Below are 55,519 nucleotides of genomic sequence, written 5' to 3' on the forward strand. Positions count from 1 at the left end.
CGCACCTTGAATTTTGCGCCACCTCCGTGAGGTGGGGAGGCCGGCCAGATGATTCTCAGATTTATTTTCACAGTCTTATCGCAACGGCAAAAAATAAATCTGTCTCCTTTTACGCTCGTCTCCTTTTACGCTCTTGGGAATGCCTTGCTACGTTGCGCTTTTCGCTGGTGCTACCCCTCGGATAAAAATCGCTTAGTGATCATTGCCACCGCCTCTGCCGGAGACATCAGGGCTGTGTCTATATTAAACGTAGTGTCATCCCACGCCTCATACTCATGATCCAACACAGACCGCCAGGTTGGTGGAGTCAGTCCAGGAATATCGATTTTCCTGGTTTCTACCCGTCGCTGGTGTTCATGTTTATCCGAGCAAACCACCTGGATATTCACTAATGGAGCACCGGAGCGTGTGGCGATTTCGCTCCACGCCTTTCGGCTTTCGATTACTGGGTTAACACAGTCGACTATGACCGTGCTGCCAAAACGAAGATTACTCAAGGCAAGCTCATTAGCGACCATGTAACCGCTCCGCCCCACGTCTTGTGCCAGAGCACCGGAATTTCGGATAGCCTGCTCAATCGTATCGATTCGCAGATACACGGCACTTACTCTGGCGGCAAGGTCACTTGCGATGGTCGTCTTTCCGGTGCCCGGAAGACCGCTGAAGACAATGAGCATTCCATGTCCTTCGGTTAGTGAGTTAACCCAGTCTAGGCGGTTGCCAGTTATGCGGCAGCAATCGCGCAATCTCACTTGCGCGCTGAGTCGGCAGGCGATTGAGAACCTCCCATAGTGATGGGTATCAGCCCGATGTAGAACTCACCTGCACCAGGCTGAGCCCGCCTCAACGTACAACGGCATCCTCATCTAAAACCGAATCCACCCACGACTGTGCCAACTCGATCAAATGCACCGTGCCCATTGCCAACTTGCGATTTGATCCATCAAGTTGGTCTGCGGACTCATAGGCGGTGGCCGCTGCCGATTGCAGAACCGAACTGGCATTGACCAGTTTGTCCTCGACGCTGAGAGACGCTGGTTTGCGAGGCAGCCTCGGACGGCTGTCGTGTTTGAGCGGGTCATCGCTCATCGGAAGCCCATAATGGGCAAAGGCGCGCTCGACGGCAGGGTCCAGTCTTTTGTCAATACGCGAAGCAGACAGGCCTACAGGCGGGTCCGGTGTAAGTCTTTTATCCATGGTCCAGCTCCTACATGTACATGATTGAGGAGCCATCTTTTGCCGTTCTCACGCGGCAAAGGGTGGCAGCTGTACGCAGGGTGAGAATACCGGACAGTAGGCAACCGGCCAGACCGAAGTCTGCCTGCGCACAGCCACCATGGAACGATCGCAAACGAAAAGATATTCGTAAGGATGGCTGGCACTAACGCGCTTACTGAACACGGGTTCTCACGCCAGACCGCTGATTTGGCAGCGATGGGCGAAGACTAGTGACCGGTTTCGGCAAGCGCAAGGCGAAAGGATTTTCTAGGAAGTTTCAGGCAATTGAAAGCGAATTGTCCGATGATTGCTTCAGGAAGGATATAACAACAGCACTTTTCCAAGCCCAAATAAAAAGCCCCGTAGACGCTAATCTACGGGGCTTTTGAAGAGTGGAGGCCGAGGTCGGAATCGAACCGGCGTAGATGGATTTGCAATCCACTGCATAACCATTTTGCTACTCGGCCTCAGGTCGAATCGAGCGCCCTTGCAAGACTGGCTTGCCGCAACTCCTTGATTCTTCAGTGTTCGCGACGTTACCGCCCGAGCTGATGGCGCGCATTATGTCCTAGTTGGATGACACTGGCAACCCCCTGAATTCTAATAATTTTTAGGTCAGCCCCGGCCTTTCTGCGAGTCCATCAGCTGTGCCAGACGCACCGCCAGCGCCTTCGCCTGGCTGGCCACGTCGGTCACCGCCGTGCTCTCCCACCACATGCCACGCAACGGCGGGCCCATGGCGAACAAGCGCGTGGAGACATCACCTTCGGCATCCACCACCGCCCCACCCGGATCAGCCGCAATACCCAGCGCCAACGGTCCCGGACGAATCAACCCGCGTGCCAGCAGTTGTTGCGGCAATGGCCGATCCACCCGCCGCCAGTCGTACTCAATACCCGTGGAGTTGATCAAGGCCTCTCCCGTGACCGTACGCGCCCGCGACTCCCCCCGTGGCCGGATGGAAATACTCACCCTCCCGTCCCGTGGCTCGTCCAGACCCTTGAGTGACGCCGCCTCGATGGTCAGCCGCCCTTCCTTATAAAGACGCTCCACCAACTCGGCGCTCAAAGGCGGCGAACGGTGATGATGGCTCTCCCACCAGGGCCGCACATGCCGCACGAACTGCCGACGCTGGACATCGCTGGCCTGGCTCCAGAGTCGACCGATATGCGCCCGCACCGTGTCCAACGGAGCCTGCCAGTCGATCCCGGACGCCAACGCAGCGGCGCATTGGCGACGCACCTCGCGCAGCAACTGCCGAGGGCTGCGAATGCTCTGATCGGCGGCCAGGAAATCCTCCCAGGCCGGTGGCTGGCGGCGCACATGGGGCAACAGCCCATGCCGGGAAAACACCCGGATCGGCCCGCGATGCCCGGCCTGCTCCAGGGAGACCACGGCATCGACCATGGTCAGGCCGGAACCGATGATCAGCACCGTCCCTTGCGGATCGAGTCGCGACATGGCGGCGACATCCCAAGGATCTATCGCCGCCGCATTCAAGCCGCTGGAGTGTTTCTGCCGGGTGCGTGCCGCCGGGAACATACCGGTGGCCAGCACCGCGTAAGCCCCTTCCAGGCACTGACCGTCGGCCAGTGTTAGCCGCGCACCGCTGCTGTCGATGTGCAGATCGACCGCTTCGCCACACACATGCTCAGCCGTCGATCCCGACACCGCCCCCTGCTCCCGAGCTTCGGCCAGGCGTTGCTGAACATAGAGACCGAAGATCCCCCGGGGAGGAAAAAGCTCACTCACCGGCACGTGCTGCTGATCCGATTCCGGCCAACCGCCTTTGGCAATAAACGCCTCAAGCCACTGGGTCAGGTCATCAGCGTTATCGGGGTCGACGCTCATCCGCGCCGCGTTGCCGTTCAACGTATGCCCCAGCTCCGTGGCGCTGTAGGCCTCCCCCCTCCCCAACTCGGCACGCGGTTCGACAATCAGGATCCGCCGCCGGCCAGGCAGGCGCAGCAACTGCGCCGCCAGCATCGCACCGCTCAGGCCACCACCGACGATCAACACATCGGCGCGGCCAACAACCGCCGAAATGGTTGATGTCGCCTGTCCGCTCAGGGTCTCACTCATTGTTTGCTCCCTTGTCAGGGCTTGCCCAGATAGAAGTCGTGTCGGTCGCCCCCGGCCAGCCGTTCATCCGCCACACCGCCGTGCAAGCCTGCAAGACTTCCCGGCCTCATCGCAAGCGATCGAACGTCGACCGACTGCACCTACAGCACCACATTGCGAATAAAACGCACCGCGCTTTCGCCATCATTGCGATAACTGTGAGGCTGGTTACTGGGGAACATGAAGAACTCGCCCGCTGCGAGCGACCGCTGCTGTTCCCCCAGCAACACCGTCAGGCAGCCTTCGAAGACATAGAGCTGTTCACTCCAACCCTCGCAATCCGCTTCCGAGTCATAACGCTCGCCCGGTTCCAGACGCCACTCCCAGAGTTCGACTTCCCGGCTCGCCACCGCCTTGGCCAGCAGCACCGCCTTGCTCCCCGCAATCGCCCCGGCCCAGGCCACCTCGTTGATCCGACTCGGGTCGCGGGCGTCCGGCGCCTGGATCAGGTCGCTGAAGGCCACGTCCAGGGCCTCGGCGACCCGGTCCAGGGTGCTCAGGCTGACATTCTTTTCCCCCGCCTCGATCGCCACCAGCATACGCCGGCTGACCCCGGACTTTTCCGACAGTGCGCTCTGGCTCAGCTGAGCTTCATGACGCAGGCGGCGCACGTTCAAGCTGACATGCTGCAGCACCGAAGCCCGTTGCGAATTTTCTTTGTGCACTATATTGCTCACTTGATTGGTTTGCGCAGTATACTGCCCACCTCCGGCGCATTGTGCGTCCCACCTGGAGAGTGTGCAAGACCATGACTGCGGCGAACTCCAATACCTCGTTTGCCTCGACCCTGCGGTTCAGCAAGGCCGAGTGCGTGCTGATCCTGATCACCATGGTCTGGGGCATCACCTTCCTGCTGGTGCAAAACGCCATGACCGTCAGCGGCCCGATGTTCTTCGTCGGCCTGCGTTTCGCCGCCGCGGCGTCCATCGTCGCCCTGTTCTCGGCCCGCAGCCTGCGTGACATCACCGCCTTCGAAGTGAAGGCGGGGATCTTCATCGGCACCGCGATCATGCTCGGCTACGGGTTGCAGACCGTGGGCCTGCAAAGCCTTCCCAGCAGCCAGGTGGCGTTCATTACCGCGTTGTACGTGCCCTTCGTGCCGCTGCTGCAATGGCTGGTGCTGGGCAAGCGCCCGGGGTTGATGCCGAGTATCGGGATCATGCTGGCGTTCACCGGCTTGATGCTGTTGTCCGGTCCCAATGGCGCGCAGCTGAATTTCAGCTCCGGTGAGATCGTCACGGTGATCAGCGCCATTGCGATTGCCGCCGAGATCATCCTGATCAGCAACTATGCCGGCAAGGTCGACGTACGGCGGGTGACGGTGGTGCAGTTGGGCACGGCGTCGATCCTGGCGTTTCTGATGATCGTCCCGACCCAGGAGGCGTTGCCGGAGTTTTCCTGGCTGCTGGTGGCCAGTGCGGTCGGCCTCGGCGCCGCCAGCGCGGCGATCCAGGTGGCGATGAACTGGGCGCAGAAGAGTGTGTCGCCGACCCGCGCGACCTTGATCTATGCCGGGGAGCCGGTCTGGGCGGGAATTGCCGGGCGCGTGGCCGGCGAGCGTCTGCCGGGGATCGCGCTGCTGGGGGCGGCGTTGATCGTGACGGCAGTGATCGTCAGTGAGTTGAAGACCAAGGGGAAACATGTCGAGCCGGTCGAGGACGACGTAGAAACCGAGGTGCTGGACCCGAACAACCCGTAGACCGCGTTATCGTTCTTCGCGAGCAAGCTTGCTCGCGAAGGCGCCCTCTCAGACGACACATCCCCTCCCTGACACACCACTCCGAACAGGCACATCAGCCGTTTACCACCTACCTTGTAGGATTCTGCCACAGGTTCTTGGTTGGTGATCCCCGGTGCGCCACGTATGATCCTTCGCAAACTCCTGCAGATTAGAAGCCTATGTCCCTGATAGTTCTACTGCTTCTGCCTTTTATCGGCAGCTGTCTGGCAGCCGTGCTGCCGCATAACGCGCGCAATAGCGAATCCATCCTGGCCGGTGTCATCGCCCTGGCCGGCACCCTGCAGATGGCCCTGCTCTACCCGCAGATCGCCCATGGCGGCGTGATTCACGAGACCGTCAACTGGCTGCCCAGCCTGGGCCTGAACTTCGTCCTGCGCCTGGACGGCTTTGCCTGGCTGTTCTCCATGCTGGTGCTGGGCATCGGCACGCTGGTGTCGCTGTACGCCCGCTACTACATGTCGCCGGAAGACCCGGTGCCACGCTTTTTCGCGTTTTTTCTGGCCTTCATGGGCGCCATGCTCGGCCTGGTGCTGTCGGGCAACCTGATCCAGATGGTGTTCTTCTGGGAACTGACCAGCCTGTTCTCCTTCCTGCTGATCGGCTACTGGCATCACCGCAGCGACGCCCGCCGCGGTGCCTATATGGCGCTGACGGTAACCGGGGCCGGCGGCCTGTGCCTGCTGGCGGGGGTGCTGATCCTCGGCCATGTGGTCGGCAGCTATGACCTGGACAGCGTGCTGGCGGCGGGCGAGCGGATCCGCGCCCACGCCCTGTATCCGGTCCTGCTGCCCCTGATCCTGATCGGCGCCCTGAGCAAGAGCGCGCAGTTCCCCTTCCACTTCTGGCTGCCCCACGCCATGGCCGCGCCGACACCGGTCTCGGCCTACCTGCACTCGGCGACCATGGTCAAGGCCGGGGTGTTTCTCCTGGCGCGGCTGTGGCCGTCGCTCTCCGGCAGCGATGAATGGTTCTGGATCGTCAGCGGTGCCGGGGCCGCGACCCTGATGCTCGGCGCCTACTGCGCCATGTTCCAGAACGACCTCAAGGGCCTGCTGGCCTACTCCACCATCAGCCACCTGGGCCTGATCACCCTGCTGCTGGGCCTGAACAGTCCGCTGGCCGCCGTGGCCGCGGTGTTCCATATTCTCAACCATGCGACCTTCAAGGCCTCGCTGTTCATGGCCGCCGGCATCATCGACCACGAAAGCGGCACCCGTGATATCCGCAAGCTCAGCGGCCTGGTCAAGCTGATTCCGTTCACCGCCACCCTGGCGATGGTCGCCAGCGCCGCCATGGCCGGGGTGCCGCTGCTCAACGGCTTCCTGTCCAAGGAAATGTTCTTCGCCGAAACGGTGTTCATCAACTCCACGGCCTGGGTCGAAGCCGCGCTGCCGGTGATCGCCACCGTCGCCGGCACCTTCAGCGTCGCCTACTCGTTGCGCTTTACTGTCGATGTGTTCTTCGGCCCCAAGGCCACCGATCTGCCCCACACGCCCCACGAGCCGCCGCGCTGGATGCGCGCACCGGTGGAACTGCTGGTGTTCACCTGCCTGCTGGTGGGGATCTTCCCGGCCCAGGTGGTCGGCGCGATCCTCGCCGCCGCGGCGCTGCCGGTGGTCGGCGGGACCCTGCCGGAATACAGCCTGGCGATCTGGCACGGCCTGAACGCACCCATGATCATGAGCCTGATCGCCCTGTCCGCCGGCGTGCTGCTCTATCTGCTGCTGCGCAAGCAGCTCAAGCGTGGCCGTTTCAACCGCCCGCCGCTGATCGGCCGCCTCAACGGCAAGCGCCTGTTCGAGTGCAGTCTGGTGATCGTCATGCGCTACGCCCGACGCATCGAGCGCCGGGTCAGCACCCAGCGCCTGCAAACCCAGTTGTTCCTGCTGGTGCTGGCGGCGGTGGTCGCCGGGCTGATCCCGATGCTGCACGGCAGCCTGTCCTGGGGTGACCGGCCGAAGATCCCCGGCTCCATCGTCTTCGTCACCCTCTGGTTGCTAGCCATCGCCTGCGCCCTGGGCGCCGCCTGGCAGGCCAAGTACCACCGGCTGGCGGCCCTGATCATGGTTGGCGTCTGCGGCCTGATGACCTGCATCACCTTTGTCTGGTTCTCCGCGCCGGACCTGGCCCTGACCCAGTTGGTGGTGGAAGTGGTGACCACGGTGCTGATCCTGCTGGGCCTGCGCTGGCTGCCACGGCGTATCGAAGACGTCTCGCCGTTGCCCAGCAGCCTGCCCAAAGCGCGCATTCGCCGCCTGCGCGACCTGCTGCTGTCGGTGGGCGTGGGCGGCGGCATGGCGCTGTTGTCCTATGCCATGCTGACCCGCCAGACGCCCAACCATATCTCCTCGTTCTACCTGAGCCACGCCCTGCCCGGGGGCGGCGGCAGCAACGTGGTGAACGTGATGCTGGTGGACTTCCGCGGCTTCGATACCCTCGGTGAAATCACCGTGCTGATGGCTACCGCCCTCACCGTGTTCGCCCTGCTGCGACGCTTCCGCCCGCCGAAGGAAAGCCTCGAACTGCCCAACCAGCAGCGCCTGCTGGCCCCGGACGTGGTCACCGACCTGGTCAACCCGCGCAGCGCCAGCGACACCGCCCTGGGCTTCATGATGGTGCCGGCAGTGCTGGTGCGCCTGCTGCTGCCGATCGCCTTCGTGGTCTCGATGTACCTGTTCATGCGTGGCCACAACGAACCGGGCGGCGGCTTTGTCGCCGGCCTGGTGATGTCGGTGGCCTTTATCCTGCAATACATGGTCGCCGGTACCCAATGGGTCGAGGCGCAGATGAGCCTGCGGCCGTTGCGCTGGATGGGCACCGGCCTGCTGTTCGCCACGGTCACCGGCCTCGGGGCAATGGCCTTCGGCTATCCGTTCCTGACCACCCACACCGCCCACCTGCACCTGCCGCTGCTGGGGGATATCCATGTCGCCAGCGCGCTGTTCTTCGATATCGGCGTGTATGCGGTGGTGGTCGGCTCGACCCTGTTGATCCTCACCGCCCTCGCGCACCAGTCGGTCCGTGCCCACCGGCCGAGCCAGCCACTCACCGCCCAAGCCAAGCCAGGAGCCGCCTGATGGAAGAAGTCATTGCAATTGCCATCGGCGTGCTCGCGGCCTCCGGCGTCTGGCTGGTGCTGCGTCCACGGACCTTCCAGGTGGTGATGGGCCTGTGCCTGCTGTCCTACGGGGTCAACCTGTTCATCTTCAGCATGGGCAGCCTGTTCATCGGCAACGAGCCGATCATCAAGGACGGCGTGCCCCAGGACCTGCTCCACTACACCGATCCCTTGCCCCAGGCCCTGGTGCTCACGGCCATCGTCATCAGCTTCGCCATGACCGCGCTGTTCCTGGTGGTGCTGCTGGCCTCTCGGGGCCTGACCGGCACCGACCATGTCGATGGCCGGGAGCCCAAGGAATGAACCCGATGTCGCACCTGATCATCGCCCCGATCCTGCTGCCGCTGCTCACGGCGGCACTGATGCTGATGCTCGGCGAGAAACACCGGCCGCTCAAGGCCCGCCTCAACCTGGTGTCGAGCCTGATCGGCCTGGGCATCTCGGTGCTGTTGCTGCTCTTCACCCAGTCGGGTGAAACCGGCTCCATCGGCGTCTACCTGCCGAGCAACTGGCAGGTGCCGTTCGGCATCGTGCTGGTGGTCGACCGCCTTTCGGCACTGATGCTGGTACTGACCGGCATCATCGGCGTCAGCGCGCTGCTGTTCGCCATGGCCCGCTGGGACCGCGCCGGGGCCAGCTTCCACGCGCTGTTCCAGATCCAGTTGATGGGCCTGTACGGCGCTTTCCTGACCGCCGACCTGTTCAACCTGTTCGTGTTCTTCGAGGTCCTGCTGGCTGCTTCCTATGGCCTGGTCCTGCACGGTTCGGGGCGCCCGAGGGTGTCGGCGGGGCTGCACTACATCGCGATCAACCTGCTGGCCTCGTCGCTGTTCCTGATCGGCGCGGCGCTGATCTATGGCGTCACCGGCACCCTGAACATGGCCGACCTGGCCCTGAAGATCCCGCTGGTGCCGGAAGCCGATCGCGGCCTGCTGCATGCCGGCGCGGCGATTCTCGCGGTGGCTTTCCTGGCCAAGGCCGGGATGTGGCCGCTGAACTTCTGGCTGGTGCCCGCCTACTCCTCGGCCAGCGCCCCGGTGGCGGCGATGTTCGCGATCATGACCAAGGTCGGGGTCTACACCCTGCTGCGCCTGTGGACCCTGCTGTTCTCCGGCGAGGCCGGCGCCTCGGCGCATTTCGGTGGCGACTGGCTGATCTACGGCGGCATGGCGACCATCGCCTGCGCTGCCGTGGCGATCCTCGCCGCCCGGCGCCTGGAGCGCATGGCCAGCCTGAGTATCCTGGTCTCGGCCGGGATCCTGCTCTCGGCCATCGGTTTCGCCCAGCCGAACCTCACCGCCGGCGCGCTGTTCTACCTGGTCAGCTCGACCCTGGCCCTGAGTGCGCTGTTCCTGCTGGCCGAACTGATCGAACGCTCGCGCTCGGCCAACGAACTGCCACTGGAGGAGGACATCTACCCGCTTCCACGCTCGCCGGAGTCCTCGCAGCCGCGCCCCGGCACCAACCTCGACGATGAGCAGAAGGCCCTGGTCGGCCAAGTCATCCCCTGGACCATGGCCTTCCTCGGCCTGAGCTTCATCGCCTGCGCCCTGCTGATCATCGGCATGCCGCCACTGTCCGGTTTCATCGGCAAGCTGACCCTGCTCAGCGCCCTGCTCAATCCACGGGGACTGGGCATCGACGCCCCGATCGCCCCGGCAGCCTGGGCCCTGCTAGCGTTGCTGGTGCTGTCCGGACTCGCCTCGCTGCTGGCCTTCTCGCGCATGGGCATCTCGCGTTTCTGGACACCCCAGGAGCGCCCGTCGCCGACGCTGCGACGTCTGGAATGCCTGCCCATCGTCGCCCTGCTGGGCCTGTGCATCCTGCTGACGGTCAAAGCCGAGCCGCTGCTGCGCTACACCCAGGCCGCGGCCGACTCCCTCGACAGCCCCGGGCGCTATATCAGCGCGGTGCAGGCCACCCGCCCGGTGCCGAATCCGTCCGCCGCCGTGGAGGTGCAGCCATGAAGCGCCTGTTCCCCGCGCCCTGGCTGTCCCTGGCGCTCTGGCTGTTGTGGCTGCTGCTGAACCTGTCGATCAGCCCCGGCAACCTGCTGCTGGGGGCGGCCCTCGGGTTCTTCGCCCCGGTGCTGATGGCGCCCTTGCGCCCGCGGCCGATCCGCATCCGTCGCCCCGGGGTGATCCTGCGCCTGCTGCTGCGGGTCGGGGCCGACATGGTGCTGTCCAACCTCGCCGTCGCCTGGGGCGTGCTGAATGCCGGACGCCGGGCGCCGCGCTCGGCCTTCGTCAAGGTGCCGCTGGACCTGCGCGACGCCAACGGCCTGGCGGCGCTGTCGATGATCTGCACGGTGATTCCCGGCACCGTCTGGTCGGAGCTGGCGCTGGACCGCAGCGTCCTGTTGCTGCACGTGTTCGACCTGGACGAGGAAGCGCCGTTTATCCAGCACTTCAAGGCGACCTACGAACGCCCCTTGATGGAGATTTTCGAATGAGCGCACTGCTCGCCAACGCGATCCTGCTGAGCCTGTTCATCTTCAGCCTGGCGCTGGTGCTGACCGTGGTCCGGCTGTTCAAGGGCCCCTCGGCCCAGGACCGGGTCCTGGCCCTGGACTACCTTTACCTGATTGCCATGCTGATGATGCTGGTGCTGGGCATCCGCTACGCCAGCGACACCTATTTCGAAGCGGCGCTGCTGATTGCCCTGTTCGGCTTCGTCGGTTCCTTTGCCCTGGCCAAATTCCTCCTGCGCGGCGAGGTGATCGAATGAATGCGTTATCGCTGTGGATCGAAATCCCGGTGGCCCTGTTGCTGGTGGCCGCCAGCCTGCTCGCCCTGTGCGGCGCTATCGGCCTGCTGCGCATGAAGGACTTCTTCCAGCGCATGCACCCACCGGCGCTGGCCTCGACCCTCGGCGCCTGGTGCGTAGCGCTGGCCTCGATCCTGTATTTTTCGACGCTCAAGTCGGAGCCGGTGCTGCACGCCTGGCTGATCCCGATCCTGCTGTCGATCACCGTACCGGTAACCACCCTGCTGCTGGCGCGCACCGGGCTGTTCCGCAAGCGCATGGCCGGGGATGATGTGCCGGCGGAGGTCAGCAGCGGGCGGACAGAAGGCAAGGGCTGAGCGATTTGGAGGACAGGTCAATAGGCATTGCAGGTCAGTTGGAAAATATAGCGCTGGTCGTAAAACCTTCTACCCGCCAATGCTTCAATAGCATCCAACTGTGAGGCGCTAAGGTCGTAGCCTTCATCACCACGTTGAGGAGCGGACCACGCCATGACGGCTGATAATTGCTCCTCGCAGTCGTCAGGAAGCTCAATTTCAAAGGCTAACAATTCGGTTTCTCTATCAAAGGCTTCGACGGTGTACCTCAAAGTTCCACCTCGACGTTTAATCTCTCACCACGCCAATAAATAGGTCCAAGTCGCTGGGTAGCGGCTCCTTGATAACAGAAGCGATCTGTTGGATCTGGTCGCTGGTTAGCGGCAAATCCCCATCACATTCATCCGCAAGGTTTTTCCAACCCAAAACATCCATGACCGCTTGCTCAAACTCGGGAGGCACATCCAACTCATATTTCAACGAACTGTCTACCGAGTCGTCCACTAAAAAGCCAGTGATACACAAATACATAAATGCTCCTATTTTTCTATTTTTCGGCCAGGCTTGGCGGGTTTGGTTTGTTCACCTGTCTCTGAGTTGAACTCCCCAAGGTGATTGCCTTGTCTGTCGTACATTTCGACTGCCCCATGCCGGCTGTCCCACTCGTAAATACGTCCTTTACGATCTTTCCAGCGTCTACGCTTTTTCCCTCCGCCCTGAACACTGCTTTTCAATTTATCCCTTACAGCGTCAGGAAAAGCCACCAGCTCTTTGGGCGGTGGATAGTACGAATGATCCCCTCCAAACGGCTTCGAAAATACTACATAAATCGACCTCAACCCGGAGTCGAGCGGGAACGTGATGATCCGGTCGCCAAGGGTAACGTCGTCGGCGACGGGATAACCGTCGATCTGTGAGTCCACCCCCTCCTCAATGGGATGCACCAGGATGCTGCCCATCGGCTCATCCGTGTGTTCCGGGAAAGTCAGTTCGGGGGTGAGTAGCGGGCCACTGTTGGGCGTCCAAAGCAGGGTGATGCCGTCGCCCAGGTGGGCTTCAAGCGTGCGGCCATCGGCCCGCCACTGGGCTTTTACAATGCGGACGCTGTCATCCCCGGAACCGGAAGCGTGAATACCGTAGAGCTGCAACACACCCTCGGCATCGTGACGAAACTGGAAGCGCACGCGGGAGGCCGCCGCCGTCATCTGGCGCAGTTCGTCATCGCTGTACAGGGTGCCGTCCCCCATGCGGGCCGGGAGCATGCCGGCGATAAACACCGTAGCGCCACCACCGGCCACCATGGCGCTGCGCAGCATCCATCGGAAGCCCTGTTGGATGATGCCGCCGCCGGCTATTCGACCCAGTGCAGCATCGGCTCCCAGCGTGGCGCCAAGCGCGGCGGCTCCTGCAGGGATCGCCTTGGTTTTCGCCACCATGACCTTGCCGAAATGGGCAGCCGGTTCGGTGGTCGTGCCCGCCTCCGTACAACACCAATTTCCGGGGCTGCAGGACTTGGCAAAGATCACGCCTTGCGACGGTTTCGGCAGGGGCCATGGCTCCTTTTGGAGGGGGATCTCCGGAGGCGCCGGGGCGGGGTCTTTCTGTTCAACGCCACCGAAGTAGCCCCAACTTTCTGTCCGCCAGCCAGGCGCCTTGCACCAGGAACATGACTGGCCGGGTCGACAGAAGAGGCAATCTTTTTTATCGTTTCTTTTGAAAAAGTCGTCGCCCCATTTCAAGCCCATGGTGTTCCTTCGCAATGGTCTGGAGTGACGGCGAAACATGAAGGAAGTTTTTACAGTGATAAAGACCTTGAAGAGCGTTTACAAAATGCCCTTCAGCACTTACAGATTGGTCCTACTTCAGGCCGCCAATAGGGCCTGTCGACGACCTCGCTATCCTGGGCACACGTAGAAAGTTGATTGCCTTTGGCGCACCGCAGACGGGAGTTGAGGGGCAATGAGCGTCGCCTACCAGAGCCTGCTGGAATACACCCGGCGCATGAACCGGGTGCTCGAGTACATCGACCGGCACCTGGACCAACCGCTGGAATTGGCCGAGCTGGCGGCCATCGCACACTTCTCGCCCTTCCACTTCCATCGCCTGTTCAGCGCCTGGGTCGGCGAAACCCTGGGCGACTACCTGCGTCGCCGCCGGCTCGGCTGTGCCGCCCTGCAATTGGCCGAGCGTCCCGAGGCGACGGTGCTAGAGATCGCGCTGGAGGTCGGCTTCGGTTCCGGCGAAGCCTTCTCCCGGGCGTTCAAGCAACACTTCGAGGTCACCCCCAGTGCCTGGCGCCGTCTCGAACCGGCACGCTGGGAGCAGCGCCTCAACGACATCCGTGAACGGCGCCTGCGGTCATTTCGCAATCCTGATCAGGCAAGCGCCCTGCTCCTGTCCGACCATGAGGGCTCTCAAACCCCAGAGGACATGACGATGGACGTCACCCTTGAAGATATCCCGCCGACCCGTATCGCCTATATGCGTTATACCGGCCCCTACGGCCCGGGCATCGGCACCTTCTGGCGCGAGGTATTCGCGCCCTGGATGGAGCGCAACGGCCTGATGGGCGAAGTGCGTTTCGGCATCGGCCTCGACGACCCGCAGATCACCCCGGCAGCGAAATGCCGTTATGACGCCTGCGTGCAGGTGCCGGACGATTTCACCGGCAGCGGCGAAGCCACAGTGACCACGATGCCGGGCGGATGCTATGCGGTCGCCCGTTTCAGCGGCCACACCCGCGATTTCCCGGATGCCTGGACCGAACTGTGCGGTGACTGGCTGCCCCGCAGCGGGATGCAGTTCGGCAGTGGCGCGCCGTTCGAACGCTATCCGAAGGACGCCCATTACGACCCGGTGGCCGGTACCCTCGATTGCGACCTGTGCATTCCGGTACGACCGTTGTGAATCCGCTCGACAGGCTCAGCGCTCGCTGAAAAACGCCCGGCCATCGCGCTTGAGCAGGTCGAGCATGGTCTGCGCCGCCGGGGACAAATAGCCGCCGGCCCGTACGGAAACCACCAGGGTGCGTTTCATGGTGGTTTCCTTGAGCCGCACTTCGCGCAGGTGCGTGGCGCCCTTGATGTCCTCCAGCGTTTCCCTCGCCAGAAAGCTCAGCAAGCGGGTCTGGTCGATCAGGCGCGGCAGCAGGGAAATCGTGTTGGTCTCGATCTGCACCGAGGGCAGCGGCAGCTCATGGGCGAGGAACACGTTGTCGATCCAGCGCCGGGACGACACCCCGGTCGCCGGCAGTACCCAGCGATAGCGCCCCAGTTCGCTCAGGCGAATCGGCGCGTCGAAGATCGGGTGATTGCGGCTGGCAACCACCACCGCCTCGTCATCGAACAAGGGATGGCAGAACAACTGCGGATCATCGTCGAACAGCGGGCAGATCACCATGTCCAGTCGCCCGGAACGCAGGGACTCGCGCAACATGTCGTCCTGGCCGATCGCCAGGTTCAAGGTGATCTCCGGTGCCCGCTCCAGCAAGGCCGCAGTCAACTGCGGCAGCAGATACTCGGCCATGCTCGCCGCACAACCCAGGCGGATATTGCCCAGCACCCCGCTGGCGAAGTCGCGGACTTCACGGTGGGTCTCGGCAATGCTCTGCTGCAACTGCCGACCGCGCTGCTGCAACAACTCGCCGACCGGCGTCAGCTTGATCCGCCGGCCCTCGCGCTCGAACAGCTTGGTCCCGAACGACGCCTCCAGCCGCTGGATGCTCTTGGTCAGTGCCGGCTGGCTGCGATTGAGTTTCTGCGCCGCGCGGCCCAGATGACCGAGCTCGGCGATGGTTTCGAAATAGGTGAGATCCCGCAGGTCCATATTGATCAACCAAAGTTATCGTTTCATCACAATTAGAAACTGGACTTGATCAATTGCGCTATCAATAATTTGCCCATCGCGCCGTTTTCAACGCCCTGCAACAGGCGCGTCCAGCGCTTTGGAGAGTGTCCTTGTCCGCATCATCACGGTTTTCCCTGACCACCTGGCCCCGCCCACTGCAATGGCTGGCCCTGTTGTTGCTGGCCGGCGGCAGCGGGCAGTTGCTCAAGTACGCCGAACTGCCCGCCGGGCAATTCATCGGCCCGATGCTGGTGGCGATCGCCTTCGGGGTCGGCGGCGCCCGTATCCGCCTGCACAAGGAAGCCTTCCGCCTGAGCCAGGGCTGCATCGGCCTGCTGGCCGCGCACTCGATGACCCTGGCGGTGCTGACCTCGATGACCGAGTCCTGGCACCTGATGCTGGTCGCCACTGTACTGACCATCGGCCTCAGTTCCCTGGTGGGCCTGGCGATGGTGCGCTTCGGCGGGCTCCATCCCAGCACTGCGGCCTGGGGCTCGTCGCCGGGCGCGGCGTCGGCCATGGTCTCGATGGCCGACGATTTCGGTGCCGACGCCCGGGTGGTGGCGACCATGCAATATGTACGGGTGGTGTGCGTGGTGGTGATCGGCGCGCTGGTCAGCCATCTGCTCGAAGCCCCGGCCAACGGTGGCGAGTTACATGCCACGGGTGCGACACAGCACGGCCTCAGCCTGCTCAACCTCGGGCTGACCCTGGCCACCGCGGTGCTCGGCGTGGTGCTCGGTGCGCGCATACCGGCGGGCGCCTTGCTGGTGCCGCTGCTGCTCGGCGGCGGCCTGCAACTCGCCGGCGTGCTGCACATCACCCTGCCCGCCTGGCTGCTGGCGATCGCCTATGGCGCCATCGGCTGCTACGTCGGCCTGCGCTTCGACCGCGCGACCGTACTCTACGTCTGGAAACGCCTGCCGACGATGATCCTCGGCGCCGTCAGCCTGATCAGCCTGTGCGCCGCCTCGGCCTGGGTCCTGGCCAAACTGCTCGGCCAGGACTTCCTCTCGGTCTACCTGGCCACCAGCCCCGGCGGACTCGACACCATGGCGATCATCGCAGTCGACACCCACTCCGATGTCGGCCTGGTCCTGGCCATGCAGACCTTGCGGCTGCTGGCGGTGATCTTCACCGGCGCATTCTTCGCCCGCCTGGTGATCCGCTTCGCCCGATAAAACAGGCCCTGCCTCGACAAGCCCCCCCGATGCCCCGACATTCATGGCAGAATCGCCCGCGTCGGCTCTAATCAAAATACGAATGACATACATTAACGATCAATTTCACATTATTTTCACATTTCACCCACTACATTGCCGCCCAGACAAAGCATGCGAATGATTCCTATTGTTTAACTGGACCGGCGGCACTGGCACACAGGCACCGGAAAACACCAGCCAACTCGAATACCAAAAGACCGCAGGAGCTACCCACGCAATGATTTCCCGTCTTCCTTCGTTTCTGAAAACCGCCCTGGTGGCCACCGCCCTGCTGAACGCCGGGCACGCCTACGCCGCCCCGAGCGCCGACGGCATCGTGGTCTACAACGCCCAGCACGAAAGCCTGACCAAGGGCTGGGTCGAAGGCTTCACCAAGGAAACCGGGATCAAGGTCACCCTGCGTAACGGCGACGACACCGAGATGGGCAACCAGATCGTCCAGGAAGGCGACAAGTCTCCAGCGGACGTGTTCCTGACCGAAAACTCCCCGGCCATGGTCCTGGTGGACAATGCCAAGCTGTTCGCCCCGGTGGCACCGACCACCCTGGAACAGGTCGGCGCCGCCTACCGTCCGGCCCATGGCAACTGGGTCGGCATCGCCGCACGCTCCACCGTATTCGTCTACAACAAGAGCAAGCTGACCGAAGCCCAACTGCCCAAGTCCCTGCTCGACCTCGCTTCCCCTGAGTGGAAAGGCCGCTGGGCCGCTTCGCCGGCCGGTGCCGACTTCCAGGCCATCGTCGCTGGCGTACTGGAACTGAAAGGCGAAGCCGCGACCCTGGACTGGCTCAAGGCGATGAAAACCAACGCCACGATCTATCGCGGCAACAGCGCGGTGCTCAAGGCGGTCAATGCCGGTCAAGTCGAAAGCGGCGTGATCTACCACTACTACAGCTTCGGCGACCAGGCCAAGACCGGCGAGAACAGCAAGAACACTTCGCTGCACTACTTCAAGCACCAGGACCCGGGCGCCTTCGTCAGCCTCTCCGGCGGCGGTGTACTGAAGTCCAGCAAACACCAGGAAGAAGCCCAGGCGTTCCTCAAGTGGGTCACCGGCAAAGGCGGCCAGGCGGTCCTCAAGGATGGCAAATCGTTCGAATACGCCGTTGGCGTGGGTGCCGACTCCAACGCGAAACTGGTGCCACTCAAGGATCTCGACGCACCTAAAGTGGATGCCTCGAAACTCGACAGCAAGAAAGCGGTGGAGCTGATGACCCAAGCCGGAATCCTGTAATTGATACCAGAGTCCATTTCTCCTCTGGACCCCGCCGCAGTCGCTCACGCGCCTGCGGCGCTTTCGCGTCTGCGATCCAGAAAAATCTTCGGGCGCCAGGGCAATGCCTGGATCATCGGGCTGTCGCTGCTGGTGTCCCTGCTGGCGCTGCTGCCGATCGCCTTCGTGATCCTTTCCACCTGGCAAACCGGCTGGACCACCCTTGAAGCACTGGTCTGGCGCCCACGGGTGGCGGAGCTGCTGGCCAACACCCTGTTGCTGATGGTCATCACCATTCCCCTGTGCGTGGCGCTGGGACTGGCCCTGGCCTGGCTGACCGAGCGCAGCGACCTGCCCGGCCGGCGCACCTGGTCATTGCTGGCGACCGCGCCCCTGGCCGTGCCGGCGTTCGTCCACAGCTACGCCTGGGTCAGCCTGGTGCCGTCGATCCACGGATTGTCCGCCGGGGTGCTGGTTTCGGTGATCGCCTACTTCCCGTTTCTCTACCTGCCGATTGCCGCGACCCTGCGCCGCCTGGACCCGGCCATCGAGGATGTCGGCGAGTCCCTGGGGCTCAAGCCCTGGGCGGTGTTTTTCCGCATTGTGCTGCCACAACTGCGCCTGGCGATCTGCGGCGGCGCCCTGCTGGTGGGCCTGCACCTGCTGGCCGAATACGGCCTCTACGCGATGATCCGCTTCGACACCTTCACCACCGCGATCTTCGACCAGTTCAAATCCACCTTCAGCGGCCCGGCAGCCCATACCCTGGCCGGGATCCTGGCACTGTGCTGCCTGGCGCTGTTGACCGTCGAGTCGGCCGCCCGCGGCAAGGCCCGCTATGCCCGCGTCGGCTCCGGCAGCGCGCGGCAGCAACGCACGGTCCGCCTCAGCCGCAGCACCACCGTGCTGGCGCTGAGCATTCCGCTCATCAGCAGCGCACTCGCCCTCGGCGTGCCGTTGATCACCCTGGGCAGTTGGCTGATCGCCGGAGGCCGCGAAGTCTGGCCACTGGACGAGTTGCTGCCGGCCCTGGAACAGACGCTGCTGCTGGGAGCCGCCGGCGCCCTGCTGACCACCTGCGCGGCCGTGCCCGTGGCCTGGTTGTCGATCCGCTCGCCCGGGCGCCTGCATCGCCTGCTGGAAAGCTGCAACTACATCACCAGTTCCCTGCCCGGCATCGTCGTCGCCCTGGCCCTGGTCACCGTCACCATCAGCTTCGCCCAACCGATCTACCAGACCTCGATCACCGTCCTGCTGGCTTACCTGCTGATGTTCATGCCCCGCGCCCTGGTCAGCCTGCGCGCCGGTATCGCCCAGGCGCCGGTGGAACTGGAAAACATCGCCCGCAGCCTCGGTCGTTCACCGGGCCGCGCCCTCTGGTCGATCACCCTGCGCCTCGCCGCACCGGGAGCCGCCGCCGGCGCGGCGCTGGTGTTCCTGGCCATTACCAACGAACTGACCGCCACCCTGCTGCTCGCGCCCAACGGCACCCGCACCCTGGCGACCGGCTTCTGGGCGCTGACCAGCGAAATCGACTATGCCGGTGCCGCGCCCTATGCGCTGCTCATGATCCTGCTGTCGCTGCCGCTGACCGGGCTTCTCTATCATCAATCCAAACGCACGGCTGGCCGATGAACGCTCTTGAAATCCATGCGCTGTACAAGTCCTTCGGTTCGCAAGCGGCCCTGGAAAACATCCACCTGTCGATTGCAACCGGCAGCCGCACCGCCATCGTCGGGCCTTCCGGATCGGGCAAGACCACCCTGCTGCGGATGATCGCCGGTTTCGAATTTCCCGATGCCGGCCGTATCACCCTCAACGGCCAGCCACTGGTGGATGCCACGACCCAGGTCCCGGCGCACCAGCGCCTGATCGGCTACGTGCCGCAGGACGGCGCGCTGTTTCCGCATATGACGGTGGCCGATAACATCGCTTTCGGGATCGCCGACAAGGCCACCCGGCAACAACGGGTCGCCGAGTTGATGGACAGCGTTGCCCTGGAGCCGCAGATGGGCAAACGCTGGCCCCATGAGCTGTCCGGTGGCCAGCAGCAGCGGGTGGCGCTGGCCCGCGCCCTGGCGCAACGCCCACGGCTGATGTTGCTGGACGAACCGTTCTCGGCCCTCGACACCGGGCTGCGGGCATCGATGCGCAAGATGGTCGCGCGGTTGCTGTCCGAGGCCGGGGTGACCACCATCCTGGTCACCCATGACCAGGCCGAAGCCCTGTCCTTTGCCGACCAGTTGGCGGTGATGCGCAAGGGCCGGCTGGTCCAGGCCGGACACCCGATGGACCTGTACCTGCGGCCGGATGACGAAGACACCGCGCTGTTCCTCGGCGATGCGGTGATCCTGCCCGCCCAGGTCGAAAACGGCTGGGCGCGCTGCGACCTGGGTCAGTTGGCGGTCAACGACGAGGGCCGCCACGGGCCGGCGCAGATCATGCTGCGCCCCGAGCAGTTGCAAGTGGCGACCCGCGTACCGGGGCAAGCGGACGGCCACGGCAGCCCGGCGGTGGTCACCGAATGCGACTTCGGCGGCAACACCTGCACCCTGACGGTGGAACTCAAGGCCCTGGCCGCCGACGGCCAGAAGCGTTCGTTGCTGGTGCGCAGCTCCGGCATGCAGGCACCGCGGGTCGGCAGCGAGGTCCTGGTCTCGGCCCTCGGCCATGCCCATGTGCTGGGCCGCCAGATCGCCGGCTAGCCGCTGACCACCTCGGCGCTGTTCGCCCAGGGTGCCACCAGTCGCCGAGGTGTCCCGCAGACAGGGTGCTTGAGCACAAAGTGCCGGCACTTTTCAGAAAAGCGGTTGCGGTCCTGGACCATGTCCAGTTGCATCTGGGCCAGTTCTTCGTCGCGGCAGCGCTCCATGTCCGCCACATCCCGGGTGCGTCGGCGCTCACGTATCGCCGCATGCAGCGGGTCGTGGGCCACGCGCTGCGCCTGGGCCATCAACCAGGCGCCAAAGGCCTGCGGGCAACGCGGACCGACATCCTGGACCAACCCCATCTCCCGCGCCTCGACGACGCTGATCGGCAGGCATTCCTCGCTGAGCTGCAGCGCGCGCTCGTAGCCGACCGCACGGGGCAGGCTGTAGGTCCAGTATTCGGAGCCATAGAGGCCCATGCTCTTGTAGTGCGGGTTGAGCACCACCCCGCTGCGGGCGAACACCCCGTCGGCCGCCAACGCCAGCATCACCCCACCGGCACCGGCGCTGCCGGTCAGGCCACTGACCACCAGCTGGCGGGCGGTCAACAGCTCGCGGCAAACGTCGTTGATCGCGCGGATATTGGCCCAGGCCTCAAGCCCGGGCACCTTCGCCGCCTGGATCACGTTGAGGTGCACGCCATTGGAAAAACTGCCACGCCCGCCCCGAAACAACAGCACCTCGGTGTCCTGCGCCTTGGCCCAGCGCAGCGCGCTGACCAGGCGTCGGCATTGCTCGGTGCTCATGGCGCCGTTGTAGAACTCGAACGTCAGCTCGCCCACGCCGCCCAACTCGCGATAACGGATCGGTTGGTAGAGCTCCTTGCAATACGGCTGACTGGCGACGGACCAGTTCAAGGTCGGCACCTTGTCGAGTCGACCGGCCAGCACATGGCGCGCCGGACGCTTGAAGGTCTCCTCCCCCGGCCGGGGTTTGCAACGCAACGAGCCGATCCACAGGCTGCGGTCTCCCGTCGCCACCAGCACCGCATCGTCATGCACCGCCAGCAGTTGGCCCGGCGTTCCACGGCGATTGTCGAGATGGGCGTCATAGAGGTAGTACGGTTCGCCCAGCAGTTCGGCCAGCACACCGGGCTGGCCGTCGGCGGCGTCGATACGTCGCTGGATCAGCTCGGCGTCGTCCTCCCAGCTGAAGCTGCGGTCACTCTGTTTCATGTTCGGTTGCAGGCGGCCCCGGACCTGCGGCAACGAGTAATCCAGGGGCTGGGGCACAAAGTCGCTGCCGAACCGGGCGACCACTTCGTGGATACAGGCCATGGCCGCATCGGCCACCGGACCGTTGTAGAGCTCGGACTTGCGAATGCTCGTCGGCATCTCGAATTCGTGGCTGGCCCAGATCGCCCCGCTGTCCATTTCCTCGGCGGCCTGCAAGGCGGTCACGCCCCAGACCGGCACCTGCCGGGTGATCGCCCAGTCCAGCGCACTGGCCCCGCGATCTCCGACAATCCCCGGATGAATGATCACCACCGGACGCCGGGTGTCCTGCCACAACCGGGCCGGCACGCGGTCCTTGAGGAACGGGCAGATCACCAGGGCCGCCGGGCTGTCCTCGATCTGCTGGCAGACCGCCTCGGCATCGCTGAACAGCACCACGCTCGGCACGTGCCCCGCTTCGCGCAGCTCCAACCAGGCGCGCTGGGTCAAGCCGTTGAACGCCGATGCCAGCAGAATGATTTTCAATGACCGCATGACTGAACTCCTCCTTGAGCAATGCGCCGGGCCCCTGCTGCAATGAGCAATCCATGGCCCGACCGGAAGGCGTACAATAGAGTGCCGTGACATCGATACCTTGATCGAAGTCAACGGACAACCGCACGGCAGGAGCATTAGCGGCCCGCCCGTTTCTCGACTAGGATTCCTTGCTTATGGAATTACCCGTGTGTTCAGCGGGCCCTTCGACAAGGAGAGAGAAATGACCCCAGTTCGTATTGCCGAGCGTACCTATCGCAGTTGGTCCAGCCCCATCCTGCTGGAACTCAAGGAACGGGAACATCAGTTGGACCCGTCCTCCCGCATGGCACTGAGCAATGTGCTGCAAGAACGCCAACTGCTCGACAGCGGCAGACCCTCAGCCCTGATGCAAGCGCTCAGGCCAGGCGTCGAGTGAAGGCAAGGCGCCCAGTCCGCGCAGCCAGCCGTGCTCGGCAAATGCCAGCATCTCCTGGTCGCCGCGACTGTCGCCATAGGCAAAGCGCACACGCCCACCCGCATCGCCCAGCCATTGCTGCAACTGCCGGACCTTTTCCGGCCCCCAGCAGTTGGGCGAAGCCAGGCGCCCGGAAAAACGCCCGTCGCGAAACTCCAGTTGCGTGGCCAGTACCGCCTCGAAACCGGCGGCCCGGGCCCAGTGCCCGAGGTAGAGCGTGGGTGAGGCACTGACCAGCACCAGGCGGTGCCCCCGGCGCTTGTGCTCCTCGATGCGCTCGATCATTTCCGGACGGACCAGCATCGGCAGCCGTTCGTTGGCGTAGCGCGCCGCCGCCTCTTCAAGCTCGACCTGGGTCCTGCCGCGCAGGGTGATCGCCAGGAAGCGCGCCTTGGCCTCGGCCCGACTGCACAGGCCGGTGAACATGCCGACCAGCCATGGCAAGACCAGCAGGGTTGCGATCAGGAAGCATCGGTTGCCGACCTGGTAGCGCACGAAATCCCGCAGGCTGTCGGTGGTGGTGATGGTCCCGTCGAAGTCGAAAGCCACGCAGGTTTCATCCTCCCGCGCGGCACTGTTTGAAATCGTCATCGCTGTTTCACGCCCATGAACCGAATGGGCCTAGTGTCTCACTCCTTCGAGACAATTGCCTGAACGGCCGGTGTCGCGCGTGCCCTCTGATCGCGAGCAAGCTCGCTCCTACACCTTTCTCTAGGAGCGAGCCTGCTCGCGATCGATATCAGGCCGGGCGCTTACCTCTTGGCCTCGCAATTGACCATCCAGCCCACGCCAAAACGGTCTTCAAACATTCCAAAACTCTCTGCCCAGAACGTCTTGGCCAGTGGCATATGGACATTACCGCCGGCGCTCAAGCCCTTGAACAGGCGCTCGGCCTCGGCGACGCTGTCGACATTGAGCGATATCGAAACGCCCTGGATCTTGCTGAACGGCTGGTGGGGCGGACAATCGGACGCCATCACGCTGAAGTCGCCCACCGTCAGGCAGGTGTGCAGGATCTTGTCCTTGTACGTTGCATCCTTGGGCACACAGGCCTCCTCCGGCGCATCGGCAAACGTCAGGGAAAACAGCTCGCCACCGAGGACCTGTTTATACAGGGCAAAGGCTTCCCTGCAGTTACCGTTGAAGGTCAGGTAAGGAATGATTTTCATGCTCATGATAAAACTCCTGTTCTGTCGGGGTTTCAGGATTGACCGGACATCTGCGCGCGCAGGCGTTCTTCCTGCTCTTGCAACTCGGGGGTAAAACACTCGCCGAAGTCCTCGGGCTCGAAGACCTGGCGGATTTCGATTTCGGAGTCACTGACCATCGGGTTCGGGCACCGCTTGACCCAATCGATGGCCTCTTGCAGTGATTGCACCTTGAAGATCCAGAAACCGGCGATCAGTTCCTTGGTCTCCATGAACGGCCCGTCGACCACGGTCCGCTGCTTGCCGCTGAACTGCACGCGAGCGCCTTTGACACTGGGGTGCAGTCCCTCCCCGGCAAGGATCACACCGGCCTTGGCCAGTTCTTCATTGTAGGCGCCCATGGCGGCCAGCAATTCCTGGCTGGGCATTTGGCCGGCTTCCGATTCCGGGGTGGCTTTGACGATCACCATGAATCGCATAGTCGTATCTCCTGATGGTAGGGGGGTAGACAAGCCAATTGGCGGCTCTGTCGACTAATCGAATGAGCGACCGCGAAATCGACAATCCACGCAATCTTTTTTTCCTCAGCGCCGTTGATCCGTTTCCGGACGCCGGGGAGATCGACGGTCGATATCGCCGTTGCTCATTCGACTAAGCATAGAAGTATACCTTTCGCGCCCCGGCAAACCCGCCCGGCGGCCCCCGACCCGAGGAGTCATCGACATGAACGCACACAATGTTGAACAGCATCCCGTGGTATCGCGCGAGCAGTGGCTGGCCGCGCGCCGGCAACACCTGATCCACGAAAAGGCCTTCACCCGTCAACGCGACCAGCTCAGCGCCGAGCGGCGCGCCCTGCCCTGGGTCAAGATCGACAAGGACTACCGCTTCGAAGGGCCTCACGGGCACAAGCACCTGGCCGACCTGTTCGGTCACAACAGCCAGCTGATCGTCTATCACTTCATGTTCGGCGACGGCTGGAAGGAAGGCTGCCACGGCTGCTCCTTCCTCGCCGACCACTTCGACGGCGCGAACCTGCACCTGGCGCACCACGATGTGTCGTTCGTCGCGATCTCCCACGCGCCCTGGCCGCAGTTCCAGGCGTTCAAGCAGCGCATGGGCTGGCATTTCCCCTGGTTGTCGTCGGCCGGCAGCGACTTCAACGAGGACTTCCATGTCAGCGCTTCGCCCGAGGAGCGGGCGGCGGGCAAGGCCGAGTACAACTACCAGCTCCTCGATCACGCCGAAGACGAGCTGCCGGGGCTCAGCGTGTTCTATCGCGACCCCGAGGGCACCCTCTTCCACACGTACTCCACCTATGCCCGGGGCCTGGACATGCTGGTGGGCACCTATAACTTCCTCGACCTGATGCCCAAGGGCCGTAACGAAAGCGGGACCATGGATTGGGTCAAACACCATGATCGTTATGAAGCGGTACCCGCCGACAGCTGCTGCGGATCCCACTCCGACAAGGCCTAGATCCCCCCTCCGCTGTAGGAGCGAGCTTGCTCGCGATGGACGTCAACGCTAACGTGTGAAACCTGATGCCACACCCTCGCGAACAAGCGCTCCTGCAAAGGAGCGCGCGAGGCTATGCCGCGCCTGCGCAAAGCACTAACATCGAAATGCCATCACTTATCACCCCGCCCACCAGAGAGGAAACATGGAGTCTCCTGCTGTCCCGCTCAGCCAACGTTCAGACTATGCCCTCGCCCTTTCCGGCGGCGGCGTCCGAGCCATGGTGTTTCACCTCGGCGTGCTCAAATACCTCGCCGAACAACAGGCCCTGGAACGGGTCGCGCAAATTTCCACGGTGTCCGGCGGCAGCCTGCTGGTGGGCCTGATGCTGCACGAGAACCACGGGCAATGGCCCGACTCCGCCACCTTCCTGCAAGGTGTCTACCCCGCCCTGCGGGACAAGCTGTGCTCACGCAGCCTGCTCTGGAGTGCCTTGCGCCAGTTGCGCAACCCGCTGAATTTCCGCTTCCTGCTGTCCCGGGCCAACCTGCTGGCCCTGGCGCTGCAAAACGAATGGGGCGTGACCGCCCTGCTGCCGCAGCTCCCTGCCAGACCCGACTGGTCGATCAACGGCACCACGGCGGAAAACGGCAAGCGCTTTCGCTTCAAGCGCAACAACATGGGCGACTACTCCATCGGTTACGCCGCCACCAGCGGTTTCCCCCTGGCCCAGGCCCTGGCGGTTTCGGCGGCGTTCCCCGGCGGCATCGGCCCGCTGTCGCTCAAGACCCGCCGGTTCAAGTGGCTGCAACGCCAGTGGGAGGCGCCGCTGAACAGCGCCGTCGAGGTGCGCCTGCCCTTCAGCAAGCTGCGGCTCTACGACGGTGGCGTCTACGACAACCTCGGCCTGGAGCCCTTGTTCGACGCGGCGACGGGACAGACCAAGCGCTACGACTACCCGATCATCGTCTCGGATGCCGGCGCGCCCCTGAAACCGGGGTTCGACGCTGGGGTGCTGAGCCCCTGGCGCCTCAAGCGCCTGGCCGACATCATGTCCGACCAGACCCGGGCGCTGCGCGGCCGGACCTTTGTCGAATACCTGAAGAAAGCGCCGGGGCGTGGCGCTTACCTGGGCATCGCCAGTTCCCTGATCGAACCGCTCGAAGGCAGCGACGCCGCCTTTGCCGCGGGTTTCCCCACGACCCTGAATCGCCTGAAGCCCGAGGTGTTCGACCGGATCGCCCGGCACGGTCATGCGGTGGCACAAGCGACCGACCGGCAATATCCACTGCTGCCCGTTGCGCGAAAATCCCCGAGCCCCTCGCGACGACGTGAACCCGCGACAGCCCACGACAGTCAGGGCAGCACCAGCACGCCCAAGCTGGCACTGACCACCAGGGCGGTGCCGGCAAACTGCATCGGGATCATCGGCTGGGACAGCACCAGATAGCCGGCCAGGGCGCCCACCGCCGGTTCGGCGCTCATCAGGATGCCGAACGAAGCGGCCGGCATCCGCCGCAGGGCCACCATCTCCAGGCCATAGGGCAGCAGCGGCACGAACAGCGCCAACCCCGCGCAACTGGCGACCTGCAACAACGGCAGGTGGCCGCCGCTCTGCCAAAGCCCCAGGGGCGTGACAATCAGGGCCGCAGCCAACAACGATACCGACAGCCCTTCAAAGCCCTGGAACAGCCGACCGACCTTTTTCATCAGCAGGATGTAAGCCGCCCACCCCGCCGCCGCACCGAACGCCAGCAGCACACCCAGCGGCTCGCCGATCCAGCCGCCCTCACCGCGGGCCAACAACAGCACCCCGGTCACGGCCAGCAGTGGCCAGATCAACGCCCGCCATTGGCGTACGCCAAGGCTGGCCACCAGCAACGGTCCGAGAAACTCGATGGCGATCACCAATCCCAGGGGAAGACGCTGGATCGCCGCGAAGAAACAGGTGGTCATCAGCGCCATCGCCAGGCCGAGACTGGCGGCGGCCAGCCAGCGCGACAGCGAATACCGGTGCAGGCGCGGCCGCACCAGCAGCGCGAGAATCGCCGCCGCCCAGCACAAACGCAGCCAGGTGGTGCTGAACGTGCCGTAGGTGTCCATGGTCGGCGTCGACAACGCCGCGCCGAACTGGACAAAGACCATGGACAGCACGCAGAGCAGCGCCGCCCACCATAGCGTGCTGCGCTGTGTCCCGCGGGTGACAGGCTGCGGTAGGACGGTGGCGTTTTCCTGCATGGCGAAGTCTCCTGTGAATGTCGGGCCATCCTAGCCAGTCAGGCAGACTTCAAATAAGCTGATATTTCTTATCCGGACTTCACGAATATTGATAATGCGCGATCTCGACAGCAGTCTGTTGCGAACCTTCGTCACCGTCGCCGAAACCGGTGCGGTGGGGGCCGCCGCCCAGCGCCTGGCGCGGACCCAGGCCGCGGTCAGCATGCAGTTGCGGCGGCTGGAAGAAGACCTCGAGCGGCGCCTGTTCGACCGCTCGCCACGGGGCTTGCGCCTGACCGAAGCCGGCCACCTGCTGCTGCCTTACGCCCACAGCATCCTCGGGGCCGGCGCCGATGCCCGGCGAGCGTTGTCCGTCAGCCAGATCGCCGGCGTCGTGCGCCTGGGGTTGCTCGAGGACATCGCCGTGGGCAGCCTGCCCCGGGCGCTACGGCGCTTTTCAGCGGCCTATCCGCACATTTCCCTGGAAATCGTCATCGACAGCAGCGCGGCGATGTCCGCCAGGCTGGCGGACGGCACCCTGGATGTGATCGTCGGCGACGCCTCGGCGATCAGTGCCCAGCCCCAGGCGAGCTGGACCCAGTCGCTGTTCTGGGTCGGCGCCCGGGGCCTGAGCCTGCCCAGCGATCTGCGTGCGCAGAGCCTGCCCCTGGTGACGTTCGGTGGACCCTGCCTGTGGCATGGCCAGGTGGTGGGCATTCTCAAACGGGCGAACATCCCCTGGCGCGTCGTCTGCAGCAGCACCAGCCTGCCGGCGGTGCAGTCGGCGGTCGAGGCCGGATTGGGCATCACGGTGTTGATGGAAGGCAATATCCGCAACGAAAGCATGCGGGTGCTGGGGCCGAGCGATGGCCTGCCACCGCCGCCCGTCGTGGATTTCGCCCTCTATGTCCGCCCGGTCCCCAAGTCTCAGACCGCCGCGGTCCAGGCGCTGCAGAGCTTCCTCACGGATGAGCTGAATATCATCATGCCGCGCCCCCTCACTTCGGAAACGGCAGGCGCCCTTGCAGAAAGTCAATGAACGCCCGCAGCTTGGGCACCACGTGCCGACCTGACGGCCACAGCAGATTGAACTGGCCGGTTTCCCGGGCGAAGCTGTCCAGCACCGTGACCAGCTCACCGCTTTCCAGCTCCCGCGCGATCAGGAAATCCGCCACGTAGATCAGTCCCAGGCCCTCAAGCGCAAAAGCACTGCGGCCCTCCAGGGAGTTGCAGATCATCGAACAGGGCAAGTCCGCCTCGTTGCCCTCTCCAGCCCCCGACAGCATCCAGCCCTGCAGCTTGCCGGTCAGCGGGTAACGAAAATGGATGCAGGCATGTGCCAACAGATCCGCCGGGGTCAGTGGCACCCCGCGTCGGGCGAAATAGGCCGGTGAGCCGGCGACCAGCATCCGGAAGCCCCCCAGCGGCCTGGCACTGAGCCCGGAGTCCTTGGGTTCCCCGGCCCGGATCACCGCGTCGAAGCCCTCCTCGATCACGTCCACCACCCGGTCGGTAAACTCCAGGTCGAGCTGGATATCCGGATAACGGCGCTGGAATTCGGCCAGCACCGGCAGGAACGGCTTGCCGATCAGCGGCAGGCTGATACGCAGGCGCCCCTGGGGCATCGACGACAATTGCGACAGCTCCGCGTTGGCCATTTCCAGCTCATCGAGCACCCGCTTGCAGCGCTCCAAATAGAGCATCCCCCCGCCCGTCAGCGCGATGCTGCGGGTGCTGCGATGAAACAGCCGAACCCCCAGCTTCTCTTCCAGCCGCGCCATGCTCTTGCTGACCGCCGAGGCCGAAATCCCCAGAACGCGTCCGGCTGCCACGAAACTGCGGGCCTCCGCGGCCTGCACAAACACACCGATTGCACTCAGACTGTCCATATCCCGCCCATTGATGACTCTGGAGTCCATTCTAAACGGATCGATGCGCCATTTTTCCAGTCGCTGTTCGCCGCTATCGTCTGCTCCCAGTCAACTCAACTGGAGCACCCCGATGGACAAGGTTTTCGTGATCAACGCCGGTACCCCCTACGCCTTCGCCAAAGGCGACCTGAACCGCAGCCTGCATGACACCGCGCTCAGTCTGTTGACCGGCGCCGGGTACCAGGTGCGCTCCACCCACCTGACGGAGGGTTACCGGGAAGAAGAGGAAGTCGCCAAGTTCCTCTGGGCCGACGCGATCATCTATCAGATGCCGGCCTGGTGGATGGGCGCGCCCTGGCCACTGAAGAAATACATCGACGAAGTCTTCACCGTCGGCCACGGCCAGCTCTTCGCCGACGACGGTCGCAGCGCCGCCAACCCCGCCCTTGGCTATGGCACCGGAGGGTTGCTGCAAGGTCGCAAGTACATGATTTCGTCAACCTGGAATGCCCCCCGACACGCCTTCGAGGCCAAGGATGATTTCTTTGAAGGCAAGGGCATCGATGCCGTCTACTTCCCGTTCCACAAGGCACACGAGTTGATCGGACTGCAGGCACTGCCGACCTTCGCCTGCTTCGACGTGGTGAAAAACCCCGAATATGAACACGATCTGCAGCGCTACAAACGGCACCTGGAGCAGGTGTTCAACACGCGCTGAGGGCTGTTAGCCTTACCCGAAACTCATGACAAGGAAGTCGCCCAATACACAGTAAGAAGAGAAGATGTGGACTGAGCCGCGCGCCTAACCCGCCGACGCCAACTCGAAATGGAACACCGCGCCTTTGCCGGGAATCGACAACAGGCGAATCTGGCTGTCGTGCAACTGCAGGATACGCCGGACAATCAACAGCCCCAGGCCGCCGGAACGCCGGTCGCCGTCCTGGTTGAACGGCCGGCGGAACAGATTCTCCAGCAATGAAGCGGCGATCCCCGGGCCGGTGTCGCTGACCGTGACCTCCACCTTGCCGCCGCCCTGGACCAACGCCACTTCGATGGTGCCGCCTTCGGGGGTGTGGCGCAGGGCGTTGTCGATCAGGTTGGTCAGGACCCGTTCGATCATGCCCAGGTCCGCGCTCACCATCGAGGCCCCGCGGGGCAACACCGCCAGCAGTTTCGACTGGCGGGTCTCGGCCATCAGTTCGAACTTCTGGAACACGTCCTGGATCAGGTCGCTGAGGGAAAAGTCCTCGACCTGCAAACGCACCGCGCCATGCTCCAGGCGCGCCAGCTCGAACAGCCCCTGGGCCAGTTGCCCGACCTTGCTGCTCTGGGCCAGGGCGATCCCCAGGTAACGCCGGCGCTCGTCCGGCGTCAGCACCGCGTCCTTGAGGGACAGGGTTTCCAGGTAACCGTGCAACGACGCCAGGGGCGTGCGCAAGTCATGGGAAATATTCGCCACCAGTTCCCGGCGGTCCTGGTCGAGCTGGGTCAGGGTCCGCCACTGTTCGCCGATGCGCGTCGCCATCTGGGCAAAGCTGGCCTCCAGCACCTCGATTTCATCGCGACGCCCCGCCCCCGCCTTCGACAACACCGGCAACTGCGCCGGCGCGGCATCGGTATCGAAATCGCGCATGGTCTCGGTCAATCGGCGCAGCGGCCGGGTAATCAGGCGGAACGCGATCAGGCCGGCGATCAGGCCCAGCAGGGCCACCAGGGTCATGGCCCACAAGGTGGTGCGCAGCACCGAGCTGGCCGAGACCTGGGCGGCCAGGCGGTCATGTTCTTCGCCCTGGAGAACCACGTACAGATAACCCAGCTCCTTGCCATTGCCGCGCAAGGCGGCGGCACTGAAGACCTTGCGCCCGTCCTCGCTGCGCGGGTCGTCACCTAGGATCGGCAACGGCTGGCCCTCCAGCAGACGGCGGATCGGCGCCAGGTCCACGTGATCGCGGTGCAGGTGGCCTTGCGGGGCGGCATCGCCGGTGATCTTGCCGCTGGGCGAAAGCAGATAGACTTCCACGCTCGGGTTGACGTTCATCAACTGCCCGAACAGCGCGCGCACCGCTTCCATGGTCAGGCCCTCGGTGCCCACCAGCTTGTTGTCCAGCGCAATGCTCTGGGCCAGGTCCCGGGACAGGCCCTGGACCACTTCCTTTTCGTGCATGTCACTGGCCCGCACCTGCAACCACACCGACGCCCCACAACAGGCCAGCAGGAGGATGGAAAAGGCCAGGGACAGGCGCTGGGACAGGGTCAGGTTCATTGCGCGCGACTCACGGACGAGAAACGATAGCCGCGGCCCCAGACCGTGAGAATCCGCTCGGGTTGCGCCGGGTCGACTTCGATCTTGGCCCGCAGGCGATTGATATGGGTGTTGACCGTGTGTTCATAGCCGTCGTGCTGGTAGCCCCAGACCTGGTTCAGCAGGTCCATGCGCGAATACACGGTGCCGGGGTTTTTCATGAAGAAATGCAGCAGGTCGAACTCCCGCGGGGTCAGGTCCAGGGGCTTGCCGTCGACCTGGGCCTCACGGGTCAGCGGATCGAGGCTCAGGCCGCCCTGCTCCAGGGTGCCCGCCTCGATCTTCAGGCTCTTGGCCAGGGCGTCCACCCGGCGCAGCAGCGCCTTGACCCGCGCCGCCAGTTCCAGCATCGAGAACGGCTTGGCCAGGTAGTCGTCGGCGCCCAGCTCCAAGCCGAGCACCCGGTGCATCTCGCTGGAGCGGGCACTGGTGATGATGATCGGCGTGTAGCGCGCCATGGCCCGCGCCTGCCGGCAGATCTCCAGGCCGTCGACGCCCGGCAGCATCAGGTCGAGGATCAGCGCATCCCACGAGCCCTTGCTCAACTGGGCCAGGCCCAGGTTGCCGTCGGCGCAGTGGGTGACCTCGTAACCCTCGTCCCGCAGGTGCAGGCACAGCAGCCCCGCCAGGTGCAGGTCATCTTCGACGATCAGAATACGCTTAGGGGAATCCATGGGGCAGCCTTCGTGCTGGTAATCGATGGCAACGATGCCTGGATCATTGTGCAGGATCGCTGCGCGGCAATGTTCACAATTAATTTAACTTTGCGGGAGGATTTGGCGACCCTTGCCGTCCAACAATGAACGCCTGATCAATCACCATGGACGCGACGCCATGTCCTCCAGAAGACGCTTTCTTGTCTCCAGTGCCGCCACCCTGCTCGCCGCCAGCCTGTTCGACTGGCGCGCCGTCGGTGCGACCTTCGGCAGCGGCAGCCGTTCGGCCGATTCGGGCGAAACCTTCGAAGTGAACCACAGCGACGCCGAGTGGAAATCCATGCTCAGCGACGAGCAGTACGAAGTGCTGCGCCACGAAGGGACCGAACGCCCCTACTCCAGCGCCCTCAACGACGAGCACCGCGACGGCGTGTTCGCCTGCGCGGGCTGTCACCTGGCGCTGTTTTCGTCCGCCAGCAAGTACGACAGCCACACCGGCTGGCCGAGCTTCACCGCACCGCTGGAAAACGCCGTGGCGACCCGCCGCGACACCTCCTTCGGCGTCTCGCGCACCGAGGTGCATTGCCACCGTTGCGGCGGCCACCTGGGTCATGTGTTCCCCGACGGACCACCGCCCACCGGCCTGCGCTACTGTATGAACGGTGTCGCCATGACCTTCAGCCCCGGCGCGGCCTGATTCCCACGCTTCGACAAGGACTCCATCATGTTCCTGCTTATCCTGGCCTACCTCGGCGGTCTCCTGACCATCCTCAGTCCCTGCATCCTGCCGGTGCTGCCGTTCGTCTTCGCCCGCTCCGGCGAGCCGTTTCGCCGCAGCGGCCTGCCGTTGCTCTGCGGCATGGCCCTAACCTTCGCCCTGGTCGCCACCCTGGCGGCGGTCGGCGGCGGCTGGGTGGTGCAGGCCAACCAGTACGGGCGTTGGCTGGCCATGGCGCTGATGGCTTTTTTTGCCATTACCCTGCTGTTCCCGCACCTGGCCGAGCGCCTGACCCAGCCGCTGGTGGCGGCCGGTGATCGGCTGTCGCGCTCGGCGCAACGCCACGACGGCTCGCCCAGCGTCCGCTCGTCCTTCGTGCTGGGCATCGCCACCGGCCTGTTGTGGGCACCCTGTGCCGGGCCGATCCTCGGCCTGATCCTGACCGGTGCCGCCCTGCAGGGCGCGAACATCGGCACCACCCTGTTGCTGCTGGCTTACGCCGCCGGTGCCGCGACCTCCCTGGCCGGGGCGCTGCTGGTGGGCGGCAAGCTGTTCAACGCGATGAAGCGCAACCTCGGTACCGGGCAATGGCTGCGACGCGGCCTGGGTGGGGCCATGCTGGTCGGCGTGGGCGCCATCGCCCTGGGCCTGGATACCGGCGTGCTGACCCGGGTGTCCACGGTCGCCACTTCAGGCATCGAACAGAAGCTGCTCGATAGCCTGACCGCGAAGAACGCCCCGGAGCAGAACGGCGCGATGATGGCGGCGGTCAACAGCGAAGCCGGCCAGCCGGCCGGCAGCATGATGGCGATGGCGGCCAAGACCGGCGCCGCCGAACGTGCGCTGCCGGTGGAAGGCACCTTGCCGGACCTGTCGGGTGCCGTGCAGTGGCTCAACTCCGCGCCGCTGAGCGCCGCCGACCTCAAGGGCAAGGTCGTGCTGATCGACTTCTGGACCTACTCCTGCATCAACTGCCTGCGCAGCCTGCCCTACGTCAACGCCTGGGCACAGAAGTACCACGACCAGGGGCTGGTGGTGATCGGCGTGCATGCACCGGAGTTCGCCTTCGAGCGCGACATCGACAACGTCCGCCAGGCCGTGGCCAAGCTGGGCATCCAGTACCCGGTGGCGATCGACAACAACTATGCGATCTGGCGCGGCTTCAATAACCAGTACTGGCCGGCCCATTACTTCATCGATGCCCAGGGCCGCGTGCGCTATCACCACTTCGGTGAAGGCGATTACGAAGGGTCCGAGCAGGTGATCCAGCAATTGCTGAAAGAAGCCGGACACCAGAACGTCTCCGGCGGCATGGTCAGCGCCCAGGCCCAGGGCGTGATGCAGGCCGCCGACGAGGCCGAAGTGAAGTCGCCGGAAACCTACCTGGGTTATGACCGCGCCGAGAACTTCGCCTCGCCGGGCGACCAGGTGGCCGACCACTCGAAAAACTATGCGGCGCCGACACAGCCGGCCTTGAACCAGTGGGGCCTGGATGGCCAATGGACCGCCCATGCCGAGCAGGTCACGCTCAACCAGGCCCCGGGCCAGGTGGTCTACCGCTTCCACGCCCGTGACCTGCACCTGGTGCTGGGCCCGGGCACGGACGGCAAGCCGGTGCGCTTCAAGGTGCGCATCGACGGCGCGCTGCCGGGCGCCAACCACGGCACCGACACCAACGCCAACGGCGAAGGCAGGGTGACCGAACAGCGCCTGTACCAACTGGTCCGCCAGGCTGGGGACGTCGGCGAGCACACCTTTTCCATCGAATTTCTCGACCCCGGTGTACAGGCCTACGCCTTTACCTTCGGTTGATCGCCACGAGGATGAACACGATGAACACACCAGTGATACAACGAAAAACCAGGTCGGCCATGCCGATACTCGCCGGGATCGCCACGCTGGCCCTGTCGGTCCTGATGTTCCAGCGCCTGGCCTGGTCGGCGGAGGATGCGGTGCAGATCGCCCCGCCGGCGCTGGATCAGGCGGCCGGCGCCAGCGGCAAGGCCACGGCGGTGTTTGCCGGCGGCTGTTTCTGGGGCGTCCAGGGGGTGTTCCAGCATGTGCGCGGGGTTCAGAACGCGGTGTCGGGCTATGCCGGCGGCGCGGCGGATACCGCCCATTATGAATTGGTCGGAGAAGGTTCGACCGGGCACGCCGAATCGGTGCAGGTGACCTATGACCCGAGCCAGGTCAGCTATGGAAAACTGCTGCAGGTGTTTTTCTCGGTGGCCCATAACCCGACGGAACTCAACCGCCAGGGGCCGGACCGTGGCACGCAGTATCGTTCGGCGATTTTCCCGGTCAATGCCGAGCAGGAAAAGATCGCCAAGGCCTATATCACCCAGTTGGAAGCCGCCAAGGCGTTTCCCTCGGCGATCGTCACCCGGATCGAGGACGGCAAGGTCTTCTATCCGGCCGAGGGCTATCACCAGAACTACCTGACGCTGCACCCGTACGCGCCGTATATCGCTATCAATGATTTGCCGAAGGTGGAAAACCTCAAGCGCCTGGCGCCGGAGCTGTACCGGGCCGAGCCGGTGCTGGTGCCGGATGCCAACTGACAGCTGCATAGGACTCCAATACCAAATGGGATATTGAAAACACCACGATACCTGTGGGAGCCGGCTTGCCGGTGATGGCGGCGGTGAATGTTACATCGCCATCGCCGGCAAGCCAGCTCCTACAGGGGGGCGCGGTGTCAGGTGTAGCGCCGCTTGTCCGGGGCCGGCGGGAAGTACTGGTACAACCAGGTTTCGCTCAAGGTCCGGTCACGGGTGCGAATGAACAGGCGCATTTCCACCGGGTCGACCCGGTCGTCGCTCGGGTACCAGTCGAACGTCACCCGATAGCCGTTGATTTCGTCCAGCTTGAGGACATCGATATCCTTCACCTGACCGCGGGACGTCGTCACCACCGGCTCGATCTCGGCCTCCAAGGACAGGCGCTCCAGGCCACCGCCGGTAAAGTCCACGGCAAACCGCCGGGCCCAGACCTCGGGGTAATGCTCGCCCGGCGCCCAACCTTCGACAAACCCGCCCATGCCCGAACGGGTCGCGTGCACCCGTGCCAACGGAGTGCCCACCGGCGGCATCGCGCTCCAGTAGAGCTTGTAGCCGTAGTTCAGCGAGGCCCCCGCCGCCACCGGCTCCTTGGGTGTCCAGAACGCCACGATATTGTCCAGGGTCTCGCCCGTGGTGGGGATTTCCAGCAGATCGACGGAGCCCTCGCCCCAGGCCGTGGTCGGCTCGACCCACAGGCTCGGCCGCCGGCTGTACCAGTCCACGGTGTCCTGGTAGCTGGCGAACTCATGGTCGGTCTGCACCAGGCCGAAGCCCTTGGGGTCCTTGTCGGCGAAGGCATTGAACTGCAAGGTCGCCGGGTTGTTCAGCGGTCGACAGATCCACTCGCCATTGCCCCGCCACATGGCCAGGCGGTCGGAGTCGTGTACCTGCGGATGAATCGTGTCGCACATCCGCCGTTCATGGGTGCCGCAACTGAACATGCTGGTCATCGGCGCGATCCCCAACTGCTCGATGGCGGTACGCGCGTTGATATGGGCGTCGACCGCCATCACCACCTGCTCGGCCTGGCAATCGATGTCGAAACGGTAGGCCCCGGTGGCACTCGGCGAATCGAGCAAGGCATAGACCACGAAGCGGGTGCTGTCCTTGTCCGGGGTTTCGAACCAGAAATGGGTGAAGTCGGGAAACTCCTCGCGCTTCTTGGCGTAGGTATCGATCGCCAGCCCGCGCGCCGACAGGCCGTATTGCCCGGTCTTGTCCACCGCGCGGAAGTAACTGGCGCCGAGGAACGAGACAATGTCGTGCTGGTCGATTTCCGGGGCCTTGAACAGCTTGAAGCCGGCGAACCCCAGGTCGCCCTTGAGCCGGGACGAATCGATGCGGCTGCGAGCATAGTTGAACAACGCCGGGCGGAAATGCACCTCCCGGGCCTGACGCGTGCGGGCGTCGACGCTGTACATGCGCACCGGTTGCTTGAAGCCCATGCCGACGTGGAAGAACTGCACGTCCAACTGGCCCTTGAGGTCGTTCCACAGCGAGTGCCGGGCATCGTATTGAATGGCGTTGAACTGCTGGGGTGTCATGTCCGCCAAGGCCGGCGGCAACACCTGGCGGGTGCTGACATAGTCCTTCGCGGCGAGTTTCTTCGCATGGTCCTGCAACGTTTCGAAGTCGAAGTGTTCGATGTCGCCGTCCGCGGTGGCGGCAAGCGCCCGGGCCGCGAACAGACCGCTGGCCGACAGGCCGGTGTAGGCCGCCAAGGCCATGGAAGCTTTCAGAAGATTGCGGCGATGCATAAAAAGACCTGTACAGGAACGGCCGGACATCCGGAACCGGTGGATACCGGATAAAAAGAAGCGTTCGTTCAAGACGGCGAACGAACACGGCTACAGACAAACAGATAACAAATCCCTATGACTGTTCGCAATATCCCACAGAAAACTTACTGACAGGCTTCATTCAGCCAAGGTGTGGCTATATGTTTCCAGCCTCCCATGAGACCCGAGGCGCTCTGTGAACAGCTGCCCAGAGAGCTTGAAGATTTGTTCAGAACGTTTTCACGCGCTTCTTGGCACACTTGCCCACTTGTTTTGAAGGTCCGTCGAGGCAACCCATGACCCGCATCCTGACCATCGAAGATGATGCCGTAACCGCCAAGGAAATCGTGGCCGAACTGAGCAGCCACGGGCTTGAAGTCGACTGGGTCGACAACGGCCGCGAAGGCCTGGTCCGCGCCGTCAGCGGCGACTATGACCTGATTACCCTGGATCGCATGCTGCCTGAACTCGATGGCCTGGCCATCGTCACCACGTTGCGGACCATTGGTGTCGCCACGCCGATCCTGATGATCAGCGCCCTCTCCGATGTCGACGAGCGCGTCCGCGGTCTGCGGGCCGGCGGCGACGATTACCTGACCAAGCCCTTCGCCTCCGACGAAATGGCCGCCCGGGTCGAAGTGCTGCTGCGGCGCAAGAGCCCGGCACGGGAATTCGAAACCTCGCTGCGGGTCGCCGACCTCGAACTCAACCTGATGACCCGCGAAGCCTCCCGCGCCGATCAGTTGCTGAGCCTGCTGCCCACCGAGTACAAGCTGCTGGAGTTCCTGATGCGCAACACCGGGCAGATCCTCTCGCGGATGATGATCTTCGAGGAAGTCTGGGGTTATCACTTCGACCCCGGCACCAACCTGATCGACGTGCATATCGGCCGCCTGCGCAAGAAGATCGACGTGCCGGGCCTGGCACCGCTGATCCGCACCGTGCGAGGCTCGGGCTATGTCATTGCCGAACCCCTCTAAAGGCTGGCGCTCCTCCACCAGCCGACTGCTGGCGCTCTACAGTTTTCTGTTCGTGGCCTGGAGCTGCAGCCTGATGGGGGTGCTGTACTACGAGGTTTCCGGTTACCTGAGCACCCTCGCCCGCCATTCGCTGATGCAACGCCAGCACCTGTTTTCGCGCTTCCAGGGCCAACCGCTGATGGAAGCGCTGACCACCAGCATGACCTTCGACATGCGTGGCGTGGATGCCTACGGCCTGTTCAACGAGCAGAAGTTGCACTTGAGCGGGCCGATCCAGGCCATCCCGGCCGACCTGCCCATGGACGGCAGGATCCATGAACTGGCCAACTGCATCGACTCCGACGACCCGAACCTGCCCCAGGACAGTTGCGACGCGGTGGCCACCCAGACCCACGACGGGCGCTGGCTGTTGCTGGTGCGCGACAACGGCTCGCTGTTCGGTGTGACCCGGATCATTCTCCACGCGCTGTTCTGGGCGGTATCGCTGACCATTCTGCCCGGCATCGCCGGCTGGCACCTGCTGCGCCGACGGCCGATCCGCCGGATCCGGGCGATCCAGGCCAGCGCCGAGTCGATCATCGCCGGCGACCTGGGCCATCGCCTGCCCTTGTCGAACCGCCGGGACGAGCTGGATATGCTGGCGGCGATCGTCAACGCCATGCTCGACCGGATCGAGAAGCTGATGCATGAGGTCAAGGGGGTCTGCGACAACATCGCCCATGACCTGCGCACGCCGCTGACCCGTCTGCGCGCGCAGCTGTACCGGATCCAGCAACAGGCCGCCGAAGGTTCGCCCGAGTCCCTGCAACTGGATGGGGTGATCGCCGAGACCGATACCCTGATGGCGCGCTTTCGCGGTTTGTTACGCATTTCCGAGCTGGAAGACCACCAGCGTCGCTCCGGCTTCCTGGTGCTCGACCCGTTGCCGTTGCTGCACGAGCTGCATGATTTCTACCTGCCGCTGGCTGAAGAGGCCGAGATCGGCCTGCGCCTGGAGGTGCCCGCGACCCTGCCGGCGATCACCGGCGACCGCGCCTTGCTGTTCGAAGCCCTGGCCAACCTGCTGAGCAACTCGATCAAGTTCACCCCACCAGGCGGTGAGGTGGTGTTGATGGCGAGCAACGATGCCGGCAGTACCCGCATCGAAGTCCTGGATTCCGGCCCGGGGATCCCGCCGTCCGAGCGCGAAGCGGTGTTCCAGCGCTTCTATCGCTGTGACGACGGCGCCCAGCGCGAAGGCTTCGGCCTCGGCCTGTCGATTGTCGCCGCCATCGTCAATCTGCACGGCTTCACCCTCGACATCGGCACCAGCGACCAGGCCGGTGCCCGCTTGATCCTCCATTGCCGAAACGACCTGATGACCGTGGATTGAACAGCGGGTCCGGGCCAGGTGTTCAATCCGGGAAATTGGCCTTCAAGGCCGCAAGGCCACTGGCATAGATCCCATGGAACAGCTCCACCGCCTCCTCCTCGCTGACGTCCACCGGCGTGAAGATCCCTGCCCACTCCACGACGGAGGTGTCCGGGTCATTGCCTTCGCGGACCTGCAAGGTGGACAAGTAGTCGGTCACCGGGAACGGCTTCTCGATGAAGGAGTAGCTGTAGCGCCGGGCCCGGTTGTCGAACGCTTCCAGGCGCTCGACAACGAGCACGCCGTCCGCCGTGTGCAAGGTACGCACACGCCCGCCTTCGCTGAGGCTGCTGCGGGGAATGAACGGCAGCCAGTCAGGCAGGGAATCGAACCCGCCTATCAGTTGCCAGACCTCTTCCGGTGGCACACCGATTTCGACGGTTACAGAGGTTGCAGCCATGAATGATCTCCAGGAACAAGTTGGACAGCCAGGCCGATCCCGGCGCTGGCGGCACTGACGATGATGACCTTATCGGACAGCTTGATGGGCATCGACACCTCTCGGATTTCAGACCACCGGTAACGGCGCATTGCCCGCCACCAGCCCTTCGTGACGCAACGCCTGCCAGAACGCCGGCGGGATGTTCTCCTGCAGGGCCGCCACATCCTCGGCGATCCGCCCTGGCCGGCTGGCGCCGGGAATCACCGCCGCCACGGCCGGGTTGGCCAGGGAGAACTGCAAGGCCGCCGCCTTGAGACTCACGCCGAAGCGCTGCGCGATCGCCTTTATCCGTTCAACTTTAGCCATAATTTGTGACGATGCCGGTTGATATTCGAAATGCGTCCCGCCGGCCAGCACCCCGGAACTGTAGGGGCCACCGACGACGATATCGACCTGCCGGGCCAACGCCTCCGGCATCAGCCGCTGCAGGGCCCGTTCGTGGTCCAGCAGGGTGTAGCGCCCCGCCAGCAGGAAGCCATCGGGCTGCGCCTCGTCCAGTTGCAGGGTCAGCTCGCACGGTTCGACCTTGTTCACCCCCAGGCCCCAGGCCTTGATCACGCCCTCCTCGCGCAAGCGGGTCAGCACGCGGAACGCGCCTTTGCGCGCCTGGTTGAAATACTCCAGCCATTCGTCGCCGTAGAAATCCTGGGCAATGTCGTGCACCCAGACGATGTCCAGACGGTCGGTGCGCAGGCGCTCGAGGCTGCCCTCGATGGAACGCAGCGTGGCGTCGGCGGAGTAGTCGTTGACCATCCTGTTCGGCCGGCCATGTTCGAAGACCCCGGCCTTTTCGCCCAGGTCCCGGGCGCTGACGTCTTCCACTTCGTCCAGGACCAGGCGGCCCACCTTGGTGCTGAGCACGTACTGATCCCGTGGATGCCTGGCCAGGGCGTCGCCCAGGCGGATTTCCGCAAGCCCCGAGCCGTAGAACGGCGCCGTGTCGAAGTAACGGACGCCCTGGACCCAGGCCGCCTCGACGGTGGCCATGGCTTCTTCCTCGGGAATGGCGCGGAACATGTTGCCCAGGGGGGCGGTGCCGAAACCCATGGCGCCCGGCAGTTTGTCTCTGATGCTCATCGTGATGATCCTTTGAATGGAAGTGATCAACCCGCCTCACCCGTTGGGGTGAAGCGGATCTCGCTGTCGGGATCGATACTAGGTTGCGGACTTTTGACCGTCCAAGACATAATTTGCACGACTTGAGTCCCGAAAGGTCTGACATGATGGATTTACGCCAACTGCGCTATTTCGTCGCGGTCGCCGAAGAAGAGCACGTCGGGCGTGCCGCCGAGCGGCTGCACATTTCCCAGTCGCCCCTGAGCCGGCAGATCGCCCAATTGGAGGAGCGCCTGGGCCTGACCCTGTTCGAACGTAGCCTGCAACGCATCCGCCTGACCGCCGACGGCCAGACGTTCCTGACGGAGACCCGGGCGTTCCTGACCCATGCCAATCGGCTGGAGTCCCTCGGACGGCGACTGGGGCGCGGCGAAGAAGGCGGCCTGTGCATCGGCTACATCGAGAACGCCATGCACTCGGGTGTACTGCCCCAGGCCCTGCGCACCTTGCGCGTCGACCGGCCGGATGTGCATATCGCGCTCTACAGCCTGAATTCGGCGCAGCAACTGGAAGGCTTGCGTCAACGCAGCCTCGATATGGCCCTGGTCAGCGAACCGCCCTCGGCGGATGACCCGGACCTGGACAGCGCCCGCGTCCTCGACGATCCCATGCTGCTGGCGCTGCCCGAGCAGCATCCGCTGGCGCAGTTGGACGCGTTGAGTCCGACGGACTTCCTGGAGCAGGAATGGATCGCCGTGCAGCACCCCCAGAGCACGGGCAAGCAGGATGATTTCGTCCAGTCCTGTATCAAGGCCGGATTCAACCCCAATATCCGCCTGCAAGCCAATGAACCGCTGACGGCGTTGGGGCTGGTGGCGGCGGGACTGGGCTTGACGATGATCCAGCAGAGCCTGCGGCACAACGCGCCCCAGGGCGTGGTGCTGCGCGAATTACCCTGGCTGAGCTACACCACGCCCTTGTGGGCGGCCTGGCACCGCATCAATCTGCGCCCCCTGGTGGCGATCTTCAGGGAAGTGCTGGTACCGGACGCGATTCCGATCAGATGTCCATGATCTTGGCGGCAAAGGCATTCCAGCCGGCCGGCTCCTGGATCAATGCCGGGTAGTTATGGGAAAAGCCGCACATCACGCCGCGTCGTGTCATGAGTTCGCGGATGATGGCGGTCGCCGGGCCGCTGCCACTGCCTTTCAACAGGTTCCGCTCCTGATAGGCGCGCCAGTGCAACTCCATCGCGATGACCTTGCACAGTGCCGATTCCTGGGCCGCCACACCGATATTGTGAACCAACAGGCCGAGTTTGATCGGCAGGCTGACGCCCAGCGATATCCCGCCGGGAATAGCCGCCAAGCCAACCCCGAGGCCCTTGTTGAACAACTTGTAGGTTTTCATGAGCTTCAACAGATCCAACCACTGGCACAAGGTTTTACTTTGCCGACAATGCTTCGCCATTTCAGAAAAGCGATACAAGTGCACCGCTGTAACACCGGCGGCATTGCCCTCGCGAATCAACGCGTAGGGATTGACCGGCAAGACCGCGCTGCCAATCGCCGCTGCCGTCCCGGTAAAGGACTGCACGTAACTACGCACTTTACGATGGCGCAACAGGTGTTTGGTCTTGGGCGAAGGCCGTTGGTCAACGCCATGCACGATGAAATAAGGATTGTCCACCAGGGCCGAATCCGCCTGGCCCATCTTGTAGGAGCCCACCAGCGGTGCCACGCAGGCTCCCGCGCCATGGGGGATGAGTCCGGACAATGCCAGGGCAGTGTCCATGATCAGGCTATCCATCTTGAAACTGTGCTGGGAAAGTTCTTTCAATCTGGCGGCAAAGTTATCCTGCTCCACACTCATATCGGCCTACCTCTCGCGTTTAAAAACCCGGGGAATTTTCAATTAAAATATCAGTCCCGGGCGCCACTCAACGAGGTAAAAAACCAGCCAATTTATTACTTTGATTTACCGCTTATTCAACAACCGAAAAGACAATAAGAAAACTCCCAAATACCAGGAAGTTTACTTATAAAAAACACTATTTCCCGATCAGTCTGAACAACTTTTCCAGGCTTTTGCGCAAGGGTCCCGAATTATCCAGCAGACTCAGCGAGGGGTCGTCCGCCGCCAACATCGAGGTCGTGAACTCGGCATTGCGCGCCAGGCGTTCCTCGATCTGCGGCAAGGTCTCGCGCCCCCGCACCAGCAACCGCTCACGCAATACCGCCGGGTCGACGGTGAGCAGAATCACCTGCAAGTCCGGATAACGCGCCCGCGCCTGTGGCAGATACGCCCGCGAGCCGTTGACCAGCACATCCGCGCCGGCGGCCAGCCAATCGTCGACCAGGCGCGGAATGCCATAGCACAGGCCGTTGGCCTGCCAGCTCATGGCAAAGGCGCCCTGGGCCTGCATCGTCGCGAATTGTTCGGCACTGACCGCTTGCGCCGCCTCGCCGGCCGCCTCGGCCGAGCGGGTGATGACGCGCCGGGCAACGCGGCCGCCTCGCTCGGCCAGGGGTTCGCGGGCGGCATCGAGCAAACTGTCCTTGCCCGAGCCCGAGGGCCCGATGAGATAGATCAAGCGGCCAGCCATCCGAAACATCCTCACAGGTTGTCGCGGGCACAGTACAACAATCGCGCCGATCCGAGTACTGGCGGGAGGACAAAGCGCACACGTTTGCGCCGGACTCACCCCAGGTTGCGCGCCGCCAGCCGGGAAAAGCTCGCCAGGCAGGCCACGGCGGCAAAACCGGCACCGATATACAAGGCCAGCACCGGCCCGGCGTGGCTCGACAGGCCGAAACTCAGGGCCACCAGCGCGGCCCCCGTCGATTGGCCGAGCAAACGCGCGGTGGCGATCGTTCCGCTGGCGCCGCTGCTGCGCTCGCGTGGGGCGCTGGTCATCAGGGCCTTCTGGTTGGGCGACTGGAAGAATCCGAAACCCAGGCCACAGATCACCATGCGCACGCCGATCTCCAGGGCGCTCGGGTCTGCGGGCAGCATCGCCAGGGACAACATGCCCAGGGACAGCACCGCCAGGCCGATCCCCCCGAGCAAGCCCGGCGGATAACGGTCCGACAGGCGTCCGGCAAAGGGGGCGATCAAGGCCACCACCACCGACCAGGGCGTCATCAGGTAGCCGGTCTGGACCGGATCGCGGCCCAGCACCGTCTCGAAGAAAAACGGCAGCGATACAAACGCCAGGCCCTGGGTCGCGAAGGAACAAATGGCGGTCAGCGCCGACAGCGTGAACATCGGCCGCTTGAGCAGGTCGGAGGGGAACAGCGGTGCCGGATGGCCGATCTCGCGGCGGATCATCACGCTCCCCGCCGTCACGCACACCAGCAGCGCCAGGCCGATCGGCAAGGCATCGGCAAACTGCGCGCCCTCGCCCAGGGCATAGATCAGCGAGCCGAACGTCAGCATGCTCAGCAGTGCCGTGGCCCAGGCGAAACGCTGGCCGTTGGGCGGCGTATGGGGCAGCGAGGGAATCGCCATGGCCAGGGCGACCAGGCCGATGGGGATATTGATGCCGAACAGCCAGGGCCAGTCGGCCACCGACAGGATCAACGAGGCAACAGTAGGCCCGGCGGCAAACGACATGCCCACCACCAGCGCATTGAGGCCCATGCCCTTGCCGAGCTTTTCCGGCGGGAACAGGCTGAAGATCAACGCGCCGTTGACGCTCATGATCGCGCTGGCGCCCACCCCTTGCAGGACCCGGGCGAGGGTCAGTTGGGTCAGGGTGGTCGACATCGCGCACAGGGCCGACGACAGGGTGAACAGCACCAGCCCGAACAGGTAGACCTTGCGATGACCGACGGTTCCGCCGAAGGAGGCGAAAGCCAGGATGGTGGCCACGGCGGACAGTTGGTAGGCATTGATGATCCACACCGAGGCGGCCGGCGTGGTGTGCAGGCTGGTGGCGATGGCCGGCAGCGCCGTGTTGGCGATGGCGGTGTCCAGCGAGGCCAGGGCAATGGAGATCAGGATCGCCAACATGCCACTGACCTGGCGCGATACACGCGGCTTGAGAATTCCCGATAGATCGCTGATCGCACACCCCCGAAACCCGCTGTACGGAGCGGATCATAGCGTTTTACCCAATGCCGATGACGACGCCTTGCTGAACCGTGGCTGTACGACATCGAGCGCGGGTTCAGCCGGTGTCGCTGTCCATGGTGATCTCCTAGCCTCGCTTGATAAACTAGCGCTTTCTTGGATCACTCCCAATAAAAGGTTGGTAATGGACGTTCTGGCAAGCATGAAGGTCTTCGTCAAGGTGGTGGACCACGGCAGCTTCAGCGCGGCGGCGCAGTCCATCGGGATCTCCTCGACCATGGTCGGCAACCATGTCCAGGGCCTGGAGAAGCACCTGGGCACGCGCCTGCTGCACCGCACCACTCGTCGCCAGAGCCTGACCGAGATCGGCCAGGGTTATTACACCCAGTGCCTGGCGATCCTCGGGCAGATCGAACACGCCGAACTGATTGCCCGGGAACAGCGTGCCCATCCTCGCGGCCGGTTGCGGGTCAGTGCTTCGCCGACCCTGGCCTCGGACCGGTTGATCCCGGCAATAGCCGCCTACCTCAAGGCCTACCCGGAAGTGGACATCGAGCTGCAGTTCAACGATCGGGTGGTGGATCTGGTGGAGGACGGCTTCGACCTGGTGTTCCGTTACGGCGAACTGCCCAGCAGCGGGCTGGTGGGGCGCCTGCTGAGCAAGAATCGCCGCATCGCCTGCGCGTCGCCGGCGTATCTGCAAAGCCATGGCACGCCGCAGGTGCCAGACGATCTACGGCAGCACAACTGCCTGGTGTTCCTGCGGGCCACGCCGCAACGTGATTGGCTGTTCCAGGGTGTCAGCAGCGAAAGCGTCCGGGTCCACGGCCAGCTGTCGGCCAACAACGGCACGGCGTTGATGAACGCCGCGCTGGAAGGCATCGGTATCGTCCTGCTGCCGCAGACGCTGGTGGACGACGCCTTGAAGGATGGGCGCCTGGTCCACGTGTTGCCCGACCACGAGACCCTGGATCGCCCCCTGCACCTGGTCTACCTGCCGGACAAGCAGATGACGCCCAAGTTGAGCAGCTTTATCGAGTTCATGGTCAAGCGCTTTGCCTAGCGGTCAATTTTCTTGAAAACGCCACAAACCTTGTAGGAGCTGGCTTGCCGGCGATAGCGGCCTATCAGGTGATGCAAGGCCCACGGGCCTCATCGCCGGCAAGCCGGCTCCTACAGGGTCCGCGCCAGACATTGATCCTGCCTGCGCATCAATCCATTCTAAAAATGCACTTATCAAATCTATAGCGCTGCTCCAGTATCCCAGCCAATAAAAATCTGCACGTCGATGCAGGCCATAAAAACGCTGGAGACCTTCACGATGCACGCCACACCACCGACCGCCACTTCTACCCGTGCCAAGGCGGGCGCGGTATTCCGCGTCACCTCGGGCAACTTCCTCGAACAGTTCGACTTCTTCCTGTTCGGTTTCTACGCCACCTACATCGCCGCCGCCTTCTTCCCCGCCAGCAGTGAGTTCGCCTCGCTGATGATGACCTTCGCGGTGTTCGGCGCCGGCTTCCTGATGCGCCCGCTGGGTGCGGTGATCCTCGGCGCCTATATCGATGACGTCGGTCGGCGCAAGGGCCTGATCGTCACCCTGTCGATCATGGCCAGCGGCACCATCCTGATCGTGCTGGTCCCCGGCTACGAAAGCATCGGCCTGCTGGCCCCGGCCCTGGTCTTGATCGGTCGCCTGCTCCAAGGCTTCTCAGCCGGTGCCGAACTGGGCGGTGTCTCGGTCTATCTGTCGGAAATCGCCACCCCTGGGCGCAAGGGCTTCTTCACCGCCTGGCAGTCGTGCAGCCAGCAAGTGGCCGTGGTCATCGCCGCCGCCCTGGGCTACGCACTGAACCAGTGGATGTCGGCCAGCGCCGTAGCCGATTGGGGCTGGCGTATCCCGTTTCTGGTTGGCTGCATGATCGTGCCGTTCATCTTCCTGCTGCGTCGCAAGCTGGCGGAAACCGAAGAGTTCGCCCAGCGTCGTCATCGTCCGGGCATGCGCGAGGTGTTCAACACCCTGGCGCAGAACTGGGTCGTCGTGGTCGCCGGCATGCTGATGGTCGCGCTGACCACCACCGCCTTCTACCTGATCACCGTCTATGCACCGACCTTCGGCAAGACCGTGCTGCACCTGAGCACCGCCGACAGCCTGCTGGTGACCTTGCTGGTGGGGGTCTCGAACTTCTGCTGGCTGCCCCTGGGCGGCACCCTCTCCGACCGTATCGGCCGCCGTCCGGTGTTGCTGACCATGGCCGGCCTGACCCTGGCCACGGCCTATCCGGCGCTGTCGCTGCTGGTCCAGGCACCGAGTTTCACCAGCATGCTGCTGGTGCTGCTGTGGCTGTCGTTTCTCTACGGGATGTACAACGGCGCGATGGTGGCGGCCCTGACTGAAATCATGCCGGCAGAAGTCCGGGTGGCGGGTTTCTCCCTGGCCTACAGTTTGGCGACGGCGGTGTTCGGCGGTTTCACCCCGGCGATCTCCACCGCCCTGATCCAGTACACCGGGGACAAGGCCGCGCCGGGCTACTGGATGAGCTTCGCCGCGCTCTGCGCTTTGTGCGCGACGCTGTTTCTGTATCGCCGCAGCACGCTGCAGCTCAAGCCGGCCGTTTGACTGTTCGCCGCTAAAAACAAGAGAGATCCGATGAAAGCATTGCTATTGAAATTGGCCCTGGTCGGCAGCCTGGCCCTGGGCAGCCTGGTGGCCCAGGCCGAGGAAATCCGCGTGATGACCTCCGGCGGCTTTACCGCCGCCTACAAGCTCCTCGGCCCGAAATTCGCCGCCGACACCGGCAACACCCTTGAGACCATTCTCGGCCCGTCCATGGGCAAGGCCCCGGAAGCCATCCCCAATCGGCTGGCGCGAGGTGAAAAGGCCGATGTGCTGATCATGGTCGGCTATGCCCTCGATGAGTTGATCAAGCAGGGCAAGGTGTTGCCCGGCTCACGGGTCGAACTGGCCGATTCGCGGATCGGCCTGGTGGTGCGCGAAGGCAGTGCCAAGCCGGCCATCGGCACCGAGGCCGAATTGAAGGACACCTTGCTCAAGGCCAAGTCCGTGGCCTACTCCGACAGTGCCAGCGGCGTGTATATCCAGGATCAGCTGTTCAAGCGCCTGGGCATCGAAGCACAACTCAAGCCCAAGGCGACCATGGTGCCGAAGATCCCGGTGGCCTCGGTGGTGGCAACGGGGGAATACCAGCTGGGCTTCCAACAGGTCAGCGAGCTGCTGCCGGTGCCGGGGGTGACCTATGTCGGCAAGATCCCGGAGTCGCTGCAGTCGGTGACGCGTTTTGCCGCCGGGATTCCGGTAGGAGCCGAGCATCCCGCACAAGCCAAGGCCCTGCTTGACTACCTGGCCGCTCCGGCAGCCCAGGCCACCGTGAAGGCCACCGGATTGGACTCGATCAGCCACTGACCTCGGATCGCGACACCTTCATCTCGACAATCAGCCGCTCCAGCTCCCGTGCCGCCGGGGTCAGCACCCGTCCCCGGCGCTTGAGCAGCCCGACCTTGCGCATCACGGTCGGCTCGATCAGCGGCACACTGGTGAGAATCGGATGCCCGTCCCCCGGCATCGCCATGGTCGGCACCGCCGCCACCCCCAACCCGGCCTCCACCAGACCGATCATGGTGGTGACGTGCCGGGTTTCGCAGACCCCGGGCTTCTGCGGTGCGATACCCACCAACGCCTGGTCGAGCAGGAAACGATTGCCCGAGGTCTTGTCGAGGCTGATGTAGTCCTGCTGGTACAGCTCGGTCCAGGTCACGCTGGCCCGCCCGGCCAGCGGATGATCGCGGCGACAGGCCATGACATAGCGCTCCTCCACCAGCAGCTCGAATTCGATCTCCGCTTGCAGGTTGCCGGTGAAACTCAGGCCGAAATCCGCCTCGCCACTGAGCACGGCGGCATGCACGTCGTTGGCGCTGGAGTCCAGGACCTTAACCCTGATTTTTGGGTATTGCCGGTGATAGTGGGCAACCACCTTCGGCATGAAGTAATAGGCCGCCGACGGCACGCAAGCCACCGTGACATGCCCCAGCCGGGTCGAGGCCACGTCGGTGATGCCGAGCAGGGCCAGGTCCAGGTCATCCAGCAAGCGCTCCACCGTCGGCGCGAACGCCCGGCCCACCTGGGTCAGGCTGACCCGTCGGGTGGTGCGCTCGAACAGCCGCACACCCAGCGCATCCTCCAGCTTCTCCACCCGCCGACTCAAGGCCGGCTGGGAAATGCTGATGGCCTGGGCCGCCTTGCGAAAGCTGCCCTGCTCCACCACGGCGCGAAAGGCCTGCAAGTCGTTCAAATCGAAGTTGATGGCCATGGCGCTGACTCGTCGGAAACTGATTGATCAGTCTAACGCATGAGTCAACCGATTCGATGCATGAGTTGCACGTGAACAGGCGTCGTTCACCCGGAAATAAAAAGCCCGGCCTGATTGCTCAGGCCGGGCTTTCACACTGTCGAATCAGGCAGTCGCAGGCATCAGACCTTGACGATCCAGCCCGCCGGCGCCTCGATGTCGCCGGTCTGTACGCCGGTCAGTTCGCTGTACAGGCGCTGGGTCACCGGACCAACTTCGGTCTCGCTGTGGAACACGTGCAGCTTGCCGTTGTACTCGATGCCGCCGATCGGCGTGATCACCGCGGCAGTGCCGCAGGCGCCGGCTTCCTTGAAGTCGGCGATCTTGTCGATCAGCACATCGCCTTCGACGACTTTCAGGCCCAGGCGCGATTCGGCCAGTTCCATCAGCGACATGCGGGTAATGCCCGGCAATACCGAAGGCGACTTCGGCGTGACGAATTCGTTGTTGCCGGTGATGCCGAAGAAGTTGGCCGAACCGACTTCCTCGATCTTCGAATGGGTCAGTGGGTCCAGGTAGATGCTGTCGGCGAAGCCACGCTTCTTGGCTTCGGCACCCGGCATCAGGCTGGCGGCATAGTTGCCACCGACCTTGGCCGCACCGGTGCCTTGCGGAGCCGCGCGGTCGTAGCTGGAGATCACGAAATTGTGCGGCTTCATGCCGCCCTTGAAGTAGGCGCCGACCGGGATGCAGAAGATCGAGAAGATGAACTCGGGAGCGGTACGCACGCCGATGTTGTCACCCACGCCGATCACGAACGGCCGCAGGTACAGCGCGCCGCCACTGCCGTAAGGCGGGATGAAACGTTCGTTGGCACGCACCACCTGCTTGCAGGCTTCGATAAACACGTCGGTCGGTACATGCGGCATCAGCAGGCGCGAGCAGCTGCGCTGCATGCGCGCGGCGTTCTGGTCAGGACGGAACAGGTTGATCGAACCATCCTTGCAACGGTAGGCCTTCATGCCTTCGAAGCACTGCTGGCCGTAGTGCAGCGCGGTCGAACCTTCGCTGATGTGCAGGACGTTGTCTTCGGTCAGCGTGCCCTTGTCCCACTCACCGTTACGGTAGTACGACAGGTAGCGCTTGTCGGTCTTGACGTAATCGAAACCCAGCTTGTCCCAGTTAATGCTTTCCTGACCCATGGCACCCTCAATCATCTGATAACCGCCCGAATCGCTCAGGCTTATGACATTTTTTCCGCAGACCCACACAATACTCTATTCAGGCAGGAAATCGCAGCCTGGACGACGTGCATGTCCTACATGCGTTTATGCCCGGTCCGATGCACTAGCGCCAGGGGCTGCCCATGCTGGCGCGGGACATGCGACATGGCAAAATGCCGGACCCTACCGATCGGGAAATCATTCATGGGGTACCGACCCTGGAGAAGTTATGACGAACACTGAACTGCAGGTGACGGACCTGCTGGAAGGCGACGGCAAGGCCGTGGTCAAGGGCGCCCTGATCACCACCCACTACCGCGGCACGCTCGACGATGGCAGCGAGTTCGACTCGTCCCATAGTCGTGGCAAGCCGTTCCAGTGCGTGATCGGCACAGGGCGGGTGATCAAGGGCTGGGATATCGGCCTGATGGGCATGAAGGTCGGCGGCAAACGCCGACTGTTCGTGCCGGCGCACCTGGCCTATGGCGAACGCGGGATGGGTTCGCGGGTCGCCCCTGGCGCCGACCTGACCTTTGAAATCGAGTTGCTGGAAGTGCTGACAAGGGATGATTGAGCAGGCCTGATCGAACCCTGGCCTGCCTCCACGACTCAACTCGGAATGGTCAGCCCTTTGATCACCGCCGGGCGGGCCAGGAACTGCTCCAGTGCGCGCAGCACATGGGGGAAGTCCTTGATACCCACCAGGTCGCCGGCTTCGTAGAAACCGATCAGGTTGCGGATCCATGGGAAGGTGGCGATGTCGGCGATGCTGTAGTCGTCGCCCATGATCCAGCGACGGCTTTCCAGGCGCCGGTCCAGCACACTCAGCAGGCGCTTGCTCTCGGCGACGTAACGGTCGCGCGGACGCTTGTCCTCGTAGTCCTTGCCGGCGAACTTGTTGAAGAAACCGAGCTGGCCGAACATCGGTCCGATGCCGCCCATCTGGAACATCACCCACTGGATGGTTTCATAGCGCCGGGCCAGGTCCTTGGACATGAAGCGCCCGGTTTTCTCGGCGAGGTAGATCAGGATCGCCCCGGACTCGAACAACGGCAGCGGCTGGCCGTCGGGACCGTTGGGGTCAATGATGGCCGGGATCTTGTTGTTGGGGCTCAACGAGATGAATTCCGGCGTCAGTTGGTCATTGCTGGAGAAACTGACCAGGTGCGCCTCATAAGGCAGGCCCAGCTCTTCGAGCATGATCGAAACCTTGACGCCGTTGGGCGTGGGCAACGAGTAGAGCTGGAGTCGGTCAGGATGTTGCGCGGGCCATTTCTGCGTGATGGTGAACTCGGAAAGATCAGTCATGGAAGGCTTCCAGCAAGCGGCAGGGAATGCGACAGCGGATCGACGGGTGATCCGTTCGGCGAATGATTATAGGCATAATCTGTTCGCCGGAGCGTCGTCAGCGGAAATCCCGGCTGCGCACGGTGATATCGGCCAACATCGAGCCCAGGTCGCTCAAGCGCCCGGCAATCACATGCCGCACCTCGCCCTCGGTTTCCAGGCGTCCGTCGACTTTCAGCAACTGCGCGCCCACCAGCACTTGCCGTTGCCGCTCGGCCAGGTCGCGCCAGACCACCACGTTGACGTTGCCGAATTCATCCTCAAGGGTGACAAAGGTCACCCCACTGGCCGTGCCCGGTCGCTGGCGCCCGGTGACCAGGCCGACAATGCTCACCGGCCGGCCGTGTTCGACGTCCAGCAGCTCCCGCGAACTGCGACAGCGCAAGGCTTGCAGCTGCCCGCGCAACAAGGCCAGCGGGTGCGGGCCCAAGGTCGTGCCGAGGCTGGCGTAATCCGCTTGCAGGTCCTCGCCGACACTCGGGCGCGGCAAGGCCACCGGGGGTTCGGTCGCCCTCGATAACCCGGCAAACAAGCCCAACTGCCGCTCGACCCCCGCCACTTCCCAGCGCGCCCGGTAACGATGGCCCGACAGGCCACGCAAGGCGCCAGCATCAGCCAGGAGTTCCTGGGCCCGGGTATCGAGCCGCGCCCGCTCGCCGAGGTCGGCGATATCCTCGAAATCCCCGGCCCCGCGGGCCTCTTCGATGCGCAGCGCATCCTCCTCGCGAAACCCGCGAATCATCCGCAAGCCCAGGCGCAACGCTGGCTGCGGACCTTCACTCGGCTCCAGGCTGCAATCCCAGGCGCTGGCCCGGACATCCACCGGGCGAATCTGCAAGTGGTGACGACGGGCATCCTGGAGGATCTGGTCCGGGCTGTAGAAGCCCATCGGCCAACTGTTGATCAGCGCACAGGCGAACGCCGCCGGCTCATGGCACTTCAACCAGCAACTGGCGTAGGTCAGCAAGGCGAAGCTGGCGGCATGGGACTCGGGAAAACCGTAACTGCCAAAACCCTTGATCTGTTCGAAGATCTGCGCGGCGAACTCCGGAGGATAACCGTTTTTCGCCATGCCCCCGGCCAGCCGCAGGCGGTGCGGTTCAAGCCCGCCATGGCGCTTCCAGGCGGCCATGGAACGGCGCAACTGATCGGCCTCGCCCGGGGTGTAGTTCGCCGCTACCACGGCAATCTGCATGACCTGTTCCTGAAACAGCGGCACCCCCAGGGTGCGTTTCAGGACCTCTTCAAGCGCCGGTGACGGATAGGTCTCGGGCTCCACCTTGTGGCGGCGCCGCAGGTACGGATGCACCATCCCGCCCTGGATCGGCCCCGGCCGGACAATCGCCACTTCGATCACCAGGTCATAGAAATTCTCCGGTTTGAGCCGTGGCAGCATCGACATCTGGGCCCGCGATTCGATCTGGAAGACCCCGATGGTGTCGGCCCGGCCGATCATCGCGTAGGTCGGCTTATCGTCCGGCGGAATGCTGGCCAGCGTCCAGCGCGGCCCGCCGCGATACTGCTGCACCAGGTCGAAACAACGGCGCAGCGCGCTGAGCATGCCCAGGGCCAGGACATCGACCTTGAGCAAACCGACCTTGTCCAGGTCGTCCTTGTCCCACTGGATAATGGTGCGCTCAGCCATGGCGGCGTTTTCCACCGGCACCAGGGTGTCCAGCGGCTGCTCGGAAATCACGAAGCCCCCCGGATGCTGGGACAGGTGCCGGGGAAAACCGATCAGTTGCCGGGTCAGCCCCAGCACCCGGCGCAGCACCGGGCTGTCGGGGTCGAAACCGCTTTCGCGCAGCCGTTCGGGCGCCGGCGGTTCATCGCTCCAATGACCACAGGCATCGGCCAGGGCATTGATCTGGTCCGGCGGCAGGCCCAGTGCCTTGGCCACATCCCGCACCGCCCCCGCGCCATGGTAGGTGCTGACCACCGCCGTCAGCGCCGCCCGACCGCGGCCATAGCGCTGGAACACGTATTGCAGCACCTCTTCGCGGCGATCGTGCTCGAAGTCGACATCGATATCCGGGGGCTCGTTGCGCTCGCGGGACAGGAAGCGCTCGAACAGCATGTTGGTGCGATCCGGGTTCAGTTCGGTGACCCCCAGGGCATAACACACCACCGAATTCGCCGCCGAACCGCGCCCCTGGCAGAGAATGCCCTGGTCGCGGGCGAAACGGACGATATCCTGCACCGTCAGGAAATAGCTGTCGTAGTCCAGCTCGGCGATCAGCGTCAGCTCTTTCTCGATCAACTCGCGGACCCGGGGACTGATCCCCTCGGGCCAACGTCGCCGGACGCCCTCTTCCGTCAGGTGGCGCAGCCAGGACGTCGGGGTCTGCCCTTGCGGCACCAGCTCACGGGGATACTGGTAACGCAACTGGCCGAGGTCGAAGGTACAACGCCGGGCAATGACCTGGGTCTCGGCCAGCAAGGCCGCCGGATAGATCCCGCGCAAGGCCTCGAGACTGCGCAGATGCCGCTCGCCATTGGCATGCAGCTGCTGCCCGGCATCGGCGACCCGGGTGTGCAGGCGAATGGCGGTCATGGTGTCCTGCAGGGCGCGCCGGGCCCGCACGTGCATATGTACATCGCCACTGGCCACGGCGGGAATCGCCAGTTCGTCGGCCAGGGCCAGCAACCGTGCCAGACGCTGCTCATCGTCCTGGCCGCAGTGCAGTTCCACCGCCAACCACAGGCGTTCGGGAAAATGCTCGCGCAACCAGCGGCCATCGGCTTCGGCGATATTCCGCTCTGGCAGCCACAACACCAGCAACCCGGGCAACGCCTGCTGGAAATCCGCCCGCAGCACTTGATAGCAGCCTTTTTCCGAGCGCCGCCGGGCCTGGGTGATCAGTCGGCAAAGGGCCTGGTAGCCCGCCAGGTTTTCCACCAGCAACACCACCCGAGGCCCGTTCTCGATCTGCATTTCACTGCCGATGATCAACGGCAGGCCGCTCTCCTGCGCGGCCTGCCAGGCCCGGACAATCCCGGCCAGGGTGCATTCGTCGGTGATGGCCAGGGCTTGATAACCCTGCTCCCTGGCCCGCTCGAACAACTCCTGGGCGCTGGAAGCCCCGCGCTGGAAACTGAAGTTCGACAGGCAATGCAGCTCGGCATAGTCGATGCTCATGCGAACCAGCCCTGCAGCAGCAACGGGCCGCTTTCACCCACCGTGCGATAGGCCCAGGCGTGCCGCCCGGCACGGGTCTCGACCAAATAATAGTCGCGGCGGATATCCGCACCGTCCCACCAGCCCGACTCGATCCGCTCCGGCCCCAGCAGGACCCGCGCCGCCTGTTCGGGCAGTGGCAACGGTTCCTTGAGCAACCAGCCGGGACGCAACGGCCCGCTCTCGGCCAGCGGACCGGGCGTGCTCGCCGACAGCGGCTGCCAGGCACATTCGGGACGGTGATCGGCCTGGAAACACAGGCCCTGCACCGCGTCATCCCCCAGCCGGGCACGCAAGCGCTCGCGCAGTTGCTCCCAGGGCAAGGACTGTTGCGGGCGCTCGTCGAACAGTTCGCGGTGTTGCGGGACAAAGGCCG

Annotated in this window: 53 protein-coding genes, 1 tRNA gene and 1 pseudogene (1 of these 55 cut by a window edge); 27 read left to right on the forward strand and 28 right to left on the reverse strand. The window is 63.9% G+C overall.

What is annotated here, in order from left to right; translation table 11 throughout:
* Positions 1 to 170 precede the first annotated feature (170 nt).
* From UCMB321_RS11350 to UCMB321_RS11370, 5 genes are all read right to left on the reverse strand, one after another.
* Complete coding sequence (locus UCMB321_RS11350; protein WP_040066586.1) at positions 171 to 677, reverse strand: P-loop nucleotide/nucleoside kinase family protein; 507 nt, start codon at positions 675 to 677, stop codon at positions 171 to 173.
* Positions 678 to 843: 166 nt separating this feature from the next.
* Positions 844 to 1,197 (reverse strand): DUF6124 family protein, encoded by a 354-nt coding sequence (locus UCMB321_RS11355; protein ID WP_040066587.1) that lies wholly within the window; start codon positions 1,195 to 1,197, stop codon positions 844 to 846.
* A 414-nt stretch (positions 1,198 to 1,611) separates the two neighbouring features.
* Positions 1,612 to 1,685: transfer RNA gene (locus UCMB321_RS11360), tRNA-Cys, on the reverse strand.
* 148 nt (positions 1,686 to 1,833) lie between these two features.
* Positions 1,834 to 3,300, reverse strand: a complete 1,467-nt coding sequence (locus tag UCMB321_RS11365) for an FAD/NAD(P)-binding protein (RefSeq protein WP_040066589.1) — start codon at positions 3,298 to 3,300, stop codon at positions 1,834 to 1,836.
* Between the two features lie 140 nt (positions 3,301 to 3,440).
* Positions 3,441 to 4,004 carry a helix-turn-helix domain-containing protein gene (locus tag UCMB321_RS11370; protein ID WP_040066591.1) on the reverse strand — a complete coding sequence of 188 codons (564 nt, stop codon included), beginning with the start codon at positions 4,002 to 4,004 and terminating at the stop codon, positions 3,441 to 3,443.
* Here UCMB321_RS11370 and UCMB321_RS11375 point away from each other — a divergent pair.
* The 7 genes and pseudogenes from UCMB321_RS11375 (at position 3,963) to UCMB321_RS11405 (ending at position 11,281) form a co-directional block, all read left to right on the forward strand.
* Positions 3,963 to 5,038, forward strand: a pseudogene (locus UCMB321_RS11375) (DMT family transporter). The gene UCMB321_RS11370 and the pseudogene UCMB321_RS11375 overlap by 42 nt on opposite strands.
* 200 nt (positions 5,039 to 5,238) lie before the next feature.
* A complete protein-coding gene (locus tag UCMB321_RS11380) occupies positions 5,239 to 8,157 on the forward strand; it encodes a monovalent cation/H+ antiporter subunit A (protein WP_040066595.1) in 2,919 nt (972 codons plus the stop codon).
* Positions 8,157 to 8,501: a Na+/H+ antiporter subunit C gene (locus UCMB321_RS11385; RefSeq protein ID WP_040066597.1), complete on the forward strand. Its 345-nt coding sequence runs from the start codon at positions 8,157 to 8,159 to the stop codon at positions 8,499 to 8,501. Before UCMB321_RS11380 ends, UCMB321_RS11385 begins: the two co-directional genes overlap by 1 nt.
* On the forward strand, positions 8,498 to 10,165 hold the full coding sequence (locus UCMB321_RS11390) for a monovalent cation/H+ antiporter subunit D (RefSeq protein ID WP_040066600.1): 1,668 nt from the start codon (positions 8,498 to 8,500) through the stop codon (positions 10,163 to 10,165). Before UCMB321_RS11385 ends, UCMB321_RS11390 begins: the two co-directional genes overlap by 4 nt.
* Positions 10,162 to 10,650: a Na+/H+ antiporter subunit E gene (locus UCMB321_RS11395; RefSeq protein ID WP_040066602.1), complete on the forward strand. Its 489-nt coding sequence runs from the start codon at positions 10,162 to 10,164 to the stop codon at positions 10,648 to 10,650. The genes UCMB321_RS11390 and UCMB321_RS11395 overlap by 4 nt, the downstream gene beginning before the upstream one ends.
* Positions 10,647 to 10,925, forward strand: coding sequence for a K+/H+ antiporter subunit F (locus UCMB321_RS11400; RefSeq protein ID WP_040066604.1), 279 nt, complete (start codon positions 10,647 to 10,649; stop codon positions 10,923 to 10,925). The genes UCMB321_RS11395 and UCMB321_RS11400 overlap by 4 nt, the downstream gene beginning before the upstream one ends.
* Positions 10,922 to 11,281, forward strand: coding sequence for a Na+/H+ antiporter subunit G (locus UCMB321_RS11405; protein WP_040066606.1), 360 nt, complete (start codon positions 10,922 to 10,924; stop codon positions 11,279 to 11,281). The genes UCMB321_RS11400 and UCMB321_RS11405 overlap by 4 nt, the downstream gene beginning before the upstream one ends.
* 17 nt (positions 11,282 to 11,298) lie before the next feature.
* Here the strand turns inward: UCMB321_RS11405 and UCMB321_RS11410 are convergent, their stop codons facing one another.
* Genes UCMB321_RS11410 through UCMB321_RS11420 form a run of 3 tightly spaced genes read right to left on the reverse strand, consistent with a single transcriptional unit; the run spans position 11,299 to position 13,005 of the window.
* A complete protein-coding gene (locus UCMB321_RS11410; RefSeq protein WP_040066611.1) occupies positions 11,299 to 11,532 on the reverse strand; it encodes a DUF7683 domain-containing protein in 234 nt (77 codons plus the stop codon).
* A gap of 16 nt (positions 11,533 to 11,548) precedes the next feature.
* On the reverse strand, positions 11,549 to 11,791 hold the full coding sequence (locus UCMB321_RS11415) for a pyocin S6 family toxin immunity protein (protein WP_040066613.1): 243 nt from the start codon (positions 11,789 to 11,791) through the stop codon (positions 11,549 to 11,551).
* An 8-nt stretch (positions 11,792 to 11,799) separates the two neighbouring features.
* Positions 11,800 to 13,005, reverse strand: coding sequence for a colicin E3/pyocin S6 family cytotoxin (locus UCMB321_RS11420; protein WP_084614932.1), 1,206 nt, complete (start codon positions 13,003 to 13,005; stop codon positions 11,800 to 11,802).
* Between the two features lie 214 nt (positions 13,006 to 13,219).
* Between UCMB321_RS11420 and UCMB321_RS11425 the strand changes: the two genes are divergently transcribed.
* A complete protein-coding gene (locus tag UCMB321_RS11425; protein WP_040066616.1) occupies positions 13,220 to 14,167 on the forward strand; it encodes an AraC family transcriptional regulator in 948 nt (315 codons plus the stop codon).
* A gap of 15 nt (positions 14,168 to 14,182) precedes the next feature.
* Here the strand turns inward: UCMB321_RS11425 and UCMB321_RS11430 are convergent, their stop codons facing one another.
* On the reverse strand, positions 14,183 to 15,085 hold the full coding sequence (locus UCMB321_RS11430; protein WP_040066789.1) for a LysR family transcriptional regulator: 903 nt from the start codon (positions 15,083 to 15,085) through the stop codon (positions 14,183 to 14,185).
* A 131-nt stretch (positions 15,086 to 15,216) separates the two neighbouring features.
* Here UCMB321_RS11430 and UCMB321_RS11435 point away from each other — a divergent pair, with 131 nt between their 5' ends.
* The 4 genes from UCMB321_RS11435 (at position 15,217) to UCMB321_RS11450 (ending at position 20,247) form a co-directional block, all read left to right on the forward strand.
* Positions 15,217 to 16,287 carry an AbrB family transcriptional regulator gene (locus UCMB321_RS11435; RefSeq protein ID WP_040066618.1) on the forward strand — a complete coding sequence of 357 codons (1,071 nt, stop codon included), beginning with the start codon at positions 15,217 to 15,219 and terminating at the stop codon, positions 16,285 to 16,287.
* Between the two features lie 259 nt (positions 16,288 to 16,546).
* Positions 16,547 to 17,563, forward strand: coding sequence for an iron ABC transporter substrate-binding protein (locus tag UCMB321_RS11440; RefSeq protein ID WP_040066621.1), 1,017 nt, complete (start codon positions 16,547 to 16,549; stop codon positions 17,561 to 17,563).
* A gap of 69 nt (positions 17,564 to 17,632) precedes the next feature.
* On the forward strand, positions 17,633 to 19,177 hold the full coding sequence (locus UCMB321_RS11445) for an ABC transporter permease (protein WP_425338559.1): 1,545 nt from the start codon (positions 17,633 to 17,635) through the stop codon (positions 19,175 to 19,177).
* A complete protein-coding gene (locus tag UCMB321_RS11450) occupies positions 19,174 to 20,247 on the forward strand; it encodes an ABC transporter ATP-binding protein (protein WP_040066623.1) in 1,074 nt (357 codons plus the stop codon). The genes UCMB321_RS11445 and UCMB321_RS11450 overlap by 4 nt, the downstream gene beginning before the upstream one ends.
* On the opposite strand, the gene UCMB321_RS11455 is transcribed toward UCMB321_RS11450, so the two are convergent.
* Positions 20,244 to 21,959, reverse strand: coding sequence for a hydrogenase maturation protein (locus UCMB321_RS11455; RefSeq protein WP_040066626.1), 1,716 nt, complete (start codon positions 21,957 to 21,959; stop codon positions 20,244 to 20,246). The genes UCMB321_RS11450 and UCMB321_RS11455 overlap by 4 nt on opposite strands.
* Positions 21,960 to 22,182: 223 nt before the next feature.
* Between UCMB321_RS11455 and UCMB321_RS11460 the strand changes: the two genes are divergently transcribed.
* Entirely contained in the window at positions 22,183 to 22,377 is a 195-nt protein-coding gene (locus tag UCMB321_RS11460; RefSeq protein ID WP_040066628.1) for a hypothetical protein, read from the forward strand.
* Here the strand turns inward: UCMB321_RS11460 and UCMB321_RS11465 are convergent.
* The 3 genes from UCMB321_RS11465 to UCMB321_RS11475 all read right to left on the reverse strand — a co-directional run bounded on the left by UCMB321_RS11465 (position 22,339) and on the right by UCMB321_RS11475 (position 24,043).
* On the reverse strand, positions 22,339 to 23,007 hold the full coding sequence (locus UCMB321_RS11465) for an HAD family hydrolase (protein WP_052451146.1): 669 nt from the start codon (positions 23,005 to 23,007) through the stop codon (positions 22,339 to 22,341). The two genes, UCMB321_RS11460 and UCMB321_RS11465, sit on opposite strands and share 39 nt — an antisense overlap.
* A gap of 161 nt (positions 23,008 to 23,168) precedes the next feature.
* Positions 23,169 to 23,585 (reverse strand): VOC family protein, encoded by a 417-nt coding sequence (locus UCMB321_RS11470; RefSeq protein WP_040066797.1) that lies wholly within the window; start codon positions 23,583 to 23,585, stop codon positions 23,169 to 23,171.
* A 32-nt stretch (positions 23,586 to 23,617) separates the two neighbouring features.
* Positions 23,618 to 24,043: a YciI family protein gene (locus tag UCMB321_RS11475; protein ID WP_040066631.1), complete on the reverse strand. Its 426-nt coding sequence runs from the start codon at positions 24,041 to 24,043 to the stop codon at positions 23,618 to 23,620.
* A gap of 244 nt (positions 24,044 to 24,287) precedes the next feature.
* Between UCMB321_RS11475 and UCMB321_RS11480 the strand changes: the two genes are divergently transcribed.
* Both UCMB321_RS11480 and UCMB321_RS11485 read left to right on the forward strand, forming a co-directional pair.
* Entirely contained in the window at positions 24,288 to 25,043 is a 756-nt protein-coding gene (locus tag UCMB321_RS11480) for a DUF899 domain-containing protein (RefSeq protein ID WP_040066633.1), read from the forward strand.
* Positions 25,044 to 25,227: 184 nt separating this feature from the next.
* On the forward strand, positions 25,228 to 26,472 hold the full coding sequence (locus UCMB321_RS11485) for a patatin-like phospholipase family protein (RefSeq protein WP_084614934.1): 1,245 nt from the start codon (positions 25,228 to 25,230) through the stop codon (positions 26,470 to 26,472).
* On the opposite strand, the gene UCMB321_RS11490 is transcribed toward UCMB321_RS11485, so the two are convergent.
* On the reverse strand, positions 26,379 to 27,260 hold the full coding sequence (locus tag UCMB321_RS11490) for an EamA family transporter (RefSeq protein ID WP_040066638.1): 882 nt from the start codon (positions 27,258 to 27,260) through the stop codon (positions 26,379 to 26,381). The two genes, UCMB321_RS11485 and UCMB321_RS11490, sit on opposite strands and share 94 nt — an antisense overlap.
* Positions 27,261 to 27,354: 94 nt before the next feature.
* Between UCMB321_RS11490 and UCMB321_RS11495 the strand changes: the two genes are divergently transcribed.
* Complete coding sequence (locus UCMB321_RS11495) at positions 27,355 to 28,278, forward strand: LysR substrate-binding domain-containing protein (protein WP_052451147.1); 924 nt, start codon at positions 27,355 to 27,357, stop codon at positions 28,276 to 28,278.
* Here the strand turns inward: UCMB321_RS11495 and UCMB321_RS11500 are convergent.
* On the reverse strand, positions 28,238 to 29,128 hold the full coding sequence (locus UCMB321_RS11500; RefSeq protein ID WP_040066640.1) for a LysR family transcriptional regulator: 891 nt from the start codon (positions 29,126 to 29,128) through the stop codon (positions 28,238 to 28,240). The genes UCMB321_RS11495 and UCMB321_RS11500 overlap by 41 nt on opposite strands.
* A gap of 112 nt (positions 29,129 to 29,240) precedes the next feature.
* Here UCMB321_RS11500 and UCMB321_RS11505 point away from each other — a divergent pair, with 112 nt between their 5' ends.
* Positions 29,241 to 29,828, forward strand: coding sequence for an NAD(P)H-dependent oxidoreductase (locus UCMB321_RS11505; protein WP_040066642.1), 588 nt, complete (start codon positions 29,241 to 29,243; stop codon positions 29,826 to 29,828).
* Positions 29,829 to 29,912: 84 nt separating this feature from the next.
* Here UCMB321_RS11505 and UCMB321_RS11510 read toward each other — a convergent pair whose 3' ends face one another.
* Positions 29,913 to 31,373: a sensor histidine kinase gene (locus UCMB321_RS11510; protein ID WP_040066644.1), complete on the reverse strand. Its 1,461-nt coding sequence runs from the start codon at positions 31,371 to 31,373 to the stop codon at positions 29,913 to 29,915.
* Positions 31,370 to 32,086, reverse strand: coding sequence for a response regulator transcription factor (locus UCMB321_RS11515; protein ID WP_040066646.1), 717 nt, complete (start codon positions 32,084 to 32,086; stop codon positions 31,370 to 31,372). Before UCMB321_RS11515 ends, UCMB321_RS11510 begins: the two co-directional genes overlap by 4 nt.
* Before the next feature lie 160 nt (positions 32,087 to 32,246).
* On the opposite strand from UCMB321_RS11515, the gene msrB reads away from it, so the two are divergent.
* The 3 genes from msrB (at position 32,247) to msrA (ending at position 35,347) form a co-directional block, all read left to right on the forward strand.
* Positions 32,247 to 32,765, forward strand: coding sequence for a peptide-methionine (R)-S-oxide reductase MsrB (gene msrB / locus UCMB321_RS11520; protein ID WP_040066799.1), 519 nt, complete (start codon positions 32,247 to 32,249; stop codon positions 32,763 to 32,765).
* 27 nt (positions 32,766 to 32,792) lie between these two features.
* Entirely contained in the window at positions 32,793 to 34,598 is a 1,806-nt protein-coding gene (locus UCMB321_RS11525; protein WP_040066648.1) for a cytochrome c biogenesis protein DipZ, read from the forward strand.
* Positions 34,599 to 34,702: 104 nt separating this feature from the next.
* Positions 34,703 to 35,347, forward strand: a complete 645-nt coding sequence (msrA, locus tag UCMB321_RS11530; protein WP_425338560.1) for a peptide-methionine (S)-S-oxide reductase MsrA — start codon at positions 34,703 to 34,705, stop codon at positions 35,345 to 35,347.
* A gap of 137 nt (positions 35,348 to 35,484) precedes the next feature.
* On the opposite strand, the gene UCMB321_RS11535 is transcribed toward msrA, so the two are convergent.
* Positions 35,485 to 37,104 carry a glucan biosynthesis protein D gene (locus UCMB321_RS11535; RefSeq protein WP_040066652.1) on the reverse strand — a complete coding sequence of 540 codons (1,620 nt, stop codon included), beginning with the start codon at positions 37,102 to 37,104 and terminating at the stop codon, positions 35,485 to 35,487.
* A 317-nt stretch (positions 37,105 to 37,421) separates the two neighbouring features.
* Between UCMB321_RS11535 and UCMB321_RS11540 the strand changes: the two genes are divergently transcribed.
* The gene (locus tag UCMB321_RS11540) at positions 37,422 to 38,105 is read left to right on the forward strand and encodes a response regulator transcription factor (RefSeq protein ID WP_040066654.1); all 684 of its coding nucleotides are present in this window, start codon (positions 37,422 to 37,424) and stop codon (positions 38,103 to 38,105) included.
* Positions 38,083 to 39,477 (forward strand): sensor histidine kinase, encoded by a 1,395-nt coding sequence (locus UCMB321_RS11545; protein WP_040066656.1) that lies wholly within the window; start codon positions 38,083 to 38,085, stop codon positions 39,475 to 39,477. Before UCMB321_RS11540 ends, UCMB321_RS11545 begins: the two co-directional genes overlap by 23 nt.
* 22 nt (positions 39,478 to 39,499) lie before the next feature.
* On the opposite strand, the gene UCMB321_RS11550 is transcribed toward UCMB321_RS11545, so the two are convergent.
* A complete protein-coding gene (locus UCMB321_RS11550) occupies positions 39,500 to 39,916 on the reverse strand; it encodes an SRPBCC family protein (protein WP_040066658.1) in 417 nt (138 codons plus the stop codon).
* Between the two features lie 108 nt (positions 39,917 to 40,024).
* Entirely contained in the window at positions 40,025 to 41,035 is a 1,011-nt protein-coding gene (locus UCMB321_RS11555; RefSeq protein ID WP_040066660.1) for an aldo/keto reductase, read from the reverse strand.
* 143 nt (positions 41,036 to 41,178) lie between these two features.
* On the opposite strand from UCMB321_RS11555, the gene UCMB321_RS11560 reads away from it, so the two are divergent.
* Positions 41,179 to 42,087 (forward strand): LysR substrate-binding domain-containing protein, encoded by a 909-nt coding sequence (locus UCMB321_RS11560; RefSeq protein WP_040066662.1) that lies wholly within the window; start codon positions 41,179 to 41,181, stop codon positions 42,085 to 42,087.
* Here the strand turns inward: UCMB321_RS11560 and UCMB321_RS11565 are convergent.
* From UCMB321_RS11565 to UCMB321_RS11575, 3 genes are all read right to left on the reverse strand, one after another.
* Positions 42,074 to 42,886 (reverse strand): hypothetical protein, encoded by an 813-nt coding sequence (locus UCMB321_RS11565; protein WP_040066664.1) that lies wholly within the window; start codon positions 42,884 to 42,886, stop codon positions 42,074 to 42,076. The genes UCMB321_RS11560 and UCMB321_RS11565 overlap by 14 nt on opposite strands.
* A gap of 178 nt (positions 42,887 to 43,064) precedes the next feature.
* Positions 43,065 to 43,619, reverse strand: coding sequence for a phosphonate metabolism protein/1,5-bisphosphokinase (PRPP-forming) PhnN (phnN, locus tag UCMB321_RS11570; RefSeq protein ID WP_040066666.1), 555 nt, complete (start codon positions 43,617 to 43,619; stop codon positions 43,065 to 43,067).
* Between the two features lie 95 nt (positions 43,620 to 43,714).
* Positions 43,715 to 45,028 carry an MFS transporter gene (locus UCMB321_RS11575; protein WP_040066668.1) on the reverse strand — a complete coding sequence of 438 codons (1,314 nt, stop codon included), beginning with the start codon at positions 45,026 to 45,028 and terminating at the stop codon, positions 43,715 to 43,717.
* 244 nt (positions 45,029 to 45,272) lie between these two features.
* Between UCMB321_RS11575 and UCMB321_RS11580 the strand changes: the two genes are divergently transcribed.
* The 3 genes from UCMB321_RS11580 to UCMB321_RS11590 all read left to right on the forward strand — a co-directional run bounded on the left by UCMB321_RS11580 (position 45,273) and on the right by UCMB321_RS11590 (position 48,512).
* Positions 45,273 to 46,151 (forward strand): LysR family transcriptional regulator, encoded by an 879-nt coding sequence (locus tag UCMB321_RS11580; protein WP_040066672.1) that lies wholly within the window; start codon positions 45,273 to 45,275, stop codon positions 46,149 to 46,151.
* Positions 46,152 to 46,409: 258 nt separating this feature from the next.
* Positions 46,410 to 47,708, forward strand: coding sequence for an MFS transporter (gene tcuC / locus UCMB321_RS11585; protein ID WP_040066675.1), 1,299 nt, complete (start codon positions 46,410 to 46,412; stop codon positions 47,706 to 47,708).
* 30 nt (positions 47,709 to 47,738) lie between these two features.
* Positions 47,739 to 48,512 carry a substrate-binding domain-containing protein gene (locus UCMB321_RS11590; RefSeq protein ID WP_040066677.1) on the forward strand — a complete coding sequence of 258 codons (774 nt, stop codon included), beginning with the start codon at positions 47,739 to 47,741 and terminating at the stop codon, positions 48,510 to 48,512.
* Here UCMB321_RS11590 and UCMB321_RS11595 read toward each other — a convergent pair.
* Complete coding sequence (locus UCMB321_RS11595) at positions 48,502 to 49,416, reverse strand: LysR family transcriptional regulator (protein WP_040066679.1); 915 nt, start codon at positions 49,414 to 49,416, stop codon at positions 48,502 to 48,504. The two genes, UCMB321_RS11590 and UCMB321_RS11595, sit on opposite strands and share 11 nt — an antisense overlap.
* A gap of 161 nt (positions 49,417 to 49,577) precedes the next feature.
* Entirely contained in the window at positions 49,578 to 50,597 is a 1,020-nt protein-coding gene (locus UCMB321_RS11600) for a branched-chain amino acid aminotransferase (protein ID WP_040066681.1), read from the reverse strand.
* Between the two features lie 250 nt (positions 50,598 to 50,847).
* On the opposite strand from UCMB321_RS11600, the gene UCMB321_RS11605 reads away from it, so the two are divergent.
* Positions 50,848 to 51,192: an FKBP-type peptidyl-prolyl cis-trans isomerase gene (locus tag UCMB321_RS11605; RefSeq protein WP_040066684.1), complete on the forward strand. Its 345-nt coding sequence runs from the start codon at positions 50,848 to 50,850 to the stop codon at positions 51,190 to 51,192.
* Positions 51,193 to 51,227: 35 nt separating this feature from the next.
* Here the strand turns inward: UCMB321_RS11605 and UCMB321_RS11610 are convergent, their stop codons facing one another.
* The 3 genes from UCMB321_RS11610 to UCMB321_RS11620 form a co-directional block, all read right to left on the reverse strand.
* The gene (locus UCMB321_RS11610; protein WP_040066686.1) at positions 51,228 to 51,926 is read right to left on the reverse strand and encodes a glutathione S-transferase N-terminal domain-containing protein; all 699 of its coding nucleotides are present in this window, start codon (positions 51,924 to 51,926) and stop codon (positions 51,228 to 51,230) included.
* A 97-nt stretch (positions 51,927 to 52,023) separates the two neighbouring features.
* Positions 52,024 to 55,104: an error-prone DNA polymerase gene (locus tag UCMB321_RS11615; RefSeq protein WP_040066691.1), complete on the reverse strand. Its 3,081-nt coding sequence runs from the start codon at positions 55,102 to 55,104 to the stop codon at positions 52,024 to 52,026.
* Positions 55,101 to 55,519: the 3' portion of a Y-family DNA polymerase gene (locus tag UCMB321_RS11620; RefSeq protein WP_040066694.1), read on the reverse strand. It continues 1,000 nt past the right edge of the window; 419 of the gene's 1,419 nt are visible here — the last part of the coding sequence; its start codon lies off the right edge, out of view — the gene reads right to left on this strand; it ends in the stop codon at positions 55,101 to 55,103. Before UCMB321_RS11620 ends, UCMB321_RS11615 begins: the two co-directional genes overlap by 4 nt.

The organism is Pseudomonas batumici (genome assembly GCF_000820515.1).
GTDB classification, from domain to species: Bacteria; Pseudomonadota; Gammaproteobacteria; order Pseudomonadales; family Pseudomonadaceae; genus Aquipseudomonas; species Aquipseudomonas batumici.

Bases quoted from the DNA above. Each gene is read 5' to 3' on its own strand.
- UCMB321_RS11350 (WP_040066586.1), bottom strand. From the start codon at position 677: ATGCTCATTGTCTTCAGCGGTCTTCCGGGCACCGGAAAGACGACCATC.
- UCMB321_RS11355 (WP_040066587.1), bottom strand. From the start codon at position 1,197: ATGGATAAAAGACTTACACCGGACCCGCCTGTAGGCCTGTCTGCTTCG.
- UCMB321_RS11365 (WP_040066589.1), bottom strand. From the start codon at position 3,300: ATGAGTGAGACCCTGAGCGGACAGGCGACATCAACCATTTCGGCGGTT.
- UCMB321_RS11380 (WP_040066595.1), top strand. From the start codon at position 5,239: ATGTCCCTGATAGTTCTACTGCTTCTGCCTTTTATCGGCAGCTGTCTG.
- UCMB321_RS11385 (WP_040066597.1), top strand. From the start codon at position 8,157: ATGGAAGAAGTCATTGCAATTGCCATCGGCGTGCTCGCGGCCTCCGGC.
- UCMB321_RS11390 (WP_040066600.1), top strand. From the start codon at position 8,498: ATGAACCCGATGTCGCACCTGATCATCGCCCCGATCCTGCTGCCGCTG.
- UCMB321_RS11395 (WP_040066602.1), top strand. From the start codon at position 10,162: ATGAAGCGCCTGTTCCCCGCGCCCTGGCTGTCCCTGGCGCTCTGGCTG.
- UCMB321_RS11400 (WP_040066604.1), top strand. From the start codon at position 10,647: ATGAGCGCACTGCTCGCCAACGCGATCCTGCTGAGCCTGTTCATCTTC.
- UCMB321_RS11405 (WP_040066606.1), top strand. From the start codon at position 10,922: ATGAATGCGTTATCGCTGTGGATCGAAATCCCGGTGGCCCTGTTGCTG.
- UCMB321_RS11415 (WP_040066613.1), bottom strand. From the start codon at position 11,791: ATGTATTTGTGTATCACTGGCTTTTTAGTGGACGACTCGGTAGACAGT.
- UCMB321_RS11420 (WP_084614932.1), bottom strand. From the start codon at position 13,005: ATGGGCTTGAAATGGGGCGACGACTTTTTCAAAAGAAACGATAAAAAA.
- UCMB321_RS11425 (WP_040066616.1), top strand. From the start codon at position 13,220: ATGAGCGTCGCCTACCAGAGCCTGCTGGAATACACCCGGCGCATGAAC.
- UCMB321_RS11430 (WP_040066789.1), bottom strand. From the start codon at position 15,085: ATGGACCTGCGGGATCTCACCTATTTCGAAACCATCGCCGAGCTCGGT.
- UCMB321_RS11440 (WP_040066621.1), top strand. From the start codon at position 16,547: ATGATTTCCCGTCTTCCTTCGTTTCTGAAAACCGCCCTGGTGGCCACC.
- UCMB321_RS11450 (WP_040066623.1), top strand. From the start codon at position 19,174: ATGAACGCTCTTGAAATCCATGCGCTGTACAAGTCCTTCGGTTCGCAA.
- UCMB321_RS11455 (WP_040066626.1), bottom strand. From the start codon at position 21,959: ATGCGGTCATTGAAAATCATTCTGCTGGCATCGGCGTTCAACGGCTTG.
- UCMB321_RS11460 (WP_040066628.1), top strand. From the start codon at position 22,183: ATGACCCCAGTTCGTATTGCCGAGCGTACCTATCGCAGTTGGTCCAGC.
- UCMB321_RS11465 (WP_052451146.1), bottom strand. From the start codon at position 23,007: ATGACGATTTCAAACAGTGCCGCGCGGGAGGATGAAACCTGCGTGGCT.
- UCMB321_RS11470 (WP_040066797.1), bottom strand. From the start codon at position 23,585: ATGAAAATCATTCCTTACCTGACCTTCAACGGTAACTGCAGGGAAGCC.
- UCMB321_RS11475 (WP_040066631.1), bottom strand. From the start codon at position 24,043: ATGCGATTCATGGTGATCGTCAAAGCCACCCCGGAATCGGAAGCCGGC.
- UCMB321_RS11480 (WP_040066633.1), top strand. From the start codon at position 24,288: ATGAACGCACACAATGTTGAACAGCATCCCGTGGTATCGCGCGAGCAG.
- UCMB321_RS11485 (WP_084614934.1), top strand. From the start codon at position 25,228: ATGGAGTCTCCTGCTGTCCCGCTCAGCCAACGTTCAGACTATGCCCTC.
- UCMB321_RS11490 (WP_040066638.1), bottom strand. From the start codon at position 27,260: ATGCAGGAAAACGCCACCGTCCTACCGCAGCCTGTCACCCGCGGGACA.
- UCMB321_RS11495 (WP_052451147.1), top strand. From the start codon at position 27,355: ATGCGCGATCTCGACAGCAGTCTGTTGCGAACCTTCGTCACCGTCGCC.
- UCMB321_RS11500 (WP_040066640.1), bottom strand. From the start codon at position 29,128: ATGGACAGTCTGAGTGCAATCGGTGTGTTTGTGCAGGCCGCGGAGGCC.
- UCMB321_RS11505 (WP_040066642.1), top strand. From the start codon at position 29,241: ATGGACAAGGTTTTCGTGATCAACGCCGGTACCCCCTACGCCTTCGCC.
- UCMB321_RS11510 (WP_040066644.1), bottom strand. From the start codon at position 31,373: ATGAACCTGACCCTGTCCCAGCGCCTGTCCCTGGCCTTTTCCATCCTC.
- UCMB321_RS11515 (WP_040066646.1), bottom strand. From the start codon at position 32,086: ATGGATTCCCCTAAGCGTATTCTGATCGTCGAAGATGACCTGCACCTG.
- msrB (WP_040066799.1), top strand. From the start codon at position 32,247: ATGTCCTCCAGAAGACGCTTTCTTGTCTCCAGTGCCGCCACCCTGCTC.
- UCMB321_RS11525 (WP_040066648.1), top strand. From the start codon at position 32,793: ATGTTCCTGCTTATCCTGGCCTACCTCGGCGGTCTCCTGACCATCCTC.
- msrA (WP_425338560.1), top strand. From the start codon at position 34,703: ATGTTCCAGCGCCTGGCCTGGTCGGCGGAGGATGCGGTGCAGATCGCC.
- UCMB321_RS11535 (WP_040066652.1), bottom strand. From the start codon at position 37,104: ATGCATCGCCGCAATCTTCTGAAAGCTTCCATGGCCTTGGCGGCCTAC.
- UCMB321_RS11540 (WP_040066654.1), top strand. From the start codon at position 37,422: ATGACCCGCATCCTGACCATCGAAGATGATGCCGTAACCGCCAAGGAA.
- UCMB321_RS11545 (WP_040066656.1), top strand. From the start codon at position 38,083: ATGTCATTGCCGAACCCCTCTAAAGGCTGGCGCTCCTCCACCAGCCGA.
- UCMB321_RS11550 (WP_040066658.1), bottom strand. From the start codon at position 39,916: ATGGCTGCAACCTCTGTAACCGTCGAAATCGGTGTGCCACCGGAAGAG.
- UCMB321_RS11555 (WP_040066660.1), bottom strand. From the start codon at position 41,035: ATGAGCATCAGAGACAAACTGCCGGGCGCCATGGGTTTCGGCACCGCC.
- UCMB321_RS11560 (WP_040066662.1), top strand. From the start codon at position 41,179: ATGATGGATTTACGCCAACTGCGCTATTTCGTCGCGGTCGCCGAAGAA.
- UCMB321_RS11565 (WP_040066664.1), bottom strand. From the start codon at position 42,886: ATGAGTGTGGAGCAGGATAACTTTGCCGCCAGATTGAAAGAACTTTCC.
- phnN (WP_040066666.1), bottom strand. From the start codon at position 43,619: ATGGCTGGCCGCTTGATCTATCTCATCGGGCCCTCGGGCTCGGGCAAG.
- UCMB321_RS11575 (WP_040066668.1), bottom strand. From the start codon at position 45,028: ATGTTGGCGATCCTGATCTCCATTGCCCTGGCCTCGCTGGACACCGCC.
- UCMB321_RS11580 (WP_040066672.1), top strand. From the start codon at position 45,273: ATGGACGTTCTGGCAAGCATGAAGGTCTTCGTCAAGGTGGTGGACCAC.
- tcuC (WP_040066675.1), top strand. From the start codon at position 46,410: ATGCACGCCACACCACCGACCGCCACTTCTACCCGTGCCAAGGCGGGC.
- UCMB321_RS11590 (WP_040066677.1), top strand. From the start codon at position 47,739: ATGAAAGCATTGCTATTGAAATTGGCCCTGGTCGGCAGCCTGGCCCTG.
- UCMB321_RS11595 (WP_040066679.1), bottom strand. From the start codon at position 49,416: ATGGCCATCAACTTCGATTTGAACGACTTGCAGGCCTTTCGCGCCGTG.
- UCMB321_RS11600 (WP_040066681.1), bottom strand. From the start codon at position 50,597: ATGGGTCAGGAAAGCATTAACTGGGACAAGCTGGGTTTCGATTACGTC.
- UCMB321_RS11605 (WP_040066684.1), top strand. From the start codon at position 50,848: ATGACGAACACTGAACTGCAGGTGACGGACCTGCTGGAAGGCGACGGC.
- UCMB321_RS11610 (WP_040066686.1), bottom strand. From the start codon at position 51,926: ATGACTGATCTTTCCGAGTTCACCATCACGCAGAAATGGCCCGCGCAA.
- UCMB321_RS11615 (WP_040066691.1), bottom strand. From the start codon at position 55,104: ATGAGCATCGACTATGCCGAGCTGCATTGCCTGTCGAACTTCAGTTTC.